The sequence below is a fragment of the Corynebacterium sp. UMB0012 genome, assembly GCF_030216265.1.
GTDB lineage: Bacteria > Actinomycetota > Actinomycetes > Mycobacteriales > Mycobacteriaceae > Corynebacterium.
Window position 1 is genome coordinate 1 of the sequence record NZ_JASOKQ010000013.1, and the last position, 54,447, is coordinate 54,447.

Consider the following 54,447-nt stretch of genomic DNA (forward strand, 5'->3'; position numbering starts at 1 on the left):
CAGTCGGTCAAAGTCTGGCGCGACGCCTGGGAGCGGTTCGTACCGTTTCTGCAGTTCCCACCGGCGGCACGCCGGGTACTCTACACCACCAACTCGATCGAATCGCTCAACGCCGAACTGCGTAAAGCTACCCGTAACCGGGGCCAATTCCCGAACGATACAGCCGCACTAAAGACGCTGTGGCTGATGATCTGCAACATCGAAGACAAGCGCGCTGCCCAGCGAGCGAAGAAAGCAAAGCGCAACATTGAGTGCAACGGCTATATTGAAGGAGCGAAAGCCACCGGATGGAAACAAGCCATCAACCAACTAGCCGTGGCTTACCCCAACCGATTCGCAGATTACTTGTAAACCAAGCCTCCGCACACAAAGAATCGGACACTCTCTCAGACCTTCGTGGAGCGACGTTAACGCGCGCTAATCTTACTAACGCATATCTAGTACCTGTTACCGCCAATCCAAGGCAATTCTCTGGATGTACAGGTTTCGATGCAAGGAATGCGATATTTTATAGCCCTTGATTGCGCCTACACGAATTCCGTTTGAACCCTTTTTTATAATGAGCATTGAAAACGTGTAAACAACGCAATGTGAGGGTAAATCAGCGCACTCGCCGAGCCCGCCATAAATCAGAACATATGCTAAAGCATATGTTCTGATTTATGGTTTTAGCTGCTGGTTTCCCTAGAGAAGATGAAAGCAAGGGGCAAATCGACATGATAATGCGTGTCTCTGGGTGAACCTGGGCGGATTTTTACTTTGCGTACTTCTGGGCATTAAAAGCCTCTGACGCTGCTTCCGGGAAAGTTGGAATTGGGGATGTGGTTATGACACTACGGTTGGGCTCTATCCAACAATCGCTTTCGAAGGGATAGCCTTCTGCTGCTCGGACACGTCACTGCGTTTCGTGATGCGCACGTACTCTTGATCAATAAATTCGCTGCGCCAGCAGAGTGTCAGCGCAGCGATGTGCAGAGACAGAGATGAGGGGGCCGAGGATTAGTCGTCCTTCAGGCCGCCGATAACCTTGTTGGCCTTATCCTTCATACCCTCGGCAGCATCGAAGAGCTTATCCTTAGCCTCGGAAGCGACCTGGTCAACCCCATTAAGACCGCCTGCTTAGATTAACGAAGTTAGTGTTTGTGCTAGTGGGTATTTATCTTCTCTAACAGAACAAAATCTGGTGCCCTTCAGTTCAGATTCTTTGGCGTTCATAAGCTTAATTGCTGAAGGCAGAGGTCGAGTGCTTTTAAGTACGCACTAGTCTTAATGGTCGAAGCCCGAATACACCTTCACAACCTCAAGGAGAACTCATGACGCACCGCGCGGAGGAAGGCCTCGAGATGGCTACGGCATCGGCATCGTCGGGTGCTGCTCCCGTGCCGCAGGCAGGAAATCAGGAGGCACGTCGTGCGGACCTGCGCCGGTGGAAGGCGATTGCGCTGTCATTCCTGATTGGTGCGGCGGTGATCTTTTTGGGGTGTTCGTGGTGGCAGGCGTCGGAAAGCGGGGCTCCGGTATGGGTGGGCTACGTGCGTGCCGCGGCGGAGGCCGGCATGGTGGGTGGCCTGGCGGACTGGTTTGCGGTGACCGCGCTATTTCGCCGGCCGTTGGGGCTGCCCATCCCGCACACGGCGTTGATTCCGAATAATAAGGACCGCGTGGGCGATGCCTTGAAGGACTTCGTGGAGGAGAACTTCCTGACCGCGGATGCGCTTAGCGCCAAGGTCCGGGAGGCGGAGCTGCCGCTATGGCTGGCGCGCCAGGGTGTGGAGCCCGGCAAGGCGGAGGAGGTCTCCGCGTGGATTGGCGAGCGTGCCGCCAGCGTGGTGGAGGATCTCGACCCAGCTGAGGCAGAGCAATTCATCCGCACCCAAGTCATGGACCGCCTGGCCGAGCCCGAGTGGGGCCCGCCGCTGGGTAGGTTGCTGGAGGGCTATATTGCTGACGGCAAGGCTCGTCCGCTGGAAGACGACCTCATTGAGTGGGCGCACGGCAAGATTCTGAGCATGGAGCCCACCGTGGTCACCGCCATCGACGAACGCATGCCAGGATGGGCGCCGCGCTTTGCCCGCGAGATGGTGGGGGAGAAGGTCTATACCGAGCTCGTGGAATTCGCCGATGAGGTGCGCCGCAATGGCAACCACGAGGCCCGTCTGGCCATTCGCCGCAACCTGTCCAAGCTGGCCTCGGATCTGCAGTGGGACGAGGACATGCGCGGGCGCATCGAGGGCATCAAGCAAGAGATGCTCGCCTCCGATCAAGCCCAGCAGGCACCGGCGGCCATGTGGCGCACGGTGTCCACCACGCTCATTGACCAGCTCAATGACCCAGAGTCTTTCCTGCGCCAGAAGATTACGGCGAAGGTGAAGGAGCTGGCGCACCGTCTGCTCGAGGACTCCGAATTCCTGGCCCAAGCCAATGCCCTCGTGGATAAGGCCGCGCGCTACGCGGTGGAGAAATTCGCGCCGGAAATTATCGCGATTATCCCGGAGACCATCAAGCGCTGGGATGCGGAGGAAGCCTCCCACAATATCGAGCTCATGGTGGGCAAAGACCTGCAATTTATTCGTTTGAACGGCACTATCGTCGGTTCCCTGGCAGGATTGGTGATATTCGCGATCAACCACCTGATCTTTGGTGCTTAAACAAAAGGAGTGATGAGCAATGAGCGATAATAAGAAGATTTTCGATTCCCTGAAAGATGCCGGCAGCGCTGCTTTTGAGGTAGCCAAGGACTTCGGCGGCCGCCTGCAAGAAGAGCGTGCCCAGCACGCTCAAGGCGCGCAGGCACACAGCCCCTACGGCGCCACCGGCAAGGACGGCCTGGTGGACAAGGCCACCGCCACCGCGAAGGAATTTGGTGCTTCCTTGAAGAAGGCCGCGGACGGCACCCGCGAGTCCGCGTCTTTCGCTGACGCCAAGGGAAAGTTCTCCACCGCCTATAACGAGACCCGCGAGGGCGTCATGGACGCCTATAATTCCGCCCAGGCCCGCCGCGCGGAGAAGAAGAATGCGCCGCGCCCCGGCCAGAATTCGGCTCCTTCGCAGGGCGATAATATTATCGATGGTGAAGTAATCGATACCGACGACCCGAAGAATTAATCTGCATGGATATCCTTCTAAATCTCGCACTCCGCTTTGATGCCATCATCTTCCAAATCCTCACCCTGACCGCCATCGTCGGTGCGGTGCTCGCCGCTATCACGCGCGAGGACGCCTTCCGCGCCGGCGACCGTCAGGGCAAGTGGGTGTGGGTTGGCCTGCTGGCGGGCTCGGCGGTAGCGATGGCCACTGGCATGCTTTTCTTGTCGTGGATCGGCACGGTCATTACCGGCGTGTACTGGTTTGATGTGCGCCCGCAGCTCAAGGCCATCATCAACGGCGATTACAGCTACTAATGCTTAACCTGCTTGCTGCCTCGGCCGCGACGGTCAAGGACCGCGCCGCCGATAACACCGTCGTGGTCTCTCCGCACCATGTTTCCCTCGCCGCGGGGGCCGGCGCGGCCGATATCATCTCCGTCGCCGGCTATCCCACCGGCCGCCACCACACGCTTATCAAGGCCTCTGAGGCGCGCTTGGCCATCCAATCCGGCGCCAGTGAGGTGTGGGTCAGCCTCGATGAGACCGTGACGGATGCCAATGCCGTGCTCTCCGAGCTCATCGCCATCCGCGAGGCCTGCCCGGATCCGGCCCGCTTGGGCCTCATCGTCCCAGACGCCCCGCTTGCCGACGCCACCCTCAACGCCGCCCACCAAGCCGGCTACCAGCGCCTCATTGTGCGCAGCTCCGCGGCCGCAGCCGCGGACCGCGCGGAATCCGGTGTCGGTGAAGAAGGCATGAAAAAAGGACCGGCGTTGGCCGCTGCCACTCTTCCGGTCCTCGAATTTCCCGCAGCTTTGGTTTAGGCGGCTTCCTTCTGCGCGTCCTGCTGCGGCGCGCCATTGTTGGCCCCACCATTGCCGGTGGTGCCCTCGCCGCCGGCCAGCTTATCCATGTCGTTCATCGGAACATCAGTGCCGGTGATGGTGAGCTTGAGTTCGCCATCGAGCACCTCCACGGAATCGACGTTCATGTCCGAGCCCACGAACTGATCCGACATGCCGTTTTGCAGCGCGGAGGAGATGGCTTCGGTGGCCTGATCCGGCAGCTCAAGTCCGAAGATGGAGGCTTCGGTGGCGCGAATATCGAGCTTTCCGTCGTGGGCGGTAGGCTCTAGCGAGAGGTTGGCCAGGCCGCCGGCGAACTTCACGTCCAGTACGTGGTCTTGCTCATTGGCGGTGATCTCCGTAACCACCATATTGCCTATTTTCTCGCTGCCTGCCTGCTCGGAAATGCCCTTCTGGAAGGATGCCAGCAGGTAGTCATCCGGCACGGTGGTAGAAGCGCGTAGCTTGCCGGCCACCGGATTCTCCTGGTCGGTGCTCATATCTTCCACGTGGATCTCGGAGGCAGGCTGGCCCTTGATCTCGGTGCCGTCGATTTGCAGGGTGGACGGCGTGGTCATATCCATTTGGGAAATGGAACCCTTGAACAGCCCTACGAGCAGTGGGCTGCCGCCAAAGCTGACGGAGGGATCTTCTTTGACCTGGATTCCCTCTTGCTCCGCGGCCTCGTTGAATTGCGAGGTCATCTGGTGACCGATGAACCAGCGCAGGCCGAACTCGGCCAAGAGGATGAGCACGAGGAGTGCTACGAGGATGCCAATGATGATTTTCCAGGCGAGTGAACCCGCCGATTTCTTCGAAGCCATGCGTACCAGTGTGGCGCATGAGACGGCGCGGGGCAAAGTCTGCGGTGAAGTTAGCAGGACATTTTTAACCTTGCGGCGCCACCGATTCCCAGTCCACGGTGAGCACATTATCGCGCAGGCGCCGGCGGACGGGGTGGATGTCAAAGGGGGCGTCGGCAAGCAAGGCCCTTGCCATGCGCCAGCGCACGCGCGGACCGTAGGGCGCCCACCCCGCTGCGTGGTCCCAGGCCTCGTCGGCGGCCTTGAGGAGTTCGTGGATGGGCTCGCCGGGCACATTGCGGTGGATGAGGATTTTGGGCAGGCGCTCGGCAATATCGGAAGGACGCGCCACGTCAAACGGGTCCCACGCCAGGGTGAGCGTCCGCGGACCATGGGCATCGAGCAGCAACCAGGCCGCGCGCCGGCCGAGCTCATCGCAGGTGCCCTCCACAAAGAAACCGCCTGGGGCGAGGCGGGAACATACCGTCTGCCAGGCCTCTTCCACCTGGTCCACGTCATACTGGCGCAGCACATTAAACGCGCGCACTAGCTGAGGCCGGTACCCGGCCAGCTCAAAACCGCCCAGCTCGAAGCGCACGCCATCGCGCGGCGGCAGCACCCGGTCCGGGTGGATTTCCAGCCCGCGCACGTCTACCTGCGGATTCGCCCGGCGCAGCCACCCCGCCCACTCCACGGTGGTCGCATGCGAGGCCCCGTAGCCCACGTCGAGCGCCAGCGGGGTATCTACATGCCGCAGCAGCGCGGAAATCTCCGGGTGCGCGAGCATCCACCTATCGCAGCGCCGCAGCCGGTTGTGGTTGGTGGTGCCGCGGGTGATAACGCCAAAAGGCCGACCCGCAGCTGCGCTAGCGCGCAGATTATGTGCGTGGTCGGCCATAAATTTCGGTTCTGTAGAACTTAGGCGTTCTCAGAGATCCACTGCTCGGTCAGCTTGCCCTCGTTATCGAAGAGCTCGGCCAGGGACTCGCCCACCTTCGGCTCGATGGCGGCGCCCATCATCGGGATATTGACGGAGATCTCGTTGACGTAGGACAGCTTGGTCATTTCGCCCTCGCCGGCCAGGGAGATATCGCCCTTGAAATCAACCGGGGTGCCCTTGACATCCGCGGTGTAGTTAACGTCAGCAGCCTCACCGTTGAGCTCGCCCACGGTAACCACGCGCTTGACCTTCAGGTCCTGGGAGACCATGGCGCGCACTGCCTCTGGCAGCAGGGTGGTCGGCAGAACCTCGAAGAGGGTGGCTACGTTATCGCTGAAGTCGTGCACCTGGCCCGCCTCAGGGGAGAGGTTGGCCACGATGTACTCCCAGTATTCCTTGGTGAGCAGCGCCTTGTGGACCTTTTCGATGGGCTGATTGATGGTTACGGTGTTTTCACTACGGGTTGACATGCCTAACAGACTACCTTGGTAGGCGTGCTTGATAAATCTTTGACGCAAAAGCTCACAGCGATCGACGGCGTAGAACTGGACCCCGCCGCCACCTTTGCGGACCTGACTACGCTGCGTGTAGGCGGAAAACCGCAGGCCGCACTGCGCTGCTCGCAGCCAGAGGCTGCCGTCGCCGTGGTGCGTGCCCTTGATCACGCCGAAGTGAAATTCATCGTCGTTGGCGGCGGCTCCAACCTCTTGGTGGCCGATGGCGCAGTGGATCTCGTCGCGGTCATCCTTGACTTTGATGAGGTCTCCATGGACACCGAAACCGGCGTGGTGCGCGCACAGGCGGGTGCCGTCTGGGATGACGTGGTAGCCCGCTCCGTGCAGCTCGGCCTGGGCGGCATAGAGTGCCTCTCCGGCATTCCCGGCACCGTGGGCGCGGTCCCCGTGCAGAATGTGGGTGCCTATGGCGCGGAAATTTCTGAGGTCCTTACCCGCGTGCGCCTCTATAACCGCCGCACCGATACCGATGAATGGGTTCCCGCCTCCGACCTGGAGCTGGCGTATCGCTATTCCAACCTGAAATTCACCGGCCGCGCCGTGGTGTTGGAGGTGGAGCTCCAGCTCGATACCGAGGGCCTTTCCCGCCCGCTGCGCTTTGGCCAGCTCACCCAGAATCCGGGCGAGCGCCGCCCCGTGGCCGAGGTCCGCGAGCAGGTCCTCAAGCTGCGCCGTGGCAAGGGTATGGTGCTCGACCCCACCGACCATGACACCTGGTCCGCCGGCTCTTTCTTTACCAACCCGGTGGTGGACTCCGCTCTTGCCGACGCCGTCCAGGCCAAGGTCCGTGCCTCGCTTGGCGACGCCACCGCAGACTCCATGCCCCGCCACCCCTCTGCCGAGACAGGCCGGGAAAAGCTTTCCGCCGCCTGGCTCATTGACCGCGCCGGCTTTGCCAAGGGCTACCCGGGCTCCGGCCGGGCCACGCTCTCGACGAAGCACACGCTGGCGCTGACCAACCGCGGCGAGGCCACAGCCGCCGATATCGTGGACCTTGCCCGCACCATCCGTGACGGCGTCCATGAGACCTTCGGCGTAGAGCTCGTGCCCGAACCCGTGTGGATCGGCCTCGCCCTCGACGAGTAGCGCGCGACTGCGCTTTCACTCCGGGCTCTAGGGCATAAAACCTACAAAGCAGCCACGATAGCGCCCTTAACCACACGGTTTTCGGGTCTATCGTGGCTGCTTTTCAGTTCGGCACCTACCGTGCCGGCGACTGGCTTAGGCGGCCATGACCTGGAGCCACTCATCCTTAGCGCCCAAGAATGCGCGGGCTGCCTCCTGCGCGCCCTCCAAACTGTGGTGCGCACCCCAACCGCACTGCTCTTCATTGGCGGCCGGTACCTCGGTAGCGTTAAGAATATCGTTGAGCGCGCCTTCCACCGCGCGCAGCAGCTCGTCCTGCTCCATGCCGTTGGTGATGGCGTAGAAGCCGGTGCGGCAGCCCATCGGGGCGAAGCCGATGAGCTTATCGGTGTAGTTGCGCATGAAGTTTGCCATCATGTGCTCCACCGAGTGCAGCGCCTTGGTATCCAGGTGGTCCTGGTTAGGCTGGCAGAAACGCAGGTCATACTTGATGATTTCGACGCCGCCGCCCAAATCCGTGCGGTCGGCCACGCGGATATATGGCGCGCTGACTAGGCGGTGGTCGAGTTCGAAGGACTTCACGTTGAGCTTTTTATCATTCTGTTCAGTCATGTCTCTCCAGTGTAATCACAGCTGAGTGTCACTTCCTGAAAAAGATTCTTTACCGCATACGCTGGGATAATATGAGCACACTGGACGATTCCGCCGAGGTTCCTGGCGCCGCACGCACCCCTGGCAATTCGTCTTCCGGCGAACCGCCGAGCGCTGCGGCTACTCCGGTGGGCAAATCCGTCTATGAGGGCGCGGATAAAATCGTGCCGAGCACTGCGCCCACCGTGGTCAAGATTGAAGGCCACACCGAAAATGTAGATCCGTTGGCCCGCGGCAACCGCCTGCGCAAGGAAAGCTGGGGGCTGGTGCTCCGCCGCGTGTGGGCGGACTTCTTCCACGATGCCTTGATGGATCGCGCCGCCACGATGACGTACTTCACGCTTATGGCCTTTGCCCCTACGGTGCTCGCGGCCTATTCGATAGCCACGCTCATTTTCTCCTCGCGGCGTGCTGAGGTGCACGAATTAACCTCGCAGTTTATTGCAGATTATGTGCCAGGCTCCATGACGGAGCAGGCCGAAAAACTGGTTGGCTCCATTATCGGTTCCACGGCACAAGGCACCTTCGCGCTGGTGGTATCCGTGCTGATTTCGCTCTTTGCCGCCTCGGCCTATGTGCGCGCCTTCTCGCGCACGGCCAATACCGTCTATGGGCGAGTGGAAGGCCGCGGAATCATCCGCACCTGGGCATTGATGTGGGGGCTTACCATCGTCCTCGTCATCGGTGCGGTCATCGTGCTCTTTGCTAACCTGCTGCGCGATACCATCGTGAGCGGCGTTATCAATCCGCTGGCGGGCAAGCTGGAGATGCAGGGCACCGCGGACTTTTTGGGTGGGATCTTCATGCCAGTGTGGAATTGGCTGCGCTTCCCGCTCACCGTGGTGATCGTGCTGAGCTTGATCGCTATCTTGTATCACTTTTCCCCGAACGTGCGGCCGGCGCGCTTTCGGTGGATAACCCTAGGCTCCGTCGTAGCGCTGAGCACCAATGTTGCGGTGTGGGGAGCATTTGCGCTGTATACCCAGCGCTTTGCCGGAGCCAGCGTCTATGGCGCCTTCAGCCTCATCATGGCCGTATTCATGGCCGTGTGGCTATCTAATACGATGCTCATTCTGGGCATCAAGCTCGATGCGGAGATCCTGCGCGCCAAGGAACTGCAATTGGGCCTGCACGCCGCGCGGCATATTCAGGCTCCGCCGCGTTCCGACGCCGCCGCTAAAGCCCAAGCCCGCGCCCAGCACGACCTTGAGGAACGATCCGAGCGCATCTACGAACAGGCGGTGCGCCGGGAAGCGCGTGAACAAGGCTAGCCCTGGTTGAGCAGGGCGAGGAGATCGCGCTGGACATCGCGGCGGCGCAGCTTGCCCAGCTGGTCGGCGGCGAGCGTCTCCATGGCAAAGAAGCGCTGCGGGACTTTATAGCGCGCCACCAACCCGCGGCAATGGTCGCGCAAGGCGGATTCGTCGAGCTGCGCGCCGGGGGCAAGCACCACGCAGGCGGCGACGTGCTCCGAACCATCAGAGCGAGGAAGGCCCACGACCGCGGCTTGGGCAATATCAGGATGGGAGGTTAAAGCCTCCTCGACCTCGCCGGGGTAGACATTGAAGCCACCGGTGATGATGATTTCCTTGATGCGGCCCACCAACCGGATATGGCCGTCGGGCTCGCGCACGCCCATGTCCCCGGTGCGGAACCAGCCGTCATGGAAGGCAGCGGCGGTGGCGGGGGCGTCGGCAAGGTAGCCGCTAAAGACTTGCGGGCCGCGGGCGAGGATCTCGCCGGCCTCGCCATCCGGCTGGGTGCGGCTGAGGTCGTGAGGATAGCCGATGCGCAGCTGCGTATCCGGCAGCGGCAGGCCGATGGTGCCGGCGCGCCGGGTGCCATCGAGGGGATTGATGGTCAGCACGGGAGAGGTCTCCGTAAGCCCATAGCCTTCCACCAGTATGCCGCCGGTGCGCGCCTCCCATGGCTCGATGATGCGCGAGGGGAGGGAAGCTGCGCCCGAGATGGAGTAGCGTACCCCGCCGAGATCCGTGGGCGCGTCAGAGGCGGCGGTGCCTGCGGCCAAGGGAGCGGCCGCCATGGCGCGCTCGTAGATGGTGGGCACGCCCGGCATCCAGGTGGGGCGGCGGGCGGCAAGCGCCTTGGTCACCGCGTCGGTGTGTGGGGCAGGCAGCAGGATGATCTCGGCCGCGCAGCGCACCGCGAGGAGCACGCTCATCGTCAGGCCATAGGAATGGAACATGGGCAGCGCGGCCAGAAAGCGCTCGTGGCCAGCGCGCAGCGGGGCCTGGGTTTCCAGCTGCAGGCAGTTGGCCGCGAGGTTGCCGTGGGTTAAGACCACGCCCTTGGGGCGGGCGGTGGTGCCGGAGGTGTAGAGGATAAGGGCGGCGTCGGTAAGCGCGGCAGGGTGCGGTTCCACCGGGGCGCCGGTGAGGGGAAGCGGCTTGGTGAGGGAAACGGTAATGGTGGTCTCTACCTGCGCGGACACGGTGGGGGCGATGTCCTCCCAGGCAATCGCCACGCGGGCGCCATGGTGGGCGAGCAGCGGGGTGAGCTCGTGCGCGGTATAGCGCGGATTGTGCTCCACCACCACTGCGCCCAGGCGCAGGATGGCGAAGAATGCCACCACGTGTTGCGGGCAATTGGGCAGCAGGAGCGCCACGCGGTCGCCGGGGCGCACGCCCATCTCGCGTAGGGCACCGGCCGCGGCCGCCACCTGGGCGTTGAGCTCGCTATAGGTGAGCGTGTGGCCAGCGAAGTAGGTGGCGGGGCGCTGGGGAAACCTCGCGACGGCGGCCGCGAGGAAATCCGTCAAGGTAGCGCCATAATGAATATCTGCCATAGCCGCTAAGTTTAGGCCTTTGCCTCCAGCAGCTCGAGTAGGTCCTTGCGCACCTGGTGGCGGCGGATTTTGCCCAGGTGGTCGCGCGCCAGATCTTCGAAGTGGTAGAAGGTGCGCGGCACCTTATAGCGGGTCAGGCGCTCGCGGCAGAATTCCTTCAAGCCTTCTGGATCGAGCACGGCGCCATCGCGCAGGGTAACGCAGCCGACGACATCCTCGGAGCCATCCTGGCGCGGGCGGCCCACGGCGGCGACATCCACGACGTCGGGATGCTGGGCAATCGCCTCTTCCACCTCGGCGGGGTAGACGTTGAAGCCGCCGGTGATGATGATTTCCTTGATGCGGCTGACCAGCTTGATATAGCCATCCGGTTCCATGAGTGCCATATCACCGGTGCGGAACCAGCCATTGTGGAAGGTCTTTTCGGTAGCGGCGGCATTGCCAGAGTAACCCTGGAAAATCTGCGGGCCGCGCGCGAGCATCTCGCCCGGTTGGCCATCGGGCTGGGTCTCATCCAGGTTCTCAGGGTTGGCGATGCGCACCTCCGTATCCGGGAAGGGCACGCCCACATAGCCGGGGCGGTGCTTGCCGTTCATGGGATTGGCCGTAAGCACTGGGGAGGTCTCCGTCATGCCGAAGCCCTCCACCAGCCGGCCGCCGGTCATGGTCTCCCAGCGCTCCACAATTTCTACGGGCAGCGTGGCGGCGCCGGAGAAAGCATTGCGGATGCCGCTTAAGTCGACGTCCTTTTCTTCCGCCGCGTCCATGATCTTCTGATACAGCGTCGGCACGCCCGGCAGCCAAGTAGGCGTGCGCTTCTTTACGATGTCCATAATCAACGGCATCTGCGGGGAGGGGACCAGGATGAGCTCGGCGCCAAGGTAGATGCTGAAGATGCACAGCGTGGTCATGCCATAGGCGTGGAAGATGGGCAGTGCTGCGAGGAAGCGCTCTTGTTGCTTGCCCATCTGTGGCACCCAGGCCTTGCCCTGAATGGCATTGGCAATGAGGTTGCCGTGTGAGAGCAGGGCGCCCTTGGGCTTTCCGGTGGTGCCGGAGGTATAGAGGATGAGCGCGATATCGTCCTGGGAGATCTCAGGGATATCGAGGTCCGAGCCATCGCCGCCAATGGCCGCGCCGATGAGGGTGGACCATTCCACGGTATTGGGTGCGGGGCTGGTGAGCTGCTCGCGCTTGGCGGCCAACGGCGGGATGGGCAGGCGCAGTGCGAGGCGCTTGAGTGGTGGCATGGCATCGACCATATTGACGGAGACGATGGTCTCCAGCGGGGTGGTCGAGCGTAGCTTTTCCAGTGTGGAGGCGGTTTTATCCCAGGAGATGACCACGCGCGCGCCGTGGTCATTGAGCAGCCCTTCCAGCTCCGGGGCGGTATAGAGCGGGTTGTGCTCGACCACGGTGGCGCCAAGCAATTGCACCGCGTAGAAGGCCGCGACGTGCTGGGGGCAGTTAGGCAGGACGATGGCCACCTTGTCGCCGGGGCGAATGCCAAAAGCCTTGAGTCCGGCCGCAGCGGCGCGCACTTGGGTATCGAGTTCCGCGTAGGTCTGTGTCTTTCCGAAGAAGTAGGTGGCGGATTTATTGGCATTGACCCGCAGGTTATTGCGGTAGTAGTCGACGATGGTTTTATCGCCGTAGTCCAGCGTGTGTGGGGTCCAATCGCTGTAGTGCTCGAGCCAGGCTCGGGAGGTGGAAGCGGACACGCGGAAAACCTTTCGTTTGGCTACAAAAACTATTTCTGAGGGGATAGCATATCCCAAACATGAGGAATCCCTCTAGTTTTCTTCCAGTGTCAGCAAAAAACGTTTGGCTTCCAGACCGCCCGCATAGCCGCCGAGCCCGCCATCGCTGCGCAGCACACGGTGGCATGGCCGCACGATGAGCAGGGGATTGGCGCCGCACGCACTGCCCACGGCCCGCGTCGCGCCGGGCCGGCCCAGCAGCTTGGCGACGTCGCGGTAGGTGACCGTCTCCCCATAGCCAATCTCGGCCAGTTGCGCATGCACCGCGGCGCGAAAGTCGGTCGTCGCAGGCGGGTCGAGGGGCAGCTCGAAGGCACGGCGCCGGCCGGCGAAATACTCCGCGAGCTGCACCTGGGCGGCATCGAGCACGTCCGCGCTGCGCTTATCGACGCCCCCTTCATCCGTACCACTCACCGCTTCCTGCGGGGTGCTAGTTCCGGAGAATTCGACGCGGGAAAGCCCCCGCGGGCTCGCCTGCAAGCGCAGGGGTCCGAGGGGGCTATCCATAAGGCGGAACATGTTAGTTCTGTTCGGCCTCGAGGCGGCGGATGAGGTCTGCCTGGACCTCGCGGCGGCGGATCTTGCCCATCTGGTCCTTGGCCAGCTCCTCAAAGTGGTAGAAGGTGCGCGGGACCTTGTAGCGGGTCAGGCGCTCGCGGCAGTAGTCCTTGAGTCCCTCCGGGTCCAGGGCGGCGCCATCGGCGAGGTCGAGGCAGGCCACGACGTCCTCGGAGCCGTCTTCGCGCGGGCGGCCGACCACGGCGACGTCATCAATGCTCGGGTGCTCGCGCAGGATTTCTTCCACCTCGCCGGGGTAGACGTTGAAGCCGCCGGTAATGATGATCTCCTTGATGCGGCTGACCAGGCGGATGAAGCCGTCTTCTTCCATGACGCCCATATCGCCGGTGCGGAACCACTCGCCGTGGAAAGCGGCCTCGGTGGCCTCTTCATTGTTGAGGTAGCCCTTGAAGATCTGCGGACCGCGGGCCAGCACCTCGCCTTCGACGCCGTCCGGCTGGGTCTCGTCCAGGTTATCCGGGTTGGCAATGCGCACCTGGGTATCCGGGAACGGAATGCCCACGTAGCCTGGGCGGCGGTCGGTGCTCATGGGGTTGCCCACAATAATCGGCGAGCACTCCGTGAGGCCATAGCCCTCTACCAAGAGGCCGCCGGTGTAGTTCTCCCACTTGTTAACCGTGTCCGAAGGCAGGGTAGATGCGCCGGAGAATGCTGCGCGCACACCCTTGATGGGGATTTCCTGATCCTCGGCGGCCTTCACGATGCGCTCATAGAGCGTCGGCACGCCCGGAACCCAGGTCGGGGTGTGCTTCTTCATCAACTGCATGATGAGCGACATATCTGGCTTGGGCAGGATGACTAGCTCGCCGCCGATGAACTGCGCCAAGGTGACGTTCATGGTCAGGCCATAAGCGTGGAAGAAGGGGAGGGCGGCGAGCATGCGCTCCGGCTTATCGCCCAGGCCAGGAACCCACGCCTTGCCCTGCATCAGGTTAGAAAACAGGTTGCCGTGTGAGAGCATGGCGCCCTTGGGGTTTCCGGTGGTGCCGGAGGTGTACATGATGAGCGCGATGGTGTCCTTATCCACGTCCTCCGGCGTGGTGATATCGCTACCATCGCCGCCGATGGCGTTGCCCACCAAGGTCTCCCACGGCACGGTATTTGGCGCCGGGGACGAGAGCTGCTCGCGCTTGGACTTCAGCGGCGGGATGGGCAGGCGCAGGGCGGCGCGCTGCAGGGTGGGCATGGCGTTGATCATGTTGATGGACACGACCGTTTCCAGATTGGTGGTCGCGCGCAGCTTCTCCAAGGTCGGGGCTGCCTTATCCCAGGCAATGGCGATGCGCGCGCCGTGGTCCTGGAAGAGCCCCTCCAGCTCGTGGGCGGTGTAGAGCGGGTTGTGCAGCACCACCTGGGCGCCCAGCTTCAAGATGGCGTAGAACGCCGCGATGTACTGCGGCGAGTTTGGTGCCACGATGGCGACGCGGTCACCGGGGCGCACACCGAAGGCCTTCAAGCCAGCGGCGGCAGCGCGAACCTGCCGGTCCAGCTCCGCATACGTTTGGGTGCGCCCGAAGAAGTAGGTGGCCGGCTTATCGCCGTTGACCTCAAGATTATTGTCGTAAATGTCCAGCAGCGTGGTCTCGCCATACTCGAGGTGGTGCGGTGTCCATTCCGGGTAGTACTGGAGCCAAGCCTGTGATTCGTATGCGGACAAAACTTTACCTTTCGGTGGCGTAGGTTTCTGGCAGGGGCCAGTATAGCGCCGGTAGAATTGAGCGCCATGCGCATCGCCATGATCTCTATGCATACCTCGCCGATTGAACAGCCCGGCTCGGGGGATGCCGGCGGCATGAACGTCTACGTCCTCAATAGTGCGCGCCAACTGGCTCGCCGGGGAATAGAGGTGGACGTCTACACTCGCGCCACCCGGCCTAGCCAGGGCGAAATCATTGAGGTTGAACCCCACCTGCGCGTCATTAATATCGTCGCCGGGCCGTACGAGGGCCTAGATAAAGAGGATCTGCCGACCCAGTTGGCCGCTTTCGCGGGCGGCATGGTGCAATTTGCCAAATGGCAGGGCAAAAAATATGACCTTATTCACTCGCACTACTGGCTCTCCGGACAGGTGGGCTGGCTGCTACGGGATCTCTGGGGCATACCGCTCATCCACACGGCCCATACCCTTGCCGCGGTGAAGAACGCCTCCCGGACCGCGGATGACACCTTGGAGTCCGAGGCTCGCCGCATCTGCGAGCAGCAGCTGGTAGATAATGCGGACCTGCTCGTGGTCAATACCGAGCAAGAAGCCCGCGACTTAGCCGAGCACTACGACGCCGAGTGCGACATCATTCGCGTGGTCTCGCCCGGCGCCGACGTCGAGCTATTTACCCCAGGCACGGACCGCAATACCGAGCGCTCCCGCCGCGAGCTGGGCATTCCACTGCACACCAAGGTGGTGGCCTTTGTGGGGCGCCTGCAAAAATTCAAGGGCCCAGAGGTCCTCATTCGTGCCACGGCCGAGCTCTTCCGCCGCGAACCGACCCGCAACCTGCGCGTGGTCATTTGTGGCGGACCATCGGGGGCTAATACGGCGCCGGAGGCCTATAGGGAATTGGCTCGTGAGTTGGGCGTCGATAAGCGCGTGCGTTTTTTGGGCGCCCGCCCGCCAGAGGAGCTGGTGGGGGTCTACCGCGCGGCCGATATTGTGGCGGTGCCTAGCTATAACGAGTCCTTCGGCCTGGTGTCGCTGGAGGCCCAGGCCTCGGGCACGCCGGTGGTAGCCGCGGCCGTTGGCGGGCTGCCCATCGCCGTGGCCGAAGGGGAGACCGGCCTGCTGGTGCACTCGCACGACCCGTCCGACTGGGCCGATGCTCTAGCCCGCCTGCTTGACGACGACCCCATGCGCATCGCCATGGGCGAAGCCGCCGTCGCCCACGCTGCGCGTTTTAGCTGGGCCAGCTCCGCCGCCGCGCTCGCTGAAATTTATGACGAGGCCAGCCGCATCGAGGTCCCGGATTGCCATCAACGGCGGGCGATTGGGGATTAAACCCTGACGCCGGTAATAATTTCGTGGCATGCTGGAGGCATGACTAACGGAAAGCTGATTCTTCTTCGCCATGGCCAATCCAAGTGGAACGAGTCCAACCAGTTCACTGGCTGGGTCGATGTAGATCTGACCGAAAAGGGCGAGGCGGAAGCCAAGCGCGGCGGTGAGCTGCTCGCGCAGGAAGGCGTTCTGCCCGATGTCCTCTATACCTCTCTTCTACGCCGTGCTATCCGCACCGCAAACATCGCACTCAACGCCGCCGACCGCCACTGGATTCCAGTGGTGCGCGACTGGCGCCTCAACGAGCGCCACTACGGCGCCCTCCAAGGGCTGAACAAGGCCGAGACCAAGGAAGAATACGGTGAGGAAAAGTTCATGGCATGGCGCCGCTCCTATGACACGCGCCCGCCGGAGCTGGCCGATGACTCCGAGTACTCCCAGGTCGATGACCCGCGCTACGCGGACCTGGATAAGGTCCCGCAGACCGAGTGCTTGAAGGACGTCGTCGCCCGCTTCGTTCCGTACTTCGAGGAGGAAATCCTCCCACGCGCCAAGAAGGGCGAGACCGTGCTCATCGCCGCACACGGCAACTCCCTGCGCGCATTGGTCAAGCACCTGGACAATATCTCCGATGATGATATTGCCGGCCTGAATATTCCGACCGGCATCCCGCTGGTGTATGAGATCACCGAGGATGGCTCCGTAGTAAACCCAGGTGGCACCTACCTGGATCCGGAAGCCGCCGCTGCCGGTGCCGCCGCCGTTGCTGCGCAGGGCGGTAAGTAAGAAACTGCGCCACAGTCCCCGGGGAGTATTCCCTGGGGACTTTGTGGTGGATAGGGTAGACACGTGGAATTGATTCTTTCCTTTGCCGCCGGCGTGGTGGCCTGCGGGTTGGCGCTGCCGGTGATTTCTTGGCTGCGCGGGCGCATTGCGCGCTACCGCCAAGCCACCGATGCCGAGGCCAACCAGGTCACGACGGTCAGCCAGGTGCTGCACTTGGCCGTGCAGGGCTCGCCGACGGCCCTGGCGGTGCTGGATCGCAGTCAAGAAATCGTCATGTCCAATCCGGCAGCCCACGAGATGTCCCTGGTGCATGATCGCGCCGTGAACCCGGACGTGTGGCAGACCGCGCAGGAGGTCTTCGAGGACAAGGAGACCCGCACCGTCGACTTGGCCATTCCCAAGCGCCGCACGGGCCACCGCGTCACCCAGTTCAAGGCGGTCATTAAGCCGCTCACGCTTAATGACGGCCGCTTTGTCATCATCTACGGCACCGATGAGAGCGAAAACGTCCGCATGGAATCCGCCCGCCGCGACTTCGTGGCAAACGTCTCCCACGAACTCAAGACCCCCGTCGGCGGCATTGCCTTGCTGGCCGAGGCCCTGCTCCAAGATCCCGGTGACCAGGAAACCGTGGAGTACTTTGGCAACAAGGTCTACAAGGAAGCCAACCGCATGGCCGATATGGTCAGCGAGCTTATTTCCTTGTCCAAGCTGCAAGGCGCCGAGGCGCTGCCGGAGATGGAACCGTTGGCCGTCGATGACCTCATCGAGGAAGCGCTCTCGCGCAACCAACTGGCTGCGGAGGCCCGTTCCATCGAGCTCAACCGGGGCGCCTCCGTCGGCGTGCAGGTTAAAGGAGATAGGTCCCTGCTGGTTACCGCACTATCTAACCTCATCTCCAACGCGATTAACTATTCGCCGGAGAAGATGCCGGTATCGGTCTCCCAGAAAGTGGTGGACGGCGGGGTTGTGCTCATCCGCGTCACGGACCGCGGCATCGGTATCGCACCGGATGATCAAAAGCGCGTCTTCGAGCGCTTCTTCCGCGTAGACCAAGCCCGGTCGCGGCAGACCGGAGGCACTGGCCTAGGATTAGCAATTGTTAAACACGTGGTGGCCAACCATGGCGGCAACATCAAACTGTGGTCCCGGCCCGGTACGGGTTCTACATTCACCATTGAGTTGCCTATCTACAGGGAAGAAAAGCCAGCGCAGGATGCTGGCATGAAGGATAATGAGAATCAGGATGCCGTCACTGCGGCGGCGCCTGGGCTCCCGCGTGCAGTAGCACGCGTTGCAGCACGTCGAAAGGATAAAGCACAATGACCACCATCCTCATCGTTGAAGATGAAGAGTCGCTGGCAGATCCGCTGGCATTCCTCCTCCGCAAGGAGGGCTTCGAGCCGATCATCGCGCACGACGGCCCCACCGCGCTGGAAAAGTTTGCCGCTAACGACATCGATATCGTCCTTCTAGACCTCATGCTGCCCGGCATGTCTGGCACCGAGGTATGCAAGCAGCTGCGCACTACCTCTTCCGTGCCGGTCATCATGGTGACCGCGCGCGATTCCGAGATCGACAAGGTCGTCGGCCTCGAGCTCGGTGCCGATGACTACGTGACCAAGCCTTATTCCTCCCGCGAGCTCATCGCGCGTATCCGCGCGGTGCTGCGCCGCGGCCACGATTCCGGCGCCGGAGCCGATACCGAGGCAGAGGAAGAAGTAGCCGATCAGATCCTCGAGGGCGGCCGCGTCAAGATGGACGTGGAACGCCACACCGTTACCGTTGCGGACGAGCCGGTATCCATGCCGCTCAAGGAATTCGACCTCTTGGAGTACCTGCTGCGCAACGCCGGCCGCGTACTAACCCGCGGCCAGCTTATTGATCGCATCTGGGGCGCCGATTATGTTGGCGACACCAAGACGCTCGATGTCCATGTCAAGCGCCTGCGCTCCAAAATCGAGGAGCAGCCCTCCCGTCCGAAGCACCTGGTTACGGTGCGCGGTCTGGGCTATAAATTCGAGCTCTAGCTCTCCGCCCGCTGGTTTTCTGCCTGTAGGCTCCCGGCCTTCACGCTGGCCGGATGCTGTGTGAGCTGGACGCCGTGCTCGGACGCCGCGGCGCGTGCCTTGCAGTGCGCGGCCAGAATCTCATAGGACTCTCGGCCCATGAGCGCTACCAGCTCGTCTTCGTGCGATTGCCACATCGGCAGCGGGTTGGCGTGGCAGGCCGCATCAGCCGAGCAATACCAATCAAAGTCTTCGCCGCCATTACCCCAACCGCGGCGGTCATACTCGCCGATCTGGGTGCGCAAAATCTCCTGACCATCTGGGCGCTCTTCATAATCCTCGTATCGGCGCAGCGGCAACTGCCAGCACACCTCGGGTTTTACCACCGTGAGTTCCTCCCCGGCATCGACAGCCCACTGGTGCAGTGCGCAGCCCGTACCCGTTGTCCAGCCGGCGCGGTTGGCAAAAATGCACGCACCATCCACAATAGGGGTCTTCAGCGCTGGTTCCGGTTCGCCGTCCTCGCCGTCGAGCTCGTCCCATTCCAGCCATGGCTCCAACTCGTCCGTAGCGTCCTGCGCGAGGAACTCATCTACCCCCGCTGGGCGCAGCTGCCAATACTTGGCGGGCATGCGCGAGACGGCGTCGTAAAGCTGGTCGCGGTCTTCCTCATCGGTCATATAGGCGCCATGCACGCAGCAGCCCACCTCGGGCTGGCTCTTATCGATGCCCCGGCATGCCGACGTTCCAAATTGGCAGCTGTAGTGCGATTCCACCCATGTCAGGTCGATGGAAAAGACGTGGTGTGGGTCGTTCGGGTTGGTAAATTCAAACCACTCCCGCGGGAAATCGGGGGCCTCTTCGCGGCCCGCTCTTATCGACGCCGCCGCGGGCGAGCTCGCGGGAAAACCTAGGTATACCGTGTCAGATTTTGGGCGATTCACACCTAACCACGGTAGACCTACTACGCTATTAGTGTGCGATTAGGTGTATTAGACGTCGGAAGCAATACCGTCCACCTCGTTGCGGTCGATGCCGCGACGGGCGGGCGGCCCACTCCGATGAGCGATTGGAAGACCCCGCTCCGGCTGGTAGAACAGCTGGACAAGAAGGGCAACATCCATGAAAAGGGTGTAAAGAAGCTGGTCAGCGCCGTGGCAGAGGCGAGCGAGCTGGGCGAAAAGTTGGGCTGCGCTGAATTTATCGCCTTTGCTACCTCGGCGGTGCGCTCCGCGCATAATTCGGAGGCCGTGCTCGATGAGGTGGAAAAGCAGACCGGCGTACGCCTGCAGATTCTCTCTGGCGTGGAAGAAGCCCAGCTGACCTTCCTCTCCGCACGCCGCTGGTACGGCTGGTCCGCCGGGCGTATCACCAACCTAGACATCGGCGGCGGCTCGCTAGAGCTGTCCACCGGTACCGACGAGCACCCCGACCTCGCCTTCTCCCTCGACTTGGGCGCTGGCCGCTTGACCCATAACTGGTTCGACACCGACCCACCGGAGAAAAAGAAGGTAAGTGCGCTGCGCGATTATATCGATGCGGAGCTCGAAGACGTTGCCCAGCAGATGAAGGCCATGGGCCCCGCTGGCCTCGCCGTGGGTACCTCCAAAACCTTCCGCACGCTGGCGCGCCTGACGGGGTCCGCCCCGTCGTCTGCCGGCCCATACGTCAAGCGCACGTTGACTGCACCGGGTCTGCGCCAGTTGATTTCCTTCATCTCTCGCATGACTGCGGCAGACAGAGCGGACCTAGAAGGTGTAAGTTCTAACCGATCGCACCAAATCGTTGCCGGCGCTCTAGTGGCCGAGGCATCCATGCGAGCCTTGGACATTGAGAAGCTGGAAATCTGCCCGTGGGCGCTGCGTGAGGGCGTCATTTTGCGCCGGACCGACAAGGGATTGGAATAGGAAGAGATCATGGCTGACAAGAAGAAGTTGACCGTGGCAGAGCTGCTGGCTCGCGATAAAAAGGCCCGCGGCGAAAAGGGCGGCAAGGACGACAAGCGTTCGCGCCGCCACCGCCGCAGCCTCGATGAAGGCGGCATTTCCGTTGCCGAGCTAACCGGCAACCTCAAGAAGGTCGAGGCTTCGCCTGCCGAGGCCAAGCACACCTCCGTCTCCATCGACGAGGACGCTCCCGTCATCCGGGCCCCCAAGGCCGCCGACGCGACCGATGCCGACTCCGCAAAGAAGTCCACCGACAAGCCTGCAGCCAAGGCTGCCGCAAAGCCTGCTGCGTCCGCCCCGTCGGCTGCACAGTCCACCGCAAAGAAGCCTGCCGCTGCCGGCGCGGTACAGGAGGCGGCGAAGAAGAAGCAGCCTTCTGCGGATGACACCGCGGTAATCCAGCGCGTGGATAAGGCGAAGGCGGACGACGCCAAGCCTGCCGCGGCGAAGGCCGCAGCAGAGAAGCCGACCGTAGACAAGTCCGGCGCGGACAAGGCCACCGCAGCGAAGCCCGTTGCCGAAAAGCCGAAGGCCGACAAGGGTGCAAAGGCGGCCGGAGCGGGAGCTGCGGCAGCTGGCGCTGGAGCGGCCGCTGCGGCGGCGGTGCCGGCGTCGAAGAAGGCGGGCGTCGCTAAGAGTGCAGAGGAAACCGGCAACCTTCCCAAGGTCGAGGACGACGAAGAGTGGATCGAGGAAGAGCACGAGAAGCTCAACCCAGTGTCCATCCTGCTGATGATTGTCGCGGGCATTCTGCTGGCGATTGTCATCTTCAAGGGCTTTGAGATTCTGTGGGATAGCTTCCCGCGCCTGGTCGTCGCCATCCTCGCGTTGTGCGTCACCGCAATTATGGTGGGCGTGACGCACGCCCTGCGCACCGCGCGCGATGGATTCTCCATGTTCCTGGCCGGCTTTACCGGCCTTATCCTGACCTTCGGCCCGCTGCTGTTGGTGATGCTCTAAGCCCCCGCTTGTCGACGCCCCGGTTACCCCACGTGGTAGCCGGGGTTCCGCATTTTTGGCATGGTGGAGACTATGACAAAGATTGCAATTTTAGGCGGCGGACAAATCGGTGAGGCTTTGACCTCGGGACTCGTAGCATCGGGCTTTGCAGGCTCTGATATCACGGTCACCAACCGCACCGAATCCCGCAGCAAGGAACTTCAGGATACCTATGGCGTCACCACCACCAGCGATAATGCAGCGGCGGTGGACGGCGCGGACTATATCTTCGCGTGCGTGAAGCCCTACGCCATCCTGGACCTGCTCGAAGGCCTTGAGCCGGCCAAGGATGCCGTGGTTGTGTCTATGGCCGCGGGCCTGACGCTAGAGCAGCTGCAGGGTGCGGCGGGCGAAGGCGTGCCGGTGGTGCGCGTTATGCCCAATACCCCCATGTTGGTGCGCCGCGGCATGTGCACCTGCGCGGCCGGTGAGCACGTGAGCGAGGCCCAGATGGATGGCGTGCGTGAGCTGCTGGAAGCCGTCGGCGAGGTAGCGGTCATCCCGGAGAAGAATATCGACGCCGCCACCGCACTGGCAGGTTCCTCCCCGGCCTACTTCTTCCTTGTAGCAGAAGCGCTTGTCGACGCCGGCGTACAGCTCGGCCTTCCCCGCGACGTCGCCGAGAAGCTTGCCGCCCAGGCCGCAGCCGGCTCTGGTGAGATGCTGGCTAGCTCCGGCCGCTCGGCCACCCAGCTGCGCGCTGGCGTAACCTCGCCGGGCGGCACCACCGCCGCCGCCGTCCGCGAGCTGGAGGAGTCCGGCTTGCGCGGCGCGTTCTACCGCGCGGCAGAGGCCTGCTCCGATAAGGCCAAGGAGCTCGGCTAGCGCCGCCGTGTGCGACCTCCCCGTGGTGGGGGTGTACCCACCCGGGAGTGTTGGGGCGGGTGTTAAGCAGCGCTTTTAGGGGAAACCCTAATGAATGCTGTGAAAAAATTTGGCACTTGGGTCGCATTAGTCACATGTTTCACGATAGGCTAGGGCAAGCACGTGCGTGAAGTCCTGTGGGAGGGGAAGCCTACAGCGCGTAACGAGCTGAAGGGTTAGATATATATGGCAAATGAAGAAAAGGGAACCTTTCTGACGATCGCGGAGGTCGCCGAGATTATGCGCGTCTCCAAGATGACCGTCTACCGTTTGGTTCACGCAGGCGAAATGCCGGCTGTTCGCGTCGGACGCTCCTTCCGCGTTCACGAGTCTGCCGTCAACGAGTACCTGGAGGCTTCCGTCTACGGAGCCTAGGCTCGCGCCGCACAGACAGCGCCCACCTCTGTTGGCCCTCGTGGCCAGCGGTGGTGGGCGCTGTTGTTTCTCACTGTTGTTGTCGCGGGCCCTTTTTGGTCACGGGCTGGGTGCTGGGTAAGATGGTGTGCATTCGTGTCGGCTCGCTGATGTGGCCCGCGGTCCGTGTGGCCACGGCGGCAAGAGTGCACCTTCGCCGTTTTAGCGCTGACAAGTTTGACAGTACGTACTACACGAAAGTGAGGACTCCATGGGTTCCGTCATTAAGAAGCGCCGCAAGCGCATGTCCAAGAAGAAGCACCGCAAGATGCTGCGCCGCACCCGCGTGCAGCGCCGTAAGCTGGGCAAGTAAACCCCAGCCCGCTTCTTGCCCTCCGCCATTGTGCGGAGGGTTTTTGCATGCTTGCCGACGTCCCCCAGCGTCCCCTACCGCCCTCGCTACCGCCGGTAGTAGCGCCAGCCGCCATAGGAAAAGGCGGCGGTGGCCAGCGCCGGGAGGCCATAGGTGCGGATGGCGCGGCGCACGGAGCGATAGTCGCGCACGAGCCAGCCGCGGTCGCCAGCGATATCGCGCAGCTTGCGGTCTGGGTTAATGGCCACGGCGGTGCCGACCATGGACAACATGGGCACGTCGTTGGCGGAATCCGAATACGCAGTGCAGCGCGAGAGGTCGAGGCCTTCGATGGTCGCGAGCGCGGCCACGGCGTGCTTTTTGCCGGGCCCGTGGAGGATATCGCCGACTAGCCGGCCGGTGAACTTGCCGTCCTTGACCTCCGCGACGGTGCCGAGCGCGCCCGTAAACCCGAAGCGCCGGGCGAGCACCTGCGCCAGCTGGACCGGTGTGGCGGTGACCAGCCACACCTGCTGGCCGGCGGCTAGGTGCATCTCCGCCAGCTGTGTGGTGCCGGGGTAGGCGCGGCGGGCCAGCGAGGCGTCTACAATCTCCTCGCATAGCTCCACCAGCTCGTCGACGCTGCGGCCTTTGACAAACTCCAGCGCCTGCGCGCGGCCGACGGCCACGTCCTTGGCATTTTCGCTGCCGGAGACGCGGAACTTGAGCTGCTTCCACGCAATCGGCAGGATTTCAGAAAGCCGGAAGTAGCGCCTGCGCGCCAAGCCAAAGGCGAATTCCACGAGGGAAGAGCCTTGGATGAGGGTGTTGTCGACGTCGAAAAACGCTGCCGCGCCCACATCCACCGGTACGTCTGGGTCTTGGGCGGTGATGCGCTGGGCGCCAGCCGCATCATAGGAGCCGGTGACCGAGTCCACGCCGGAGGCGAAATCCTCCAACTCCAGCCCGAATTCCTCCAGCGCCGCGGCGGCCGCGGCTTCACCGGCGGTGCGCTGCGATTCCTCGTCCAGCGGGGCGAGCGCTTGGGTCTCCAAGAAATTACGCAGGTTACCGCGCGAGGCGGTCCAATTGGCCAAGAAGTCGCGGGGGGATTCGGGGAACCCTGGGGGAGTGGTAGCGGACACGAGTGAGACAAACAGCTTTCGCAAACGCGGGGTGGACTAACGTGTCCATAGTAATGGTTTCGACCGCCGCCGTCCTTGTGAGGAGAATATGTCCCAGCATCTCGTCGAGCTTATGGTACGCACCACCTGCGGTTCTTGCGCGCGCGTGAGGGAGCAAATCACCCCCGTCATCAAGCGGGCAGGCGCGGAGCTTGCTGTGCGTAACGTGGATGAGGACGCGGAGCTGGCCATGGAGTTCGGTGACCGCGTGCCCGTTGTGGTCATCGACGGCGAAGAGTTTGCCTGCTGGGAAGTAGACAACGAGGAGTTAGCGGCCGAGCTGGCCGGTTGATTCGGGATCCGCGACACCGACGGGTAGTCTTTTGGAGGATTAAAATCAATCAAAGGGTTGAGGAGTGTTGTGCATGAGCGTGCTCGTCGTGGGCATGTCCCACCAGTCGGCGCCGGTGGCGCTGCTGGAGAAGCTGAGCATGGATAGTGCGGTCCAGGATTCCGCCTGCGGGCAACTCGTGGCGGCTGAGCCGCTTTCAGAGGCCATGATTATCTCCACCTGCAACCGCATGGAGGTCTACACCGTCACCAACTCCTTCCACGCCGGCGTGCAAGAAGTCGTGCGCGTGCTCACCCAGGTTTCCGGCGTGGGTGAGCAGGAGCTGCGCAACTACCTCTACGTGCGCTATGCCGACGCCGCGGCCGAGCACCTGATGTCCGTGACCTCCGGCCTGGATTCCATGGTGGCGGGCGAGCAGCAGATCATCGGCCAGGTGCGCAGCGCCTACCAGTCCGCCTCGGAGCAGGGCACGGTCGGCCCGCGCATCCACGCGCTGGCGCAGGCCGCGCTGCGGGCCGGCAAGCGCGTCCACTCCGAGACCGATATCGACGAGGCCGGCGCCTCCATGGTGTCCTTCGCCTTCGACCAGGCCCTGCAGCGCCTCGACGCCGAAGACCTGACCGGCAAGACCGCGCTGGTCCTTGGCGCGGGTGCCATGGCATCCCTCGCCGCCACCCACGCCGGCCGGCTGGGTGTCAAAGAGCTGGTGTTGGCCAACCGCACCCGCGAGCGCGCCGAGCGCCTGGCCAGCCACGCCGAAGAAGCCGGCGTTGCCACCCGCGTCGTAGACTTTTCCGAGCGCGCCGCCGCGCTTTCCGACGTCGACCTTGCCATTTCCGCCACCGGCGCCGATAACTTCACCATCGAAGCCGCCGACCTCCCCGCCGGCCGCGATCTCATGCTCATCGATCTCTCCCTGCCGCGCGATATCGAAGATGCCGCCGCCGCGGCCGAGGGCGTGGATTTGGTCAATATCGAGCGCCTGAGCAAGTCGCTTTCGGCCGCCGATACCGATGTCGCGGCCGGGACCAGCCCGCACGTGCAGGCGCGCCACATCGTCGATGAGGAACTGGCGGCCTATACCTCGGCCCAGCGCGTGCGCGACGTCGCTCCGGCCGTAAGCGCCCTGCACCGCCGCGCGGCCGATCTCGTCGAGTGCGAGGCCGCGCGCCTGCAACACAAGCACCCCGAGCTCGCGGGCAAGCAGCTTGAGGACGTGCAGCGCGCGCTCAAGCGCGTGGCCGATAAACTGCTGCATGAACCGACGGTTAGGGCGAAGAAGCTGGCGGCGTCGGAAAGCAGTGTCAGCAGCGAAAACGCCCTGCAGGAGCTCTTTGGCCTGCAGCTGGAAGGCTCCGGTGTGTCCGTGGCCGTCAATGAACTGCCCACCATGGCAAAGGAGGCCTAAATGTTTCAGATTGGTACCCGCGGCTCCAAGCTCGCCACCACCCAGGCGGGCCATGTGCGCGATTGGCTTATCGACGCCGGCTTTGACTCCCAACTTCACATCGTCACCACCGCCGGCGACGTCAACATGGCGCCGGTCGAGCGCATCGGCGTCGGCGTATTTACCCAGGCGCTGCGCGAGGCGCTGTATGCCGGCGAATGCGATATTGCCGTGCACTCGTTTAAGGACCTGCCCACCGCCCCCGATGAACGCTTCCGCCTCGTGGTGCCGCAGCGCCAGGATTCCCGCGAGGCGCTCGTCGCCCGCGATGGTCTGAGCCTGGCGCAGCTGCCGCAGGGCGCGCGCGTGGGCACCTCCGCCCCGCGCCGCATCTCCCAGCTGGCCGCCCTCCGCCCGGACCTGGAAATTCGCCCGCTGCGCGGCAACATCGATACTCGCATGTCCAAGGTCACCGACGGCGAGCTCGACGCCGTCCTGCTGGCCTACGCCGGCCTGCTGCGTGGCGGCTACGCGGACCGCGCCACCGAAATCTTCGAACCCTCCGTCTTTATGCCGGCACCGGCCCAGGGCGCCCTCGCCATCGAGGCCGTGGCCGGCACCGAGGCTGCCGCGGCCCTGGACGCCATTGTCGACGACCGCGCCTCGGCCGCCGCTGCTGGTGAGCGCGCCGTGCTGGCCCGCCTCGAGGCCGGCTGCACCGCGCCGGTGGCCGCCACCTCGCGCTGGGACGGCGACCAGCTCACCGTGCGCGGCGGCGTCTTCGCGCTCGACGGATCCCGCCAGCTCACCGCCACAGCCTCCGGCTCCGCGGCCGAAGCCGCCGAACTCGGCGCGCGCATCTCGGACGAGCTTTTCGCCGGTGGCGCGGCCGAGCTGCTGGGCAAGTAATTTCGCCTTTAGGCGCTAATAATTTAAGGTGTAGATACCACAGATCATTGTCCCGCAATGATCCGGCCCCCTTTAAGGGCATCCCAGGACGCAAGGCCTGGGATTTTGGCCGTTAAGACCGTGTCACCCACCGCCGGCGCGGGGAACCACACCGCATGCGATCATGTCCGTGCGCGGTGCCGCGCGCCCGATTTTAGAAAAGAACTTTATGAGCAATGCCGCGCCAGACACCCAATTGGGCAAGATCGTCTTTGTGGGCGCTGGTCCAGGTAATCCCGACCTGCTGACCGTCCGCGCCCGCGAGGTTCTGGCAAATAGTGCCATCGCCGTGACCGATCCGCAGGTCATGCAGGGCGTGCGCGATGCCGTCGCCGCCGCGCTGCCCGTTCCGCAAGAGCTTCTCGACGCCGCCGAGGCCGAATACGCCCAAATGTGCGCCGATGCCAAAGCCAAGGGCGCGCGCCGCAAACCGCCCCGCCCCGCGCCGCCAACGGCCGCGGTGTTGTACGAGCCGGCCGAAGATATCGTCGGCCAGCTGCGCGAGTGTTTGGTCGAGGCGGATGGCGAGGATGTCATCCGCCTGGTCACCGGCAACCCGCTGCACCGCGAGTCCATCAAGGCCGAGATCAACGCCGTGGCGTCCGCCGGCCTGGAATTCCAGGTGGTGCCGGGCATGTCTCTGCCGTCTACCGTGCCGTCCTTCGCCGGCATTGCGCTCGGCTCGACCTATACCGAGGCCGACGTTACCGACGGCGCCGATTGGGACGCGCTGGCCAACGCCACCCAGCCCATCGTCCTGCAGGCCACCAAGGAAGACCTGCCGGTCATCTCCGATGAGCTGCAGCAGCGCGGCATGCCGGCCGAGACCGAGGCATTTGTCACTGTCCACGGCACCACCCGCCTGCAGCGCACCTATGAGACCACGCTGGGCACCATGGGCAAGCTCGACGCGGACCTCACCGGCCCGCTCGTCGTTACTCTCGGCCGCAGCATCGACGACCGCACCAAGTACTCCTGGTGGGAAAACCGCCCGCTCTATGGTTGGCGCGTGCTCGTCCCGCGCACCAAGGAACAAGCCGGCCCGATGTCCGCGCGCCTAGCCGGCTACGGCGCCATCCCGCAAAACGTGCCCACCATCTCCATCGAGCCGCCGCGCAACCCGGCGCAGATGGACCGCGCCATCAAGGGCATCGTCGAGGGCCGCTATAAGTGGATCGTCTTCACCTCCGTCAACGCCGTGACCGCGGTATGGGAGAAGATCGCCCAACTCGGTCTCGACGCCCGCGATTTCGCCGGCGTCCACCTTGCGGCCGTGGGCACCAAAACCGCGGCCGCCATCCGCGCCAAAGGCATGGTCCCGGAGCTCTTGCCACACAAGAAGAAGCAGAACGCCGAGGGCCTGCTCGATGTCTTCCCCAACTTTGTGGAAGATATCGACGCCGTCGGCCGCGTCCTGCTCCCGCGCGCCGATATCGCGGCCGACACCCTGGTTGACGGGCTCAAGGCCCTCGACTGGGAGGTCGACGACGTCGTGGCCTACCGCACCGTCCGCGCCGCCCCACCCTCGGCCGAAATCCGCGACATGATCAAGACCGGCGGCTTCGACGCCGTCGCGTTCACCTCCGGGTCCACTGTGCGCAATCTGGTGGGCATTGCGGGCAAACCGCACCAGCGGACGATCATTGCGTGTATCGGGCCGTCGGCAAGAGCGGCCGCGGAAGAAATGGGCCTGCGCGTCGATGTGGTGCCCGAAGTTGCGGACGTGCCCGCGCTTGTCGACGCCCTCGCAGACCACGTCGCCGCCCTCCGCGCCGCCGGAAACCTGCCCGCGCCGCGCAAGAAACGCCGCTCGCGCAAGAAGGCTACTAAGGTCGACAAGGCATAAGTTTTAGTCTCGCTCTAAGGAGTACCCAATGAGCACCTTCCCAGCCCGCCGCCCACGCCGCCTGCGCACCACCCCCGCGATGCGCAACCTCGTGGCCGAAACCGAGGTCCGCCCCTCGGACCTGATTTTGCCCATGTTCATCGTGGACGGTCTCGACGCCCCGCGCGAGATTCCCTCCATGCCGGGCGTCTACCAGCACACTTTCGATTCCCTGCGCCGCGCGGCCGAGGAGGCGCTGGAGGCCGGCGTGCCGTGCATCGACCTTTTCGGCGTGCCGCTCGATGAGGACAAGGATGAGACCGGCTCCGTCGCCTGGGACCCCCAGGGCATTTTGAACCGCGGTATTTCCTGCCTGCACGAGGAATTCGGCGATGACCTCATCGTTATGGCCGATACCTGCCTCGACGAGTTCACCTCCCACGGCCACTGCGGCGTATTAGATGACAAAGGCCGCGTGCTTAACGACGAATCCGTCAAGCTCTACCAAGACATGGCCCGCTCCCAAGCCCGCGCCGGCGCGCAGATCGTCTCCCCGTCGGGCATGATGGACGGCCAGGTTGCCGCCATCCGCGCCGATCTCGACGAGGCCGGCCACGAGGACGTGGCCATCATGGCCTATTCCGCCAAGTACGCCTCCGCCTTCTTCGGCCCTTTCCGCGATGCCGTCGGTTCCTCCCTGGAAGGCGACCGCCGCACCTATCAGCAGGATCCGCGCAACTTCCGCGAGTCCCTGCTCGAAGCCGAGCTCGACATCGAAGAGGGCGCGGACTTCGTTATGGTCAAGCCCGGCCTGCCCTACCTGGACGTGCTCTCGGCCGTGGCGGAGACTTCTCCCGTGCCGGTCGCGGTCTACCAGGTCTCCGGCGAGTACGCGATGGTCAAGGCCGCGGCCGCCAACGGGTGGATCGACGGCGAAGCCATCATGCTCGAGTCACTGACCGCATTCAAACGCGCCGGCGCCGGCCAGATTCTGACCTACTTCGCTACCGAAGCCGCCCGCCTGCTCAAGTAAAGGACCCCTGTGACTGCTACGCCCCCGTCGCCCGCCCCTGCCCCGCGCCCGCCACACACGCAACGCCCGCCGCGGCAGCAGCAGCGGCCGGAGTCCGTGACGTACATGCTGTGGCTGTGGCTGGGCGCGCTATGCGGCGAGGCCGTGCACCAGGTTCTCAACGTGGTGCTCACGCTGCTCAACCACGACGTACTCATGTCGCAGGCCAAGGACATGGCCAAATCCGCACCGGCCGGCGTGGATGAAGCCCAGCTTTCCGACACCTTCCTCCGCACCGCCGCCTATGGCTCCGTCGCCCTTTCGGCGGCCATTTCGCTTGCGATTATCGTGCTGTTGGCCTTCCTGTTGCGGTCCCTTGCTAACCGCAGCAAGCGGGCCGGCACCTCGCGCCGCGTGTGGTTCGCTTTTTCGATCTACTTCGGATTCCGTATCCTGCTGACCTTCATGGTCACCCCGGCCGGCGCGGACGTGCCCGATTGGCTCTTTGCCGCCGATGGCATGGTGCAGATCCTCGTCGGCGTCGCGGCGGTGCTCGGCCTGATTTTCTCCGTGCGGGCCGAGACCTTGGACTACACCGGCGAACTCGAGCAGATGCGCGAGCTGGAAAAGGAACTCGAGCAAGCGCAGCGCGAGAAGAAGCGCGCCGAAGAAGAGCGCAAGCGCTCCAAGGATGACCAGCGCGGCAAGCATGACGGCGGCAAGCGCGAACGCCCCGACCGCACCAACCGTGCCGACCGTGCTAGCCGCACTGACCGGGAGAACAAGCGATGAATAATACCGAGCGGCCCGGGCCCCGGGACTATAACCGGGCGGCCCGAAACACCTCCGCCAAGGAGAACCTCGATGCGTGGCCGCGACAGCTGCGCTGGGCCTATTGGGTGCTCGTCGTCAGCGCCGTGATCATGCTGGTGAGCGGCATGGTGGGCATCTTCGGCTCGGGAGGGCCACAGGTGGAGCCACAGAATGCGCAGGTCGCGGAGTACCTCCATTCCAATCGCCTATTTGTCGCGGTGACCAACGCCGTCGGCGCCATCCTGCTTGCGCTCTTCGCGGCGCAGCTGGCCGGCGGGTCCAAGTGGGCGCGCCGCATCATCACCGTGGTCATTGCATTCGCGCTTTTTACCAATATCGCCGCTCTTGCACTCGGCATCGGCGGGCTCGGGCTGCTGATTATCCCCATCACCTTGATCGTCGCCCTCGCGCTGCTTTTCCAGCCGCAGTCCAACCGCTTTATCAAGGACCGCAGCTTGCGTGGCTAATTAGCCCTCACTCCAACTTTTGATTCATAATTGGGGCATGTCTCGACTCAATCGTGCCCCGCTTATCGACGCCGCCCTCGGCCGCACCCCCTCCCGACCCCCAGTCTGGTTCATGCGCCAGGCCGGCCGCTCGCTGCCGGAGTACCGCGCCGCCCGCGAGGGGATCAGCATGCTTGATTCTTGCTTCATGCCGGAACTGCTGGCAGAAATTACCCTGCAGCCGGTGCGCCGCCACGACGTCGACGCCGCCATCTTGTTCTCCGATATTGTTGTCCCGCTCAAGGCCGCGGGCGTCAAGGTCGATATCGTGCCGGGGCGCGGGCCGGTGATGGAGCAGGCGGTGCGGAGTAGGGAGGACGTCGGCAAGCTGCCGCTGCTGGAAACCGACGTCCCCGAGGTCACCGAGGGCATCGCCCGCATCCTAGCCGAGCTCACCGAAACCCAAGCGCTCATCGGCTTCGTTGGCGCGCCGTTCACGCTGGCCAGCTACCTCATTGAGGGCGGGCCATCCAAGAACCACGAGCGCACCAAGGCGCTCATGCACGCAGAGCCGGAGACCTGGCACATGCTCATGCGCCGCCTGGTGCCGACCATCACCCGTTTCCTGCAGGTGCAGGTCGACGCCGGCATTGACGCCATGCAGCTCTTTGATTCCTGGGCCGGCTACCTCAACGAGCGCGACTACCGCGAGTTCGTGCTGCCGTACTCCCGGGAAATCCTGGCGGGCGTGGATATCCCGCGCATCCACTTCGGCGTCGGCACCGGCGAGCTATTGCCGGCCATGTCGGAGGCGGGGTCGGAAGTTATGGGCGTCGATTATCGCGTGCCCATGGACGCCGCGGCCGAGCGCGTCGGCGCCCGCGTGCTGCAGGGCAACCTCGACCCGGCCATGCTTTTTGCCGGCGATGCCGCCGTGCGCCAGGCCGTGCGCACCATCCGCGGCGAGGTCGACCGGGCCCGCGAGCGCGGCGATATTGACGGCCATATCTGGAACCTCGGCCACGGGGTCTTGCCAACTACCGACGCGGAGGCCATCACCCGCGCCGTATCCATCATCCACGAGGAGGGCTAAATGCGTATTGCGATTATTGGCGCCGGCCTGGCGGGCTTGACGGCCGCTTACGAGCTGCGCGACCACGACGTTGAGGTTTTCGAGGCCGCCGGCCGTATCGGCGGCAAGCTGTACTCCGTGCCGTTTAATGACGGCCCCACCGACATGGGCGCCGAGGCCTTCCTCGCCCGCCGCCGCGACGCCGTGGAGTTCATTGAATCCCTCGGCCTGGGCGACAGCCTGGTTGAGCCCTCCGGTCTGCACTCGCTGGTGTACTCCGGCGAGCTTAAGCCGCTGCCGCGCGGCGGGATGATGGGCATTCCTTCGCACTCGGAGCCGGTCGCACACTTGGTCTCGGCCGAGACTGCGCGTCGCATCGATAACGAGGAGCCTTTCGAGTGGACGGCTGGGAGCGACGTCTCCGTGGGCCGCCTGGTGCGCCAGCAGCTTGGCGACGACCTCGTCGACCACGTTATCTCCGCCCTCCTCGGCGGCGTGTACTCTTGCTCGGCCGATGACCTGGGGTTACGCGCGACCATCCCAGCGCTGGCCGAGACCCTCGACGCGCTCTCCGAGCGCGGCCCAGTCACCCTCTCGGCCGCGGTCCGCTCGCTGGAAGAAGCCCGCGCGGCCAAGCCGAGCAGCGGCGGACCCGTCTTTCAGACCTTCCGCGGCGGCTACGCAGAACTCTACGAGGCGCTGGCCGATAAATCCCGTGCCAAGATCTACCTCGATACCTTCATCTCGGGCATCACTCGCGAGGGCGAGAAATTCCGCTTGGCCGGCGCACCCGGCGATACCGCCCCCTTTGACCGCGTGCTGGTGGCCACCCCGGCCCCGACCGCAGCGCGCCTGCTGCCCAAGGTGTCCCCGCGGGCTGCGGAGCGGTTGAAGAGCGTGAAGCTAGCGGCGTCGGCAGTCGTGGGCCTGAAATTCGAGTCTGACACGGACCCGGCCGGCAACGCATTGCCGCAGAACTCTGGCATCCTCGTGGCCACTGACCAAGACGACGTGCACGCCAAGGCATTCACTCTGTCCTCGCGCAAGTGGCCGCACTTGGCCGAGCGCGGTGGTGCTTTGGTGCGCGCCTCTTTCGGCCGATTTGGCGATGACGCCATCGTCCGCGCCGAGGAAGATGACCTCGTCGACTACGCTCTCGACGACCTCCAGCGGCTTACCGGCTTCGACGGCCGCGCCGCGGGCGTTGCCGAGATTTTCACCCAGCGCTGGTTCGGCGGCCTGCCGCGCTTTGATGCCGGCCACCTGGAAACCGTGGCTGGTGCGCGCGGTGCCCTCGCGGCGACGCCGGGCATCGATGCCACCGGAGCTTGGGCCGGCGGGGTCGGTGTACCCAACGTTATCGCGGACGCCCGCGCTGCTGCGGCCCGCATCGCTCGCTAATTGCGGAGCTCGCTAGCTGCGGGCATGCCAATGCGGCAGCAGGGCATCCTGCTGCCTGGTGGTTGCGGGGCTACTGGGGCGATGATGTCGCGGTGTGAGCCCAGGGCGGCTGCCAGACCACGCGGCCTCGGCGCCGAATGAGGCGCCCGCGCAACGGTGGGGCATTCGGGTCATCGTCGTTGACGCCGTTGTGGTACGGGCAACAGGTCGCGAGGTTTGCCATATTGGTATCGCCGCCGTGTCGCCACGCCTGCAAGTGGTGTACCTGGCATTTATCCGCCGGATAGTTGCATTCGGACCACGGGCATACCGGATTTTCCGCGGCGGCCATGAGCCGCTGCTTTTCGCTGGCCATGCGCTCCGTGCGATAGAGGTTGACCGCGCCCTCGAAGGGGTGAACGAGGGTGATAAGCCCGCGCTCTGCCAGCGTGCGCGAGACGAGTTCCGCGCCAGTGAGGCGGGCACCGTTGGTGAGCTGGATGGTGACTTCTTCGCCGTCGCCATCGATGATGCGGTCAAGCTCGTCGAGCGTGATGATCGCGTTGGTCGTAATGGTCGGGCGGGCAGCCGGTGAGGCGCCGGAAGGGGAGAAGAGCTCCGCTACGGAGTCGAGGGGAGCATCCTCATCCAGACTGGATTCTAAGTCCGCGATGAGCGAAGAGGGCCCGGTAATCGCGAGGGTCCACGGTGCGTCCTTGCGGCGGCGGATGCGCACGCCGGGGCGCGGCGGGGCTGGGGGATTGAGCTCGCGCAGCTTCTTGCGCGCCAGCTTTTCCATTTCATCGGTATCGGCGGCGGTGCGGCACAGCTCCACGCGCAGGCGCCAGGCATCGCGCTTGGTCTTAGCGCGGGAAGCGTAGCGCTCGATAACCTCCAGCGTGGGTAGCGGGTGGGCGCGGTCGCGCGCGGCGGTAACCGCCTGGCGCTGCAGGCGGGCAAAGGAGGTGGGGGCAAAGAGGGCGTCGGCAAGCGTGAGCAAAGTGCGGGCCGTTTTATTGGGCGCACCGGCAGCGCGCAGCTGGTCTTCAGACATACCGGCGCACCCGGCAACGATGTCGATGCCGGGCGCCAGGGCCGCGAGATAAGTCTGAAGAGCTGTCATGCCCCGCAGCCTAAGCCACGGCGTGCAACCTGTGCGAGGGCGAGCGCGCGAACCTGTGGATAACTAGGGCCCACAGGGCGAATTTCGGCCCGCACGCCCGGCGGGCCTGTGGATAACTAGCCCTTATTGCGGAAGACGAAGATGGAGGAGAAGTCCTGATCGCCGTGGCCCATGGCCTGCATTTCCTCGAAGCGGCCGATGGCGGCGGTCAGGGCGGGCAGTGGCTTGGTGGAGGTCATCTCCATGAGCTTGGCGTCCTTGGCCAGGGCGTCGACGGTGAAATCGCCCGGGTCGGTATTGCGCTCGCCGGTGATAAACGGCGCCTTCATATTGGCGATGAAGGACAGGCCGGTGATATCGAGCATCTGCAGCACCACCTCGGAGTCTAGGCCCTCGGACTCGCCGAGTTGCAGGGCTTCGAGCAGGCCCTCGGCGGTGACGGCGAGCGCGAGGTTTGCCAGCAGCTTTCCGATGGCCGCCGTGGCCGCCGCCTCCACTCCGATGAGCTTGTCTTCGCCCGCCCAGGATTCGGCGAGGGACATGGCTTGCTCGCGGCGGGCGTCGTCAGGCGTGCCCACATAGACGCCGAGCTTGCCTTCGCGGGCCGGGCCGAGCGTGCCGACGACCGGGGCGTGGACGTAGGTTTCCACGGCGGCGGCGAACTCGCGGGCATCGTTGGGCGAGACGGTGGTGGTGTCAATCCACGTCACGCCGGCGGGGATGAGCTGCGGCTCGACGACGACCTCGCGGACATCGTCGGGCCCGAAGAGAGAGGTAATAATGACCTCGGCGTTCGCCACGGCCTCGGTGGGCGAGGCGGCAAGCTCGGCGCCTTCCTCCACCAGCGGTTGGGCGCGCTCGGCGGTGCGGTTCCAGACGGTCAATTCGATGCCGTCTTGCTCGTTGAGCAGGCGGCGGGCTAGTTCGGTTCCCATGCGGCCAGTTCCAAGAAATGCAATCTTCATGGTTTCCTAGTGTGCCATCATTGGGTGCAGGTTCGCCGCGGCTTGCGCGAGCCCCGGACGAGGGAGCCGTACCCGGCAACGCGACAAGACGGCCAGGAAGCAGGTATGGCGTGGTTCATCTTGATTTTCTCCGGAGCATTCGAGGCCGTGTGGGCGGCGGCGCTGGATAAGTCCGCAGGTTTTACGCGCCTGTGGCCCTCGCTTATTTTCCTTGTGGCCTGCGCGATTTCCATGGGCGGGCTGGCGTGGGCGATGCGCAGCATCCCGGTGGGCACGGCCTATGCGGTGTGGGCGGGCGTTGGCGCGTCGGTGGCAGTTATCTATTCCTTCGCCGCCGGCCACGAGGCCGCCACCGTGTGGAAGGTGCTATTCCTCGCCATGATCATCGGCGGCATCGTGGGGTTGAAAGCGGTGAGTTAGAGGCCCGGAATCCGCGGCGCAGGCGGCAGCGGCGGCGCAGGTGGTGGGGCGGGCGCGGGCATAGCGGGCACTGCCGGCACATCAGGCACCGCGTCCTCGATGCGCCCGCGCACCTCGTGCGGCGGAATATTGAGGTTCGGCAGGCCGCTTTTGTCCCGCGCAGGTGGGCGTGGGGCCGGCGCCGCAGGTTGCGGGCGGGGTGCCGGTGCGGGCGCTGGTGCGGGCCGCTGCTGAGGCGCGGCAGTCGGGCCGGGGTGCGAACCAGACTCAGGCGCCAGCGCCGCGGTCGATGGCGAAGGCCGCTCGGTCGGCGGCGAGGGAACCGGGGCGTCCTCCCGAGGAAGGTCGCGCGGGGCGAGTGGGCGGGGAGGGGGCTGCCAGGAGGGGGCGTCGGCAAGCGGGGTAGCACCCACCGAGGTAGGCAGCGGCCGCTCGGGCCTGGGCTGAGCGCAACCGGCGAGGCAGAAAACGGCCAGGATGGCGAAAATGAGAGTGCGCTGCATTGAAAATCCCCCCGAATTGAAAAGTGCAACGCCCCGAAGTTTAGCGGCTGACTGTGAATCGCGCACTCCAACTTTTGTATAGCGCGCGAATCGCTAGAATGTCAGACATGCCTAATACTTCCCAGTCGCAACAGTGGTTTGAGCGTTCCTCCAAGGTGATTCCGGGCGGGGTGAACTCGCCGGTGCGCGCGTTTGGCTCCGTGGGCGGCCAGGCCCGCGTAATTGAGCGCGGTGCGGGCTCGCGCCTGTGGGACGTCGACGGCAATGAGTACGTTGACCTGGTCAGCTCCTATGGTCCGATGATTCACGGCAATGCGCACCCAGAGATTGTGGAGGCCGTGCAGCAGGCCGCAGCGGGTGGCTTGAGCTTCGGCTCGCCCACCGAGGGCGAGGCCTTGCTCGCGGAGGCCATCGTCGCGCGCACCGCGGCCGATAAGGTGCGCATGGTCAACTCCGGCACCGAGGCCACCATGTCTGCGGTGCGCCTGGCCCGCGGCTACACCGGCCGCGCCAAGGTGCTGAAGTTCGAGGGTTGCTACCACGGCCATGTGGATGCGCTGTTGGCCTCGGCCGGCTCCGGTGTGGCGACCTTTGCGCTGCCGGATTCCCCGGGCGTTACGGGCGCGACGGCGGCCGATACCATCGTCGTTCCTTATAACGATATCGAGGCCGTGCGCGAGGCATTTGCGCAGCACCCGGGCGAGATTGCCTGCATTATCGCGGAGGCTTCGGCCGGCAACATGGGCACCGTGGCACCAGAGGAAGGCTTCAACGCCGCGCTTGCCGACGTCGCCCATAGCGACGGCGCCCTCCTCATCCTCGACGAAGTCATGACCGGCTTCCGCACCTCCTATAAGGGCTGGTACGGCGTCGACGGCGTGGCGGCGGACTTGGTGACCTTTGGCAAGGTCGTCTCCGGTGGCCTGCCGGCCGCTGCTTTCGGCGGCCGCGCCGAGGTCATGGACTACCTTGCTCCGGACGGTCCGGTCTACCAGGCCGGCACGCTGTCCGGTAATCCGGTGGCCATGGCCTCCGGCCTGAAGTCTTTGGAACTGGCCGATGAATCGCTCTACGAGCGCCTGCAGACCAACGCGGACCGCCTGACCGGCATGATTTCTTCCGCACTGTCGGCCGAGGGCGTAGCGCACCACATCCAGCGGGCGTCTTCTATGTTCTCCATCCGCTTTGCCGAGGGCGAGGGCCGCAACTTTGCCGATATGCAGGCGGCCGAGACCTTCCGCTTCACCCCGTTCTTCCATGCCCTGCTGGATAACGGCATCTACGTCGCGCCGAGCCCGTTCGAGACCTGGTTTGTCTCGGATGCACTTACCGACGCCGACTTTGAACTCATCGAAGCCGCCCTCAAACCCGCCGCGCAGGCCGCGGCCGCCGCGCGTCCCGCACATTAAGTCCCGCACACCAAGGAGAGACATGACACGCACCATCGTTCACCTCGTGCGCCACGGCGAGGTCCACAACCCGGAGAAGATCCTCTACGGTCGCATCCCGGGCTATCACCTGTCCTCGCGCGGGCATTCCATGGCGGCGCGCACCGCGGAGTCTTTCCGCGATCATGACGTGACCTACCTGGCGGCCTCGCCGCTGCAGCGCGCCCAGGAAACCGCGCGGCCGATTGCGCAGGTAACGGGGCTAGACGTGGACGTCGATAAGACGCTCATCGAGTCCGGCAACCGCTTCGAGGGCCTGCGCACCAAGGGACTGCGCTCCGCGCTGTGGAACCCGCGCCGCTGGCCGCTGCTGGTCAACCCGCTGGAGCCCTCGTGGGGCGAGCCCTATGAGCAGATTGCCGAGCGCATGCTGGGCTCCATCGAGCGCGCCCGCACCGCCGCGGCCGGCCACGAGGCGATCTTGGTCAGCCACCAGCTGCCCATCGTGATGGTGCAGCGCACCGTGCTGGGCCAGCGCCTGCCGCACGCGCCGTGGAACCGCGAATGCGACTTGGCCTCGGTAACCTCCCTGCTTTTTGAGGATAACCAGGTCACCGACATCTTCTACTCCTCGCCGGCCCAGGAGATTTAATGGCACTACAACGCAGACGCGCAGTCGGCGCGGTGCTGGCGGCGGCAGCCATCGCGCTGCCGCTTGCTGGTTGCTCGCAGGACGCCGATAACGCGCAAAACGCGGTGGCTACCGGCGGCAATTTCGAGTTCATCACGCCCGGCGGCGAAAAGGTCATCAATTACGAGGAATCCGAGCGCAAGCCGCTGCGCACGTTCTCCGGCGAGGATGTGCGCGATAGGGATAAGACCATTTCTCTGGAGGATTATGAGGGCGAAATCGTCGTGCTCAACTCCTGGGGCCAGTGGTGCGCTCCGTGCCGCGCCGAGGCCGATGACCTCCAAGAGATCCACTCCGAGCTGCAAAAGCGCCAGATTGGTACGGTCCTGGGCATCAATGTGCGCGACTATAACCCGCAGGTGTCCAATGACTTTCTCAAAGATAACGGGCTGAAGTATCCCTCCATCTACGATCCACCGTTTAAGACCGCAGCGGCCTTGGGCGGCGTGCCCACCTCCGTGGTCCCGACCACCATCGTCTTGGATAAACAGCACCGCCCGGCTACGGTCTTTTTGCGGTCCATCACCGCCCAAGATGTGATGGACGTAGTGGACAAACTAGAAAAGGAATAAATGGACAACGCAGCGAGCATCGGCAACTCCTTTGCCGAGGCCGCGACCTCCGGCCCACTCATTCTGGGCCTGCTCGCGGCCGCCGTGGCGGGGCTGGTGAGTTTCGCTAGCCCGTGCGTGATCCCACTGGTGCCTGGCTATATTTCCTACCTAGCCGGCGTGGTGGGCGGCGAGGTTACGTTTGACGGTGAGTTGGGGGTGGGCGTCGGCAAGCGTAGGCAATGGGCCGTGGTACTGGCCGCCGCCTTGTTCATCCTGGGCTTTACCGTGGTTTTCCTGCTGGCGACGGTCTCCGTATTCGGCGCGATTTCCGCGCTCCGGCTCAATGAGGAGACGCTCATGCGGGTAGGCGGCGGCGTGACCATCCTGATGGGTGTGGTTTTCCTCGGCGCGATCCCGGCGCTGCAAAAAGACACCCGCATGGCACCGAAGCGCTGGACCACCTGGCTAGGCGCGCCGCTGCTGGGCGGGATATTCGCGCTGGGCTGGACACCGTGCTTGGGCCCAACGCTGGCCGCCATTATTTCCGTATCGGCCGGCACCGAAGGTATGACGGCTGCGCGCGGCGTGTTGCTCATCATCTTTTATTGCCTGGGCTTGGGCCTGCCGTTTCTGCTGGTGGCGCTGGGCTCCGCGCGGGCGATGCGTTCGATTTCGTGGGCCCGTAAGCACTCGCATACCATCCAGGTCATCGGCGGCGTGGCCATGATCCTCGTCGGCCTGGCCCTGGTAACCGGCCTGTGGGGCGAGTTTATTAGCCTCATCCGCCAGTGGACCGGCAACTTTGGCGCAACCCTGATTTAGGAGAGACGTGAAATATTTCCGCAAAGCCTGGCATTGGCTGACCAGCATGCGCACGGCACTGGCGCTGCTTTTCTTGCTGGCGCTGGCCGCGATTCCCGGTTCCTTGCTGCCGCAGCGCGACCTCAACGAGCAGAACGTGCAGGACTTCATCGAGTCCAACGGCAACGTGGCGAAGATCTACGACAAGCTGCAGCTTTTCGACGTCTTTTCGTCCGTCTGGTTCCAGGCCATCTTCATCCTCTTGGCCATTTCCCTGGTGGGCTGCATCCTGCCGCGCTCCTGGGATCACTACAAGGCGTGGAAGACCCCACCAACGCGCGCCCCGAAGTACCTCCACAAGCTGCCGCTGGCGGCCGAGGGGCATTCGGACAAGAGCGAGGAAGAGCTATCCGCGGAAATTAAAAAGCGCCTGAAAAAGTGGCGCGTGGCCGAGTACGCCCCCGAAGAAGACCGCGCCGGCGTGCATACCTTTTCCGCAGAGCGCGGCTACGGCCGCGAGCTGGCCAACCTCATTTTCCACGTGGCGCTGGTGGCCATCTTGGTCACCGTCGCCGCCGGCCGCCTGGTCAACTATGAGGGCCAGGTCATCGTGGTCACCGAGTCCGGCTCGCAGGGAGGCGGCCAGACCCTGGACCAGTCCACGGAGTTCTGCAATACCTCCACGTCCAACTTTGACTCCTTCCGCGCCGGCCCGCTTTTCGACGGCACCGGTCTCCACCCCTTCTGCCTCATCGCTCATGACTTCGCGGCCGAATACCTGCCCAACGGCCAGGCGGAGATGTTTACCTCCAACGTTTCCTACGCGGAGGGCGAGGACATCTACAAGGATGACTCCGAGTGGAAGGACTACGAGCTCAAGGTCAACCACCCGCTGCGCCTGGCGCACAACCGCGTCTACTTGCAGGGCCACGGCTACGCGCCGACGGTCACGGTGGAATGGCCCAATGGCGAAAAGCGCACCCAGACCATTCAGTTCCAGCCGAATGACACGACCTTCTTCTTGTCCTCCGGCGCGATGCGCTTCGACCCACCGGCCGGCATGCATCCAGATCTCTATGACCGCCGCCAGAACCAGATCGCCATCCAGGGCCTCTTCGCGCCCACGGCCGAATGGGCCGGCGAGAACGGCAAGCTGCTGCAGTCCGCATATCCCGGGCTGCAGGATCCGGCGATGGCCATCGATATCTACCGCGGCGATGCCGGCTTGGACACCGGCACCCCGCAGTCCTTCTTCTCGCTGGACCCGAACCTGGTGCAGTCCGGCCAGCTACAAAAGATTGACCGCGTGAACCTCAACCAGGGCGAGGACGTCACCCTGGACGATGGCACGAAGATCACCTTCGACGGCGCCAGCGAGTTCGCCAACTACCAGGTCTCTTATGATCCTTTCCAGAAGTGGGTGCTGGCCTCCGCGCTGGTGATGCTCATTTCCTTGGTGGGATCGCTGATAATTAAGCGCCGCCGCGTCTACATCCGCTTGCGGCCGAACGCGACCGGCGGCACCGACGTGGAGATGGGCGGCCTCGCCCGCACCGACCGTGCCGGCTGGTCCGAGGAGTTCCACGAGCTGCACCGAGCGCTGCTCGAACTGCCCGACCCAGACGAGGTCGAAGAAGACGAACTTTATACCAATGACTAGCGCCCCGGCCCGATCCAACAAAAGTTGGATTGGGTCGTTTCGCTGAGTAAGGTAATCAGCACTTACCCCGCACGTGTGAAGGCTAGGAGCATTCATGCAGATCGATCAGAATCTGTCTAATTTCTCGGATATCGCGGTGCAGACCGCCTTTGTGGTGTACTGCGTCGCGCTCTTTTTGTCGCTGTTTTACTACGGCCGCATGCAGGGCATCATCGAGGGCCGCCGCGCCGTGAAGTCCGAGGCCGCGAAGGTCTTGGTGGGGGCGGGCGCTGGGGGCGTCGACAAGCACAGCTATGCCGGCGAGGTTGCCCAGTCCTCTTCCGGAATCACGGCCGATGAGCTGCAGGAAAAGGAGCGCAAGGCCGATAAGCTCGGCGGCATGACCAGCGCGCTGATGTGGGTGGGCATTGCCCTGCACGCCGCGGCGATTGTGCTGCGCGGCCTGGCCACCGGCCGCTTCCCATTTGGCAACCTGTACGAATACGTGCTGATGGTGAGCTTCGGTGTGCTGCTCGTGGGCAATATTGCCATGCAGCGCAAGGAATGGCGCACCGTGTGGCCGTGGCTGCTCACCCCGACCCTCGCGTTGATGTTTTATGGTTCTACCAAGCTTTATGCCGAGTCCGCCCCGGTGGTGCCGGCGCTGCAGTCGCACTGGCTGCCCATCCACGTCACCGTGGTTTCTTTGGGCGCGTCCATCGGTATTATCTCCGGCATTGTCTCGCTGCTGACTCTTTTGCGTATGGCACAGCCAAAGCATGCCGAGCATGGCCTCCTCGGTGCTGTAGCCCGCCCGTTGCCTTCTGCCGCGAAGATTGACCAGCTGGCCTACCGCCTGGCAGTTATCACCCTGCCGACCTTGGGTCTGGGCATCATCTTGGGTGCCATCTGGGCCGAGTCCGCTTGGGGCCGCTTCTGGGGCTGGGACCCGAAGGAGACTGTGTCTTTTGCTACCTGGATCCTGTATGCCGCATACCTGCATGCGCGTGCGACGCCGGCCTTCCGCAAGGCGGCGCCGTGGATCAACGTCATGGCGATGGTGCTGATGGTCTTCAACCTGTTCTTTATCAATATGGTCGTCTCCGGCCTGCACTCCTATGCAGGGCTGAACTAGATGGCGGAGCATACGAGCCCGCGCCATAAGCAGGGCAAGCCGGCCGGCGATAATGCCGTGATTTTGGGCCTTGGCGCCCAATTTGCCGAGCGGCGCCGCGAGTTGGGCATTTTGCAGCAGCAGCTTGCCGACGCCGCCGGTATCTCCCGCTCCACCCTCCACACCATCGAGCACGGTGGTGCGGGCGTGCGGTGGGAAAAGATCACGGCAGTGGCCGAGGCCTTAGGCCTAGAGATGCGCTTCGTGCCGAAGGAAGCCTAGTCCTTCTCGCCGTCGGCGTCGCGTTTGCGGCGCTGGCGGCGTTTTTCTTCTTCTGCCTCTTGTGCGCGGCGCTGCTTGAAGCGCTCCTTTTCCAGTTTCCAGAGGAATTCCTCGTCATCGTCGGGGCCCTTGATAGCGCGGGGTTGTTCCACCTCGTGCTTTTTCCATGTGGAGGGCCCGAAGGCCTTCCAGACGAGGTAGGCGGCGAGGACAAAGAGTAGGAGGAGGATTATTCGGCCCATGCGTGCGATTCTACCTGCACCGCGTACAATCAACCCCCATGACGCATAACCCTGAGCCACCCAAGCCGGACCCAGAACTGCGCCGCCGTTCGCGCGCGGCGCTGTGGAAGTACGGGCTCGCCCGCGTAGTGCTATTTATCGCTTTGACCGTGATGATTGAGCTTTTGGCCATCGCCATCGGCTTTGCCATCCCGGTGCTTGTCGCGGCGCTGCTGGCGCTCTTTGTGGCGCTGCCGCTATCGATGCTCATCTTTAAAAAGTGGCGCATCGAGGCCACCCAAACGCTGGCCGAGTACTCCGCCCAGCGCAAGGCCCACAAGCGCTGGGTGCAGGCGGAGCTGGAAGGCCGCGCCGCGCAGGACTAGACGATGATGAGCGCGGCGGCCTCAATAACGGCCCACAGCAGCATAGCGCGGCCGGTCAAGCCGAGCACCGGGATAAGCTCTGGGCCTTGGGCGCCGCGGTTGACGGTGCGGATGGCGCGCAGCGCGAAGGGGAAGTAAACCAAGCCAGCGAGCGCGAGCCAGCTGCCGAAGGCGATGCCGATGGTCAGCAGGAATGGCAGCAGGAGCAGCACCGTAAAGAGCAGGCGCGCCTTCTCGTTGCCGAGGCGCACGGCGAGGGTAATCTTGCCGGTCTCGGCGTCGGAAGGAATATCGCGGATATTGTTGACCAGGTTGACGCCGGAGCTCATCGCGCCGATGCCCACGGCCAGTGCGAGGCCCGACCACGACAGGCGGCCGGCCTGGGTAAATTCGGTGCCGAGCACGGCGACGAGCCCGAAGAAGATAAAGACAGCAACCTCGCCAAGCCCGCGATAGCCATACGGATTCTTGCCGCCGGTATAAAACCAGGCGCCAGCGATGCACAGCGCGCCGACGAGGATGAGCCACCAGGCGTGCGCCGCAAAAGACAGCGCGATGCCGGCGATCCCGGCCACGGCGAAGGCAGCGAAGGCGGCGAGCTTTACGTGCTCCGGGCGGGCCAAGCCGCCGCCGGTGAGGCGCTGCGGACCGGTGCGGTCATCGTCAGTGCCGCGGATGCCATCCGAATAGTCATTGGCGTAGTTCACGCCGATGATAAGCGCCCACGCCACGATGAGTGCGAGGAGCGCGCGGCCCACGTGGCCGCCGTCGATGCCGAATGCCGCGCCGGTGCCCGCAACGACGGGCGCAAAAGCGTTGGCCCAGGTATGCGGGCGCGCGCCCTCGAGCCAATCCTGAGCAGTGGCGGGGTAATTACCGGCGGAACGGGCCCCAGAATTCGGGGCAGACTTCGAGGCAGACATAGCCACCATTGTGCCACTGGCGTGGTGGCGGGCGGCAATCAGCGTAGGCAGGCGCGGTGGTGCACCCGATACGCGGCCAGCGCCGCGATAAAGAGCGCGGCATTGGTGACCGTCATTGCGGCGGAGGTGGCCGCGTTCAGGTAGTACGCCAGCCAGAATCCTGCTACGGCGCTCAGCGCAGCGATGCCGCAGGCAGCGAGCATTAGGGTAGGCACGCGGCGGGTGAAAAGCCGCGCGGTCATGGTGGGAAAGACCATCAAGGCGATTACCAGCATGGCGCCGGCGGCGTGGAAGGCGGCGGTAGCGGTGCAGGCGACGACCGCCATAAACGTTGTCTGTACGGCGCGGGAGTGGACCCCGCGCACGGTGCAGAATGGCGCGTCAAAAGACGTGGCGGAAAGCCGCGGCAAGGTAAGGGCGAGGAAGATTGCATTAGCGGCAAGCACGCCGGCCATGACATAGCAGTAGTGGGGATTGGAAAAGGCGGCGAGGTTAACATCGCCAACCAAGACGGCGTGGACATCGATATGTACGTGGCTCATTCGGGTAGAGATGAGGATGACGCCGGCGGCAAAGAGCGCGGGGAAGATGAGGCCTAGGGCGGCGTCGGCAGTAACCAGCGCGCTGCGCTGCAGCCACCGCGTGCCGAGCGCGACGGCCAGGGCACCGGCCGCGGCGGTAATAAGCAGCAGCGGGGAGTCGATATCGGAGGTCAAAAGGTAGCCCACGGCGATGCCGGGGAGGACGGCATGACCGATGCCGTCGATAAGCATGGCCTGTCCCTGTAGAACTACAAAAGTGCCGGGCAGCGCGCATGCTACGGCGGTAAGGACGGCGAGCAGGCAAGCGGTAGCGGCAAGGGTCATGGTCGAAGCTTTCTGGTGACGAGGCTGAACGCTACGGTGGCGGCTTGCACCAGCACGATGATGGGGCCGGTAGGCAGCGGGCCAAAGGCGATGGAAAGGTAGCAACCCACGGCGGCAGTAAACGCGCCTAGGAAGCCGGCTAGTGCAATGAAGGGAATCAGGCGGTGAACCCAGGGGCGGGCGGCCGCGGCCGGGCTGATGACTACGGCCACCATGAGGACCACGCCGACCACCTTGACGCCTATAACCGTGACGGCGGTTAAGGAGAGGAAGCTGAGGGCATTTAAGGCCGTGGTGCGAATGCCGGCTACGCGGGCAAAGGGGGCGTCAAAGGCGACGGTGGCTTGCCGAGTGTGTACCGAAGAAAGAATTAGCAAGACGCCGCCGCCAATGACGAGCGCAGAACTCACATCGGCGCGCGTGAGCGTGGACGCGTTTCCCAGCAGGTAGTCCTGGATGCCGGCCTTGCCGGGCAAGGGCTGGCGGGAAATATACTGCATGAGCAGCATGCCGATGGAGAAGAATGTGGTAAGCGTAGCGGCCATCGCGGTGGTCGGGCCGAGCGGGGCCAGCCGTGGAATCAGGTGAATACAGCCGACGGCCAGTGTGCCGGTGAGGATGGCGCCGGCAGAAAGCAGCCAGATATTGCGGCCGTCCCACCCTAAGGCCGTAGCCACGACGAAGGCGACCAGCAGGCCAGGCAGGGAGGAATGCGAGATGGCATCAGCGAGCAGGCTGGTGCGGCGCACATAGACCAGCGGGCCGAGCGCGCCGGCGCAGGCTCCGATGAGTACCGTCCCCAAAAGCGCCTGCGTATAGGTGAAATCCTGAAAGAGTTCTAGTGGGTTCATGAGGGCAGGCAAAACATGTCGGCGATGGCGGATTCGGTGAGCACCTGCTTAGTAGGCCCGGCCGCGATGAGACGGCCTTGGCCCACCATGAGGACCTCATCGCAGAAATCGGCGACTTCTGCTAGGTTGTGGTGGACCAGCAAGATGGTGGCGCCATCGGCGCGCAGATTCTGCAGTACCTCCATGATGGCGCGCTGGCTTGCGGCGTCGACCCCAGCAAAGGGCTCATCCAAGATAATGAGCTCAGGATCGCTCACGAGTGTGCGAGCGAGTAAGACGCGCTGGCGCTGCCCGCCGGACAAGGCCGAAATAGGCAGGTGCGAGTGCTCTTGCATTCCGGTGCGGGCGAGCGCGTCGTGAGCGGCGCGCTTATCGACGCGGCTCGGCCACTGCCACCAGCGCAGGCCGGCGGTGCGGCCCATAAGCGCGACATCGAAGGCCGTGGCCGGAAAATCCCAGTCGATATCTGCGTGCTGCGGCATGTAACCGAGCCGGTGGCGGAAATGGGCAAGGTTGGTGCCATCAAAGGTGAGCGATTCGCAGTTAAGCGGTGGAAGCAAGCCCACCAAGGTGCGCACAAGGGTGGACTTGCCGGAGCCGTTGGCGCCCACGAGGCCGGTGATGGTGGCGGGAGTGAGGGCAAAGGTGGCGTCGGCAAGCAGGGGCGTGCGCGGATAGCCCGCGGTGAGGTGGGTAGCGCGCAGCATTAGCTTAAGGCCTTTGCCACGGTGTGTGCGTTGTGCTCGAAAGCCCCGAGGTAGGTATCGGTAGGCGCGTCGGGTCCTAGGGTATCGGCGAAGAGCTCCTCGTCCGAGACGGTAACCTTCCAGCCGCGGGACTCCACGGCCTGCTGCAGCGAGGTGATGGCCTGTGGGTTGGCTTGATTGTCCTTGAAGATGACGGGGACCTTTTTATCGGCGATGGTATCGGCCAGCTCGGAGATCTCGGTGGCGGATTTTGTGGCCTCGGTGGTCACGAAATCGGTGGCGTGGATGTCAAAGTCGAAGGTCTTGCCAAAGTAGTTGAAAGCATCATGGCCGGTGATGAGCACGCGGGGCTTCGCAGCAGCGAGTTCCTTCTCAGCCTTGTCCTGTGCAGCGGCGATCTGGCTTTCGTAGTTATCGGCGGCCGTGGAGTAGTCCGCGGCGTGCTCGGAGTCGATATCGCCGAGCTTGTCGCCGATGCTCTCAACGGCCTGGCTCCACAGCTTGGGGCTATTCCAGATATGCGGATCATAGAGTTGCTCGCCGCCCTTTCCTTGCTCCGGCCAGGGCAGAAGATCTTGTTTATCAAGCTGGTCGCCCACCGCGAGCTGCTTTTCTCCCAGAGATTCGAGCTGGTCCACCATCTGCGCCTCGAGGTGGAGGCCATTCCAGAGCACCAGGTCGGCGTCCTTCATAGCCTCAATATCGTGCGTGGTGGGCTGGTAGGTGTGCGGATCACCGCCGGGGCCGACCATGGTGGTGATATCGGCTTCGGGGGCGAGGTTGGCTGCGGCATCGGCCAAGTAGCCGGTGGTGGCGAAGATTTTTAGGCTATCTCCGTGGTTGTCATCGCCGCTTGAGCAGGCCGTGAGCGTAGTAGCGGCGAGCAGTACGGCGAGGGGAAGTGCGGTGGTTTTCTGCAACGAAAAGTCCTTAAATTAGAAATGAATACCAAAGTTCAATGGAATGAACTTTGTAAAACATACATATTGAAACTTACGGAAGCAATAGGATGAACTACGATGGGGTGAATGCACGTAAGCGAGCTGCCCGAACGCACCCAGGACTACCTCAAGATTTTGTGGAACCACGAGGAAAAGGCGGGGCGCGATACCGCCATGCCGCTCGGTGATCTGGCCAAGGCTGCCGGCCAAAAGCTGCCCACCACCTCCGAGGCCGTTAAGCGCCTCGCGGCCAAGGGACTCGTGGAACACGAGCGTTACTTTGGCGTCCGGCTGGTGGAGGAAGGTCGCGAGTTGGCTGTTGCTATGGTGCGCCGCCACCGGTTGCTCGAGACCTTCTTGGTGCGCACCTTGGGCTATACCTGGGACGAGGTGCACGAGGAAGCCGAAATGCTAGAGCATGCGACCTCCGATAGGTTTGTCGAGCGCATCGATGCTTTCCTCGGCGCCCCTGCGCGCGATCCCCACGGCGATCCCATTCCGGCGGCCGATGGCACGGCTGAGCCGCTCTCGCGCATTACGCTTGCCGACGTCCCACCCAACTCTCCCGCCACCATGGAACAGGTCAATGACGCCGATGGCGAATTCCTGCGCTATTTGGACAAACACGGGGTTCGGCCGGGCGTGCGGCTGACCGTCGTTGCCCCGCCGGTAGCCGGCCTCCTAGAGGTCAGCGTGGATAAAGGAGCCAGCTTTTCGCTCGGGGAATCCGCGGCGCGCGATATCGCGGTGCGCGACGTGGAAGGTGGCTAAGCGCTGAAGATGCGCGCCACCGCGCGGCGGTCTATTTTGCCTGGCCCGGCCGTGGGAAATTCCGCGAGGCGCTTGATGTCTTTCGGTATCTGCCAGCGGGGAAGCTCGGCGTCTTCGAGGGCTTCGAGGATATCGCCGATATCGGCCCAGCCGGTGTACGCCGCCATGATTGCCTGGCCGAGCCGCGGGTGTGGCACGCCGACGACGCAGGCATGGTCCACGCCCTTAACCTTGAGGATTTCGGTTTCTAGCGCCTCTGGGTGCAGCTTGAGGCCGCCGGAATCGATGACGTTATCCAGCCGGCCGGTGACGGTGAGGGTGCCGGCGTCGATAAAGCCGCCATCGGAAGTGGCGAACCAGCCTGGCTCGCGGAAGGCCTGGTGCTCGGGCGCGTTGCGGTAGCCGTGGGCGATGGTGGGCCCGCCCAAGAGGATGCGGCCGTCCTGGACGCGCACCTGGGCCCCAGGAATCGGCCGGCCATCGTAGACGCAGCCGCCCGCGGTTTCGGAGGATCCATACGTCGCCACTACTGCAATGCCCAGCTCCTCGGCCGCTGCGCGCAGGCGCGGGTTGATGGCCGCGCCGCCGACCAGGATGGCATCGAAAGTGCGTAGCGCGTCGATGCCTGCGACCGAATCCATGGCCTTGGCCAGTTGCAGCGGGGTCAGCGCGGTATAGGTGCGGTCGCCAGTGCGGTCGAGCTCTGCAGCTGCGCGGGCGAAGGTGGGGATATCGAAGCCCTCGCTGAGATCCATGCATAGCGGATCCACGCCCGCCACCAGGGAGCGCACCAGTACTTGGATGCCGGCGATGTGGTGGGCCGGCATGGCCAGCAGCCATTGGCCGGTGCCGCCGAGCACCTGGTGGGTGGCATCCGCGCTGGCCACCAGGTTTGCTGGGGTGAGCTGCGCGCCCTTCGGCGTGCCGGTGGAACCCGAGGTGGACATCACGAGCGCGATCTCGGGATCGATAGGCTCGCCGGCGCGTTGGGTATTGCGCAGGAGGGTAGCGCGGGTGGCGTCGGCAAGCGGGAGCGGCAAAAAGCACCCTTGGCCAGCAATGGCGGCCTCCAAATCGGGGAGGATGCTGGCCGGGTTATGCGGATCAACCGGAAGCGGGGAGAGGATAGTCACGGAGGCGATTTTAACCGTCGAAAGGGCGGGTTTCGTTCTTTTCTGCCTTGCGTATGCCGCGCAGCAACACGATGCGTCCAATGATGAGCGCACCCGTAGCCACGACGGCGGTGCCGATACAAAAAGCGATAAGCATTAGTAGTAGTACGGGAAGCTGTCCCAATTAGGCTCGCGCTTTTCTAGGAAGGACTCCTTGCCCTCGACGGCCTCGTCGGTCATATAGGCCAAGCGGGTGGCCTCGCCGGCGAAGACCTGCTGGCCCATCAGGCCGTCATCGGTGAGGTTGAAGGCGAACTTCAGCATGCGCTGGGCGGTGGGGGACTTCATGTTGATCTCCTGGCCCATGCGGATGGCGGCGTCTTCCAGCTCGCCGTGGTCTGCGACCTCATTGACCGCGCCCATCTCGTACATGCGCTGGGCATCGTAGGTGCGGCCCAAGAAGAAGATTTCGCGGGCGAATTTCTGGCCCACCATCTTGGCCAGGTACGCCGAGCCATAGCCGGCGTCGAAGGATCCCACGTCCGCGTCCGTCTGCTTGAAGCGCGCTTCTTGGCGGGAGGCGACCGTCATATCGCAGACCACGTGCAGCGAGTGTCCGCCGCCGGCCGCCCAACCATTGACCACGGCGATGACCACCTTGGGCATGGTGCGGATAAGGCGCTGGACCTCGAGGATATGCAGGCGGCCGCCCTCCACCTTCTCCCGGGCGGTGTCCACGGTGGATTCATCCGCGGTGGCGTCATCGTGGGCGTGCTCGGTGGCGTAGCGGTATCCGGAGCGGCCGCGAATGCGCTGGTCGCCGCCGGAACAAAACGCCCAGCCGCCGTCCTTTTCGGAGGGGCCATTGCCGGTGAGCAAAATCGTGCCCACATCCGGCGTGCGGCGGGCGTGATCCAGGGCGCGGTAGAGCTCGTCTACGGTATGCGGGCGAAACGCATTGCGCACCTCCGGGCGGTCGAAGGCGATGCGCACGATGCCGTTCTTGCGGCCCTCGCCGTTGAGCCGGTGATAAGTGATATCTGTCAGGTCCTCAAAACCTTCTACGGCATGCCACAATTCCGGGCGGAACGGATTATCGGTGCTGTATTTTCTCTGCTCGCTCATGATGGCCAGCTTAGTGGCAAAAGAAGAATAGTCCCCATTCCCAACCCTCACCCACACACGCTGCCCAGCAGGCCGGTAATAATCAATACGCGATACTGCGAGGTTGTTGCCCCGCATAATACCCGTGTACGCCATACCAGCGCGGTACTCCATGCCATGGGGAGACTTGAACTCCCCGCCCCTTAAAGCGCTAAAGGGGGCCAGTGTCCCAGGATTTTCCCCTCCAGGGTGGGGGCCTGCTCGCTGCAGGTGTGTGGGCTACCATCGCGCGCTTTAAGCAGCGCGCGATATGACTATCCGTTTTTCAGTTCGGTATTCCAGTTCAGCTGCTGGATGCGGGTATCCAGCTCGCGGTACTGCTTAGACAAATCATCGACGCGCTTGCGCAGCTCCGCCACCGGGATGGTGGAGACAAACTTGATCTCGGTGCGGGAATAGCGATCCGAGCGCGTGCCCGCCCGCTGCGCTAGGTCGTGGTAGATGCGGCGCTTGCGCAAGAGGCCGTCGCGAAGCGCGAGGGCTTCCATCAAGTTCCTCTTCTCATCAAAGGCGGTGGCGATATTCGTCGCATTGATGGCCTGCACCAGCTCATCGATGCGCCCGGCCACGCCGTCAAGCTCGCGCAGCAGTGCCTGCGGATCCTCATCCGGGGTATCGCCCTCCTGCACGCGGGCCACGGTGAGCAGCCGCTCGTGCAGGCTATTGAGGCGCTCCTGTGCCTGGGCGCGCTCCGCCAATGCCTCAGCTAGCAGCATAATTCCTCCTTTATCGGTATGAGTTTCCAAAATAGCGCAGAGCGGGGGAGGGGTCAACGGCCGGCGGGCGCTACCATGAAGGCCATGCATATCGATGACGTCCTCGACCGCGCCCACGTAGTCTCCCTCCCGCTCGCCGTGCGTTTCCGCGGCATCACCACGAGGGAGGCCCTGCTCATCGATGGCCCGGCCGGCTGGGGCGAGTTCGCGCCCTTCCTGGAATACGGCCCGGCCGAGTCCGCCGCGTGGCTGCGCGCCGGGCTCGAGGCCGCCTACGAGGGCTTCCCGGAGCCGGTGCGTGATTCCATCGAGGTCAACGCCACCATCCCGGCCGTCCCCGCCAGCGAGGTTCCGGCCGTGGTGGAGCGCTACCCCGGCTGCCGCACCTTCAAAATCAAGGTGGCGGAGAAGGGGCACACGCTTGCCGACGACGCCGCTCGCGTCCGCGCCGTCCGCGACGCCGTCACCCAACGCGGCGATATCCCTATCCTGCGCGTGGACGCCAACGGCGGCTGGAGCGTCGATGAGGCGGTGGAGGCCGCGCAGATGATGATGCCGCTGGACTATATGGAACAGCCGTGCGCCACCACTGAGGAGCTTGCCCAGGTCCGCGGCCGCCTTATGCGCGCCGGCCTCTTTGTGCGCGTCGCCGCCGATGAATCCATCCGCAAGGTGGCCGACCCGTACCGCGTCGCCGAGTTGCAGGCCGCGGATGTCGCCGTGGTCAAGCCCGCCCCGCTCGGCGGCGTGCGCCGCGTCCTCGAGGTGGCCCAACACCTGCGCCAGCGTCACATGGACATCACGGTGGCCTCCGCGCTCGATACTTCCATTGGCATCAACATGGGCCTTGCGGCCGTCGCCGCGCTCCCGCGCATCTACGACGACGAGGATATCGACGTCACCCCAGCCGCCGCCGGCCTTGCCACCGGTTCCCTCTTTGAAGAGGACGTCACCGCCCCGCGCCCGCTTGTCGATGGCCACCTTCCCGCCGATATCCTCGCCCCCGACCCAGACCGCCTCGCTGCACTCGCCGCCCCCGCCGACCGCCGCGATTGGTGGTTCGACCGCGTTCGCGCCTGCTGGCCGCACCTTGCTAAATAGGCTCTAGAGCAAGCTCTGGTGAAACCTCCACGCCGGAGTCGCCAGTGCCCGGCGCACCTTCTGCGGCCTGCTCTTTAGCCCGCGCACGCTGCGGCGATGCGCGACCGTTTCCTGCACCGTCTCCACCACCAGCTTGAGGTGGTAGTCGGTGCACTCATCCGTAAACTTCAGTGGCGCCCATCCATGCTGCACCGCGTGATTGGTCTTCCACGTCCCGATGAGGAATTCTCGGTGATTATTCTCCGGCGTGTGATAGAACAGCGAGTCCAAGTCCACCACGGTCGTTCCCGCTTCGAAGCCTAAATCCCAGGTATATGGTCCTAGCCGGAAATTCGGCACGGGATTGAGACCCGCCCGCCGCATCTCGCGAAACATCCGCTGCTCCCATTTCGACGCCGTCCCCACCGGTGCTAGCCTCGCCAACTCGCGTACCGCGTCCTTTTCCTTGCTGCTCACCATGTCTACATCGGCCGCGAATCTTCCCCTACCGTTGAGCCCGCGGTACGCCTGCGCCAGGACCTCTTTGAGCAGCCACTCGCCACAGTGCTCGAAACTCAGCGCATCTGCCACCGCCTGCGCGGGCAACGCCATCTTTACGCCCTTTACCCGATTTACCGGCACCGGCCGCGACCTCACAGTACGCACCAGCCCATCCGTCCGTGCCCGGCAATTGTTATCCACCCGAATCGCTGCCGGCAGCCGCACCTCGCATAAACCGTAGGCTGCAAGCGCCGCCGTTCCCGTAAACACCGCATCCGGATAAAGCTGCGCCACCGCGGCGAGCTTATCCTTCGCACTCGCCTCCGCCGGGACATAACAATTGCGCCGCAAGCGTAACAGCGTTCCCTCACTAACCCTCCTGCGGATTTGATAGTCAGTAAGGCCTAAAACTAGTAATTCATTTCTCGTCCACATGACTCATTGGACTGGAAATCTTCCAGGAAGGTTCCGATTTCCTCGTTTCAACGATTTCGTCCATCTAAAACACCTAAATCGTCGACGATTTTCGCGATATGTATGGACGAAATCGTTGAAAAGCGGTGGCCTGCGCACGAAAACCAGTAAATCGCTAAAGGAGACTGCCATTAGGATTAAAGCTGCCCAGCCCGTCACCTGTGCGTACGCTAGAGGACATGTCTACTATCAAGGTCCGCGATGCCCACCTGCACAACCTGCGCAACGTCGACGTCGATATGCCCCGCGGCAAGCTCGTTGCGGTCACGGGTGTGTCTGGTTCGGGCAAGTCTTCGCTGGCATTTGGCACGATTCACGGCGAAGGACAGCGCCGCTACCTCGAATCGGTGGCGCCCTTCGCCCGCCGCCTCATTAGCTCGGCCGTCGACCCGCAGGTTAGCCAGGTAGAGGGCCTGCCGCCGACGGTCGCGCTGCAACAATCTACCTCCGGCGGCGGTGCGCGTTCCACGGTGGGCACCGTCTCCGCGCTCTCGAATAGCGTGCGCCTGCTCTATTCGCGCGCCG

At 63.9% G+C, this 54,447-nt stretch carries 60 protein-coding genes and 1 riboswitch (1 of these 61 only partly in view); of the genes, 37 read left to right on the plus strand and 23 right to left on the minus strand.

Going from position 1 to position 54,447, the window contains the following annotated elements:
• The 5 genes from QP324_RS07460 to QP324_RS07480 form a co-directional block, all read left to right on the plus strand.
• On the plus strand, positions 1-351 hold a 351-nt coding region (locus QP324_RS07460; RefSeq protein ID WP_284815365.1), incomplete at its 5' end, for a transposase.
• 962 nt (positions 352-1,313) lie between these two features.
• Entirely contained in the window at positions 1,314-2,648 is a 1,335-nt protein-coding gene (locus QP324_RS07465; protein ID WP_284815366.1) for a DUF445 domain-containing protein, read from the plus strand.
• Positions 2,649-2,667: 19 nt separating this feature from the next.
• Positions 2,668-3,105, plus strand: a complete 438-nt coding sequence (locus tag QP324_RS07470) for a CGLAU_01105 family protein (RefSeq protein WP_284815368.1) — start codon at positions 2,668-2,670, stop codon at positions 3,103-3,105.
• A gap of 5 nt (positions 3,106-3,110) precedes the next feature.
• Positions 3,111-3,401, plus strand: a complete 291-nt coding sequence (locus QP324_RS07475; protein ID WP_284815370.1) for a DUF2516 family protein — start codon at positions 3,111-3,113, stop codon at positions 3,399-3,401.
• A complete protein-coding gene (locus QP324_RS07480; RefSeq protein WP_239278516.1) occupies positions 3,401-3,910 on the plus strand; it encodes a deoxyribose-phosphate aldolase in 510 nt (169 codons plus the stop codon). The genes QP324_RS07475 and QP324_RS07480 overlap by 1 nt, the downstream gene beginning before the upstream one ends.
• Here the strand turns inward: QP324_RS07480 and QP324_RS07485 are convergent.
• The 3 genes from QP324_RS07485 to QP324_RS07495 all read right to left on the minus strand — a co-directional run bounded on the left by QP324_RS07485 (position 3,907) and on the right by QP324_RS07495 (position 6,144).
• Positions 3,907-4,755, minus strand: coding sequence for a DUF2993 domain-containing protein (locus tag QP324_RS07485; RefSeq protein ID WP_284815373.1), 849 nt, complete (start codon positions 4,753-4,755; stop codon positions 3,907-3,909). The genes QP324_RS07480 and QP324_RS07485 overlap by 4 nt on opposite strands.
• A 64-nt stretch (positions 4,756-4,819) precedes the next feature.
• On the minus strand, positions 4,820-5,632 hold the full coding sequence (locus QP324_RS07490) for a class I SAM-dependent methyltransferase (RefSeq protein WP_284815375.1): 813 nt from the start codon (positions 5,630-5,632) through the stop codon (positions 4,820-4,822).
• Between the two features lie 20 nt (positions 5,633-5,652).
• A complete protein-coding gene (locus QP324_RS07495) occupies positions 5,653-6,144 on the minus strand; it encodes a DUF2505 domain-containing protein (RefSeq protein WP_005327201.1) in 492 nt (163 codons plus the stop codon).
• 24 nt (positions 6,145-6,168) lie between these two features.
• On the opposite strand from QP324_RS07495, the gene QP324_RS07500 reads away from it, so the two are divergent.
• On the plus strand, positions 6,169-7,275 hold the full coding sequence (locus QP324_RS07500) for a UDP-N-acetylmuramate dehydrogenase (RefSeq protein WP_239278521.1): 1,107 nt from the start codon (positions 6,169-6,171) through the stop codon (positions 7,273-7,275).
• Positions 7,276-7,410: 135 nt separating this feature from the next.
• On the opposite strand, the gene QP324_RS07505 is transcribed toward QP324_RS07500, so the two are convergent.
• Positions 7,411-7,887 (minus strand): S-ribosylhomocysteine lyase, encoded by a 477-nt coding sequence (locus QP324_RS07505; protein ID WP_023020462.1) that lies wholly within the window; start codon positions 7,885-7,887, stop codon positions 7,411-7,413.
• A gap of 71 nt (positions 7,888-7,958) precedes the next feature.
• On the opposite strand from QP324_RS07505, the gene QP324_RS07510 reads away from it, so the two are divergent.
• Complete coding sequence (locus QP324_RS07510) at positions 7,959-9,197, plus strand: YihY/virulence factor BrkB family protein (RefSeq protein ID WP_239278522.1); 1,239 nt, start codon at positions 7,959-7,961, stop codon at positions 9,195-9,197.
• On the opposite strand, the gene QP324_RS07515 is transcribed toward QP324_RS07510, so the two are convergent.
• The 4 genes from QP324_RS07515 to QP324_RS07530 form a co-directional block, all read right to left on the minus strand.
• Positions 9,194-10,732, minus strand: coding sequence for an AMP-binding protein (locus QP324_RS07515; protein ID WP_239278523.1), 1,539 nt, complete (start codon positions 10,730-10,732; stop codon positions 9,194-9,196). The genes QP324_RS07510 and QP324_RS07515 overlap by 4 nt on opposite strands.
• A gap of 11 nt (positions 10,733-10,743) precedes the next feature.
• A complete protein-coding gene (locus QP324_RS07520; protein ID WP_284815376.1) occupies positions 10,744-12,453 on the minus strand; it encodes a long-chain-fatty-acid--CoA ligase in 1,710 nt (569 codons plus the stop codon).
• 72 nt (positions 12,454-12,525) lie between these two features.
• The gene (locus tag QP324_RS07525; protein WP_284815378.1) at positions 12,526-13,011 is read right to left on the minus strand and encodes a methylated-DNA--[protein]-cysteine S-methyltransferase; all 486 of its coding nucleotides are present in this window, start codon (positions 13,009-13,011) and stop codon (positions 12,526-12,528) included.
• 1 nt (position 13,012) lies between these two features.
• On the minus strand, positions 13,013-14,728 hold the full coding sequence (locus QP324_RS07530) for a long-chain-fatty-acid--CoA ligase (RefSeq protein ID WP_284815380.1): 1,716 nt from the start codon (positions 14,726-14,728) through the stop codon (positions 13,013-13,015).
• A gap of 66 nt (positions 14,729-14,794) precedes the next feature.
• Between QP324_RS07530 and mshA the strand changes: the two genes are divergently transcribed.
• The 4 genes from mshA (at position 14,795) to QP324_RS07550 (ending at position 18,876) form a co-directional block, all read left to right on the plus strand.
• Positions 14,795-16,060, plus strand: a complete 1,266-nt coding sequence (gene mshA, locus QP324_RS07535; RefSeq protein WP_284815382.1) for a D-inositol-3-phosphate glycosyltransferase — start codon at positions 14,795-14,797, stop codon at positions 16,058-16,060.
• Positions 16,061-16,099: 39 nt separating this feature from the next.
• On the plus strand, positions 16,100-16,846 hold the full coding sequence (locus QP324_RS07540; RefSeq protein ID WP_284766085.1) for a phosphoglyceromutase: 747 nt from the start codon (positions 16,100-16,102) through the stop codon (positions 16,844-16,846).
• Positions 16,847-16,909: 63 nt separating this feature from the next.
• The gene (locus QP324_RS07545; protein ID WP_284815384.1) at positions 16,910-18,172 is read left to right on the plus strand and encodes a cell wall metabolism sensor histidine kinase WalK; all 1,263 of its coding nucleotides are present in this window, start codon (positions 16,910-16,912) and stop codon (positions 18,170-18,172) included.
• A complete protein-coding gene (locus QP324_RS07550) occupies positions 18,169-18,876 on the plus strand; it encodes a response regulator transcription factor (RefSeq protein ID WP_284815386.1) in 708 nt (235 codons plus the stop codon). Before QP324_RS07545 ends, QP324_RS07550 begins: the two co-directional genes overlap by 4 nt.
• On the opposite strand, the gene QP324_RS07555 is transcribed toward QP324_RS07550, so the two are convergent.
• On the minus strand, positions 18,873-19,799 hold the full coding sequence (locus tag QP324_RS07555) for a hypothetical protein (protein WP_284815388.1): 927 nt from the start codon (positions 19,797-19,799) through the stop codon (positions 18,873-18,875). The genes QP324_RS07550 and QP324_RS07555 overlap by 4 nt on opposite strands.
• A 33-nt stretch (positions 19,800-19,832) precedes the next feature.
• Between QP324_RS07555 and QP324_RS07560 the strand changes: the two genes are divergently transcribed.
• The 5 genes from QP324_RS07560 (at position 19,833) to QP324_RS07580 (ending at position 23,391) form a co-directional block, all read left to right on the plus strand.
• Positions 19,833-20,762: a Ppx/GppA phosphatase family protein gene (locus QP324_RS07560; RefSeq protein WP_239278533.1), complete on the plus strand. Its 930-nt coding sequence runs from the start codon at positions 19,833-19,835 to the stop codon at positions 20,760-20,762.
• Between the two features lie 9 nt (positions 20,763-20,771).
• Entirely contained in the window at positions 20,772-21,761 is a 990-nt protein-coding gene (locus tag QP324_RS07565) for a tripartite tricarboxylate transporter TctB family protein (RefSeq protein WP_239278534.1), read from the plus strand.
• A 72-nt stretch (positions 21,762-21,833) separates the two neighbouring features.
• Positions 21,834-22,625 carry a pyrroline-5-carboxylate reductase gene (gene proC, locus QP324_RS07570; protein WP_239278536.1) on the plus strand — a complete coding sequence of 264 codons (792 nt, stop codon included), beginning with the start codon at positions 21,834-21,836 and terminating at the stop codon, positions 22,623-22,625.
• 225 nt (positions 22,626-22,850) lie between these two features.
• Positions 22,851-23,039, plus strand: a complete 189-nt coding sequence (locus tag QP324_RS07575; protein WP_005276651.1) for a helix-turn-helix domain-containing protein — start codon at positions 22,851-22,853, stop codon at positions 23,037-23,039.
• Between the two features lie 250 nt (positions 23,040-23,289).
• Complete coding sequence (locus QP324_RS07580; RefSeq protein ID WP_003855542.1) at positions 23,290-23,391, plus strand: AURKAIP1/COX24 domain-containing protein; 102 nt, start codon at positions 23,290-23,292, stop codon at positions 23,389-23,391.
• An 86-nt stretch (positions 23,392-23,477) separates the two neighbouring features.
• Here QP324_RS07580 and QP324_RS07585 read toward each other — a convergent pair whose 3' ends face one another.
• A complete protein-coding gene (locus QP324_RS07585; protein WP_239274429.1) occupies positions 23,478-24,515 on the minus strand; it encodes an HAD family phosphatase in 1,038 nt (345 codons plus the stop codon).
• Positions 24,516-24,603: 88 nt separating this feature from the next.
• Here QP324_RS07585 and QP324_RS07590 point away from each other — a divergent pair, with 88 nt between their 5' ends.
• From QP324_RS07590 to QP324_RS07630, 9 genes are all read left to right on the plus strand, one after another.
• Positions 24,604-24,846 (plus strand): glutaredoxin family protein, encoded by a 243-nt coding sequence (locus tag QP324_RS07590; RefSeq protein WP_049377845.1) that lies wholly within the window; start codon positions 24,604-24,606, stop codon positions 24,844-24,846.
• Between the two features lie 73 nt (positions 24,847-24,919).
• Positions 24,920-26,254 (plus strand): glutamyl-tRNA reductase, encoded by a 1,335-nt coding sequence (locus QP324_RS07595; RefSeq protein ID WP_284815392.1) that lies wholly within the window; start codon positions 24,920-24,922, stop codon positions 26,252-26,254.
• On the plus strand, positions 26,255-27,142 hold the full coding sequence (gene hemC, locus QP324_RS07600; RefSeq protein WP_284815393.1) for a hydroxymethylbilane synthase: 888 nt from the start codon (positions 26,255-26,257) through the stop codon (positions 27,140-27,142).
• A 208-nt stretch (positions 27,143-27,350) separates the two neighbouring features.
• Positions 27,351-29,027: a uroporphyrinogen-III synthase gene (locus tag QP324_RS07605; protein WP_284815395.1), complete on the plus strand. Its 1,677-nt coding sequence runs from the start codon at positions 27,351-27,353 to the stop codon at positions 29,025-29,027.
• 28 nt (positions 29,028-29,055) lie between these two features.
• A complete protein-coding gene (gene hemB, locus QP324_RS07610; RefSeq protein WP_239278538.1) occupies positions 29,056-30,039 on the plus strand; it encodes a porphobilinogen synthase in 984 nt (327 codons plus the stop codon).
• Positions 30,040-30,048: 9 nt separating this feature from the next.
• Positions 30,049-30,810 carry a hypothetical protein gene (locus QP324_RS07615; RefSeq protein ID WP_239278539.1) on the plus strand — a complete coding sequence of 254 codons (762 nt, stop codon included), beginning with the start codon at positions 30,049-30,051 and terminating at the stop codon, positions 30,808-30,810.
• Entirely contained in the window at positions 30,807-31,298 is a 492-nt protein-coding gene (locus tag QP324_RS07620) for a tellurium resistance protein TerC (RefSeq protein WP_284815397.1), read from the plus strand. The genes QP324_RS07615 and QP324_RS07620 overlap by 4 nt, the downstream gene beginning before the upstream one ends.
• 37 nt (positions 31,299-31,335) lie before the next feature.
• A complete protein-coding gene (gene hemE, locus QP324_RS07625; RefSeq protein WP_284815399.1) occupies positions 31,336-32,370 on the plus strand; it encodes a uroporphyrinogen decarboxylase in 1,035 nt (344 codons plus the stop codon).
• Entirely contained in the window at positions 32,371-33,750 is a 1,380-nt protein-coding gene (locus QP324_RS07630; protein ID WP_284815401.1) for a protoporphyrinogen oxidase, read from the plus strand. It begins immediately after the preceding gene.
• Between the two features lie 70 nt (positions 33,751-33,820).
• Here QP324_RS07630 and QP324_RS07635 read toward each other — a convergent pair whose 3' ends face one another.
• Entirely contained in the window at positions 33,821-34,852 is a 1,032-nt protein-coding gene (locus QP324_RS07635; RefSeq protein ID WP_284815403.1) for an HNH endonuclease signature motif containing protein, read from the minus strand.
• 116 nt (positions 34,853-34,968) lie between these two features.
• Positions 34,969-35,817: an NAD(P)-dependent oxidoreductase gene (locus QP324_RS07640; protein ID WP_005327238.1), complete on the minus strand. Its 849-nt coding sequence runs from the start codon at positions 35,815-35,817 to the stop codon at positions 34,969-34,971.
• Positions 35,818-35,843: 26 nt separating this feature from the next.
• Positions 35,844-35,914: riboswitch (guanidine-III (ykkC-III) riboswitch) on the plus strand.
• Between the two features lie 8 nt (positions 35,915-35,922).
• Here QP324_RS07640 and QP324_RS07645 point away from each other — a divergent pair.
• The 8 genes from QP324_RS07645 to QP324_RS07680 all read left to right on the plus strand — a co-directional run bounded on the left by QP324_RS07645 (position 35,923) and on the right by QP324_RS07680 (position 43,209).
• Positions 35,923-36,237, plus strand: a complete 315-nt coding sequence (locus QP324_RS07645) for a multidrug efflux SMR transporter (protein WP_005327239.1) — start codon at positions 35,923-35,925, stop codon at positions 36,235-36,237.
• A gap of 601 nt (positions 36,238-36,838) precedes the next feature.
• The gene (gene hemL / locus QP324_RS07650; RefSeq protein WP_284815406.1) at positions 36,839-38,149 is read left to right on the plus strand and encodes a glutamate-1-semialdehyde 2,1-aminomutase; all 1,311 of its coding nucleotides are present in this window, start codon (positions 36,839-36,841) and stop codon (positions 38,147-38,149) included.
• A 22-nt stretch (positions 38,150-38,171) separates the two neighbouring features.
• Entirely contained in the window at positions 38,172-38,780 is a 609-nt protein-coding gene (locus tag QP324_RS07655) for a histidine phosphatase family protein (protein ID WP_005327918.1), read from the plus strand.
• Positions 38,780-39,391, plus strand: coding sequence for a TlpA disulfide reductase family protein (locus tag QP324_RS07660; protein ID WP_284815407.1), 612 nt, complete (start codon positions 38,780-38,782; stop codon positions 39,389-39,391). Before QP324_RS07655 ends, QP324_RS07660 begins: the two co-directional genes overlap by 1 nt.
• Positions 39,392-40,195, plus strand: a complete 804-nt coding sequence (locus QP324_RS07665; protein WP_284815409.1) for a cytochrome c biogenesis CcdA family protein — start codon at positions 39,392-39,394, stop codon at positions 40,193-40,195.
• Between the two features lie 7 nt (positions 40,196-40,202).
• Entirely contained in the window at positions 40,203-41,834 is a 1,632-nt protein-coding gene (locus tag QP324_RS07670) for a cytochrome c biogenesis protein ResB (RefSeq protein ID WP_284815410.1), read from the plus strand.
• A gap of 94 nt (positions 41,835-41,928) precedes the next feature.
• Complete coding sequence (gene ccsB / locus QP324_RS07675; protein WP_284815412.1) at positions 41,929-42,948, plus strand: c-type cytochrome biogenesis protein CcsB; 1,020 nt, start codon at positions 41,929-41,931, stop codon at positions 42,946-42,948.
• Complete coding sequence (locus QP324_RS07680) at positions 42,949-43,209, plus strand: helix-turn-helix domain-containing protein (protein ID WP_005327923.1); 261 nt, start codon at positions 42,949-42,951, stop codon at positions 43,207-43,209.
• Here the strand turns inward: QP324_RS07680 and QP324_RS07685 are convergent.
• Positions 43,206-43,451: a hypothetical protein gene (locus QP324_RS07685; protein ID WP_284815413.1), complete on the minus strand. Its 246-nt coding sequence runs from the start codon at positions 43,449-43,451 to the stop codon at positions 43,206-43,208. The two genes, QP324_RS07680 and QP324_RS07685, sit on opposite strands and share 4 nt — an antisense overlap.
• A gap of 38 nt (positions 43,452-43,489) precedes the next feature.
• Between QP324_RS07685 and QP324_RS07690 the strand changes: the two genes are divergently transcribed.
• On the plus strand, positions 43,490-43,816 hold the full coding sequence (locus QP324_RS07690) for a DUF4229 domain-containing protein (RefSeq protein ID WP_284815414.1): 327 nt from the start codon (positions 43,490-43,492) through the stop codon (positions 43,814-43,816).
• Here the strand turns inward: QP324_RS07690 and QP324_RS07695 are convergent.
• From QP324_RS07695 to QP324_RS07715, 5 genes are read right to left on the minus strand one after another with little or no spacing between them, the layout of a single operon-like run.
• Positions 43,813-44,739, minus strand: coding sequence for a 1,4-dihydroxy-2-naphthoate polyprenyltransferase (locus QP324_RS07695; RefSeq protein ID WP_284815416.1), 927 nt, complete (start codon positions 44,737-44,739; stop codon positions 43,813-43,815). The genes QP324_RS07690 and QP324_RS07695 overlap by 4 nt on opposite strands.
• Positions 44,740-44,777: 38 nt before the next feature.
• Positions 44,778-45,605 carry a metal ABC transporter permease gene (locus QP324_RS07700; protein ID WP_284815418.1) on the minus strand — a complete coding sequence of 276 codons (828 nt, stop codon included), beginning with the start codon at positions 45,603-45,605 and terminating at the stop codon, positions 44,778-44,780.
• Positions 45,602-46,456, minus strand: coding sequence for a metal ABC transporter permease (locus QP324_RS07705; RefSeq protein WP_239274487.1), 855 nt, complete (start codon positions 46,454-46,456; stop codon positions 45,602-45,604). The genes QP324_RS07700 and QP324_RS07705 overlap by 4 nt, the downstream gene beginning before the upstream one ends.
• The gene (locus QP324_RS07710) at positions 46,453-47,163 is read right to left on the minus strand and encodes a metal ABC transporter ATP-binding protein (protein WP_259887297.1); all 711 of its coding nucleotides are present in this window, start codon (positions 47,161-47,163) and stop codon (positions 46,453-46,455) included. Before QP324_RS07710 ends, QP324_RS07705 begins: the two co-directional genes overlap by 4 nt.
• Entirely contained in the window at positions 47,163-48,083 is a 921-nt protein-coding gene (locus QP324_RS07715) for a metal ABC transporter solute-binding protein, Zn/Mn family (RefSeq protein ID WP_284815422.1), read from the minus strand. The genes QP324_RS07710 and QP324_RS07715 overlap by 1 nt, the downstream gene beginning before the upstream one ends.
• 108 nt (positions 48,084-48,191) lie before the next feature.
• On the opposite strand from QP324_RS07715, the gene QP324_RS07720 reads away from it, so the two are divergent.
• A complete protein-coding gene (locus tag QP324_RS07720) occupies positions 48,192-48,875 on the plus strand; it encodes a metal-dependent transcriptional regulator (protein WP_284815424.1) in 684 nt (227 codons plus the stop codon).
• On the opposite strand, the gene menE is transcribed toward QP324_RS07720, so the two are convergent.
• The 4 genes from menE to QP324_RS07740 form a co-directional block, all read right to left on the minus strand.
• Positions 48,872-50,008, minus strand: a complete 1,137-nt coding sequence (gene menE / locus QP324_RS07725; protein ID WP_284815425.1) for an o-succinylbenzoate--CoA ligase — start codon at positions 50,006-50,008, stop codon at positions 48,872-48,874. The genes QP324_RS07720 and menE overlap by 4 nt on opposite strands.
• Positions 50,009-50,018: 10 nt before the next feature.
• A complete protein-coding gene (locus tag QP324_RS07730; RefSeq protein WP_284815427.1) occupies positions 50,019-50,144 on the minus strand; it encodes a hypothetical protein in 126 nt (41 codons plus the stop codon).
• Positions 50,144-51,112 carry a 1,4-dihydroxy-2-naphthoyl-CoA synthase gene (locus tag QP324_RS07735; RefSeq protein ID WP_284815429.1) on the minus strand — a complete coding sequence of 323 codons (969 nt, stop codon included), beginning with the start codon at positions 51,110-51,112 and terminating at the stop codon, positions 50,144-50,146. Before QP324_RS07735 ends, QP324_RS07730 begins: the two co-directional genes overlap by 1 nt.
• Before the next feature lie 293 nt (positions 51,113-51,405).
• Positions 51,406-51,867, minus strand: coding sequence for a DIP1984 family protein (locus QP324_RS07740; protein ID WP_049377868.1), 462 nt, complete (start codon positions 51,865-51,867; stop codon positions 51,406-51,408).
• Between the two features lie 84 nt (positions 51,868-51,951).
• Between QP324_RS07740 and QP324_RS07745 the strand changes: the two genes are divergently transcribed.
• The gene (locus QP324_RS07745; protein ID WP_284815431.1) at positions 51,952-52,968 is read left to right on the plus strand and encodes an o-succinylbenzoate synthase; all 1,017 of its coding nucleotides are present in this window, start codon (positions 51,952-51,954) and stop codon (positions 52,966-52,968) included.
• A gap of 3 nt (positions 52,969-52,971) precedes the next feature.
• On the opposite strand, the gene QP324_RS07750 is transcribed toward QP324_RS07745, so the two are convergent.
• Positions 52,972-53,742 (minus strand): hypothetical protein, encoded by a 771-nt coding sequence (locus QP324_RS07750; RefSeq protein ID WP_284815433.1) that lies wholly within the window; start codon positions 53,740-53,742, stop codon positions 52,972-52,974.
• A 359-nt stretch (positions 53,743-54,101) separates the two neighbouring features.
• Between QP324_RS07750 and QP324_RS07755 the strand changes: the two genes are divergently transcribed.
• A protein-coding gene (locus QP324_RS07755; protein ID WP_284815435.1) for an excinuclease ABC subunit UvrA crosses the window boundary here: on the plus strand, positions 54,102-54,447 show its start. It continues 2,057 nt past the right edge of the window; the window shows 346 of its 2,403 coding nt (coding positions 1-346); it begins with the start codon at positions 54,102-54,104; its stop codon lies beyond the right edge, outside the window.

What these genes read in the sequence shown, in the direction of transcription:
- QP324_RS07580 (WP_003855542.1), top strand. Translation starts at nt 23,290, where the DNA reads ATGGGTTCCGTCATTAAGAAGCGCCGCAAGCGCATGTCCAAGAAGAAG.
- hemE (WP_284815399.1), top strand. Translation starts at nt 31,336, where the DNA reads ATGTCTCGACTCAATCGTGCCCCGCTTATCGACGCCGCCCTCGGCCGC.
- QP324_RS07680 (WP_005327923.1), top strand. Translation starts at nt 42,949, where the DNA reads ATGGCGGAGCATACGAGCCCGCGCCATAAGCAGGGCAAGCCGGCCGGC.
- QP324_RS07655 (WP_005327918.1), top strand. Translation starts at nt 38,172, where the DNA reads ATGACACGCACCATCGTTCACCTCGTGCGCCACGGCGAGGTCCACAAC.
- QP324_RS07480 (WP_239278516.1), top strand. Translation starts at nt 3,401, where the DNA reads ATGCTTAACCTGCTTGCTGCCTCGGCCGCGACGGTCAAGGACCGCGCC.
- QP324_RS07735 (WP_284815429.1), bottom strand. Translation starts at nt 51,112, where the DNA reads ATGAGCGAGCAGAGAAAATACAGCACCGATAATCCGTTCCGCCCGGAA.
- QP324_RS07485 (WP_284815373.1), bottom strand. Translation starts at nt 4,755, where the DNA reads ATGGCTTCGAAGAAATCGGCGGGTTCACTCGCCTGGAAAATCATCATT.
- QP324_RS07465 (WP_284815366.1), top strand. Translation starts at nt 1,314, where the DNA reads ATGACGCACCGCGCGGAGGAAGGCCTCGAGATGGCTACGGCATCGGCA.
- QP324_RS07565 (WP_239278534.1), top strand. Translation starts at nt 20,772, where the DNA reads ATGGCTGACAAGAAGAAGTTGACCGTGGCAGAGCTGCTGGCTCGCGAT.
- QP324_RS07705 (WP_239274487.1), bottom strand. Translation starts at nt 46,456, where the DNA reads ATGAACCCACTAGAACTCTTTCAGGATTTCACCTATACGCAGGCGCTT.
- QP324_RS07700 (WP_284815418.1), bottom strand. Translation starts at nt 45,605, where the DNA reads ATGACCCTTGCCGCTACCGCTTGCCTGCTCGCCGTCCTTACCGCCGTA.
- QP324_RS07690 (WP_284815414.1), top strand. Translation starts at nt 43,490, where the DNA reads ATGACGCATAACCCTGAGCCACCCAAGCCGGACCCAGAACTGCGCCGC.
- QP324_RS07710 (WP_259887297.1), bottom strand. Translation starts at nt 47,163, where the DNA reads ATGCTGCGCGCTACCCACCTCACCGCGGGCTATCCGCGCACGCCCCTG.
- QP324_RS07605 (WP_284815395.1), top strand. Translation starts at nt 27,351, where the DNA reads ATGAGCAATGCCGCGCCAGACACCCAATTGGGCAAGATCGTCTTTGTG.
- QP324_RS07745 (WP_284815431.1), top strand. Translation starts at nt 51,952, where the DNA reads ATGCATATCGATGACGTCCTCGACCGCGCCCACGTAGTCTCCCTCCCG.
- QP324_RS07510 (WP_239278522.1), top strand. Translation starts at nt 7,959, where the DNA reads ATGAGCACACTGGACGATTCCGCCGAGGTTCCTGGCGCCGCACGCACC.
- QP324_RS07640 (WP_005327238.1), bottom strand. Translation starts at nt 35,817, where the DNA reads ATGAAGATTGCATTTCTTGGAACTGGCCGCATGGGAACCGAACTAGCC.
- QP324_RS07720 (WP_284815424.1), top strand. Translation starts at nt 48,192, where the DNA reads ATGCACGTAAGCGAGCTGCCCGAACGCACCCAGGACTACCTCAAGATT.
- QP324_RS07635 (WP_284815403.1), bottom strand. Translation starts at nt 34,852, where the DNA reads ATGACAGCTCTTCAGACTTATCTCGCGGCCCTGGCGCCCGGCATCGAC.
- QP324_RS07595 (WP_284815392.1), top strand. Translation starts at nt 24,920, where the DNA reads ATGAGCGTGCTCGTCGTGGGCATGTCCCACCAGTCGGCGCCGGTGGCG.
- QP324_RS07665 (WP_284815409.1), top strand. Translation starts at nt 39,392, where the DNA reads ATGGACAACGCAGCGAGCATCGGCAACTCCTTTGCCGAGGCCGCGACC.
- QP324_RS07490 (WP_284815375.1), bottom strand. Translation starts at nt 5,632, where the DNA reads ATGGCCGACCACGCACATAATCTGCGCGCTAGCGCAGCTGCGGGTCGG.
- QP324_RS07740 (WP_049377868.1), bottom strand. Translation starts at nt 51,867, where the DNA reads ATGCTGCTAGCTGAGGCATTGGCGGAGCGCGCCCAGGCACAGGAGCGC.
- QP324_RS07505 (WP_023020462.1), bottom strand. Translation starts at nt 7,887, where the DNA reads ATGACTGAACAGAATGATAAAAAGCTCAACGTGAAGTCCTTCGAACTC.
- QP324_RS07550 (WP_284815386.1), top strand. Translation starts at nt 18,169, where the DNA reads ATGACCACCATCCTCATCGTTGAAGATGAAGAGTCGCTGGCAGATCCG.
- QP324_RS07730 (WP_284815427.1), bottom strand. Translation starts at nt 50,144, where the DNA reads ATGCTTATCGCTTTTTGTATCGGCACCGCCGTCGTGGCTACGGGTGCG.
- ccsB (WP_284815412.1), top strand. Translation starts at nt 41,929, where the DNA reads ATGCAGATCGATCAGAATCTGTCTAATTTCTCGGATATCGCGGTGCAG.
- QP324_RS07515 (WP_239278523.1), bottom strand. Translation starts at nt 10,732, where the DNA reads ATGGCAGATATTCATTATGGCGCTACCTTGACGGATTTCCTCGCGGCC.
- QP324_RS07495 (WP_005327201.1), bottom strand. Translation starts at nt 6,144, where the DNA reads ATGTCAACCCGTAGTGAAAACACCGTAACCATCAATCAGCCCATCGAA.
- QP324_RS07575 (WP_005276651.1), top strand. Translation starts at nt 22,851, where the DNA reads ATGGCAAATGAAGAAAAGGGAACCTTTCTGACGATCGCGGAGGTCGCC.
- hemL (WP_284815406.1), top strand. Translation starts at nt 36,839, where the DNA reads ATGTCAGACATGCCTAATACTTCCCAGTCGCAACAGTGGTTTGAGCGT.
- mshA (WP_284815382.1), top strand. Translation starts at nt 14,795, where the DNA reads ATGCGCATCGCCATGATCTCTATGCATACCTCGCCGATTGAACAGCCC.
- QP324_RS07685 (WP_284815413.1), bottom strand. Translation starts at nt 43,451, where the DNA reads ATGGGCCGAATAATCCTCCTCCTACTCTTTGTCCTCGCCGCCTACCTC.
- hemB (WP_239278538.1), top strand. Translation starts at nt 29,056, where the DNA reads ATGAGCACCTTCCCAGCCCGCCGCCCACGCCGCCTGCGCACCACCCCC.
- QP324_RS07620 (WP_284815397.1), top strand. Translation starts at nt 30,807, where the DNA reads ATGAATAATACCGAGCGGCCCGGGCCCCGGGACTATAACCGGGCGGCC.
- hemC (WP_284815393.1), top strand. Translation starts at nt 26,255, where the DNA reads ATGTTTCAGATTGGTACCCGCGGCTCCAAGCTCGCCACCACCCAGGCG.
- QP324_RS07475 (WP_284815370.1), top strand. Translation starts at nt 3,111, where the DNA reads ATGGATATCCTTCTAAATCTCGCACTCCGCTTTGATGCCATCATCTTC.
- QP324_RS07660 (WP_284815407.1), top strand. Translation starts at nt 38,780, where the DNA reads ATGGCACTACAACGCAGACGCGCAGTCGGCGCGGTGCTGGCGGCGGCA.
- proC (WP_239278536.1), top strand. Translation starts at nt 21,834, where the DNA reads ATGACAAAGATTGCAATTTTAGGCGGCGGACAAATCGGTGAGGCTTTG.
- QP324_RS07695 (WP_284815416.1), bottom strand. Translation starts at nt 44,739, where the DNA reads ATGTCTGCCTCGAAGTCTGCCCCGAATTCTGGGGCCCGTTCCGCCGGT.
- QP324_RS07630 (WP_284815401.1), top strand. Translation starts at nt 32,371, where the DNA reads ATGCGTATTGCGATTATTGGCGCCGGCCTGGCGGGCTTGACGGCCGCT.
- QP324_RS07470 (WP_284815368.1), top strand. Translation starts at nt 2,668, where the DNA reads ATGAGCGATAATAAGAAGATTTTCGATTCCCTGAAAGATGCCGGCAGC.
- QP324_RS07540 (WP_284766085.1), top strand. Translation starts at nt 16,100, where the DNA reads ATGACTAACGGAAAGCTGATTCTTCTTCGCCATGGCCAATCCAAGTGG.
- QP324_RS07590 (WP_049377845.1), top strand. Translation starts at nt 24,604, where the DNA reads ATGTCCCAGCATCTCGTCGAGCTTATGGTACGCACCACCTGCGGTTCT.
- QP324_RS07525 (WP_284815378.1), bottom strand. Translation starts at nt 13,011, where the DNA reads ATGTTCCGCCTTATGGATAGCCCCCTCGGACCCCTGCGCTTGCAGGCG.
- QP324_RS07645 (WP_005327239.1), top strand. Translation starts at nt 35,923, where the DNA reads ATGGCGTGGTTCATCTTGATTTTCTCCGGAGCATTCGAGGCCGTGTGG.